Origin of the sequence: Planktothrix rubescens CCAP 1459/22 (assembly GCA_904830895.1) — a bacterium.
In the GTDB taxonomy this organism is placed as follows: Bacteria; Cyanobacteriota; Cyanobacteriia; order Cyanobacteriales; family Microcoleaceae; genus Planktothrix; species Planktothrix agardhii.
In genome coordinates, this window is record LR882958.1 from 2,702,815 (window position 1) to 2,760,485 (window position 57,671).

At 38.0% G+C, this 57,671-nt stretch carries 52 protein-coding genes (2 of these 52 only partly in view); 32 read left to right on the forward strand and 20 right to left on the reverse strand.

All coding sequences use genetic code 11. The features are described from left to right. Both NMG86_RS12685 and NMG86_RS12690 read left to right on the forward strand, forming a co-directional pair. Window positions 1-6, forward strand: partial view of a DUF262 domain-containing protein gene (locus NMG86_RS12685; protein ID WP_026786654.1) — the 3' end only. 1,170 nt of this gene lie to the left of the window's left edge; the window shows 6 of its 1,176 coding nt (coding positions 1,171-1,176); the start codon falls outside the window, past its left edge; the stop codon is at window positions 4-6. A 6-nt stretch (window positions 7-12) separates the two neighbouring features. After that, window positions 13-252 carry a hypothetical protein gene (locus NMG86_RS12690; RefSeq protein WP_026797779.1) on the forward strand — a complete coding sequence of 80 codons (240 nt, stop codon included), beginning with the start codon at window positions 13-15 and terminating at the stop codon, window positions 250-252. On the opposite strand, the gene NMG86_RS12695 is transcribed toward NMG86_RS12690, so the two are convergent. Continuing rightward, window positions 245-2,227: an ABC transporter ATP-binding protein gene (locus NMG86_RS12695; RefSeq protein ID WP_026786652.1), complete on the reverse strand. Its 1,983-nt coding sequence runs from the start codon at window positions 2,225-2,227 to the stop codon at window positions 245-247. The two genes, NMG86_RS12690 and NMG86_RS12695, sit on opposite strands and share 8 nt — an antisense overlap. 112 nt (window positions 2,228-2,339) lie before the next feature. On the opposite strand from NMG86_RS12695, the gene NMG86_RS12700 reads away from it, so the two are divergent. Beyond that, window positions 2,340-2,942: a Panacea domain-containing protein gene (locus NMG86_RS12700; RefSeq protein WP_026797780.1), complete on the forward strand. Its 603-nt coding sequence runs from the start codon at window positions 2,340-2,342 to the stop codon at window positions 2,940-2,942. Window positions 2,943-3,005: 63 nt separating this feature from the next. Beyond that, complete coding sequence (locus tag NMG86_RS12705) at window positions 3,006-3,323, forward strand: type II toxin-antitoxin system HicB family antitoxin (protein ID WP_233422975.1); 318 nt, start codon at window positions 3,006-3,008, stop codon at window positions 3,321-3,323. Window positions 3,324-3,367: 44 nt separating this feature from the next. Here the strand turns inward: NMG86_RS12705 and NMG86_RS12710 are convergent, their stop codons facing one another. Next, window positions 3,368-6,184, reverse strand: coding sequence for a class I SAM-dependent DNA methyltransferase (locus NMG86_RS12710; RefSeq protein WP_052338709.1), 2,817 nt, complete (start codon window positions 6,182-6,184; stop codon window positions 3,368-3,370). Window positions 6,185-6,301: 117 nt separating this feature from the next. Then, window positions 6,302-10,099: a class I SAM-dependent DNA methyltransferase gene (locus NMG86_RS12715; RefSeq protein WP_026797781.1), complete on the reverse strand. Its 3,798-nt coding sequence runs from the start codon at window positions 10,097-10,099 to the stop codon at window positions 6,302-6,304. 465 nt (window positions 10,100-10,564) lie between these two features. Between NMG86_RS12715 and NMG86_RS12720 the strand changes: the two genes are divergently transcribed. The 6 genes from NMG86_RS12720 (at window position 10,565) to NMG86_RS12745 (ending at window position 16,919) form a co-directional block, all read left to right on the forward strand. Beyond that, the gene (locus tag NMG86_RS12720; RefSeq protein ID WP_026786649.1) at window positions 10,565-10,933 is read left to right on the forward strand and encodes a slr0373 family blue light stress response protein; all 369 of its coding nucleotides are present in this window, start codon (window positions 10,565-10,567) and stop codon (window positions 10,931-10,933) included. A 55-nt stretch (window positions 10,934-10,988) separates the two neighbouring features. Beyond that, window positions 10,989-12,509, forward strand: coding sequence for a stress-responsive protein Ycf46 (gene ycf46 / locus NMG86_RS12725; RefSeq protein ID WP_026786648.1), 1,521 nt, complete (start codon window positions 10,989-10,991; stop codon window positions 12,507-12,509). 153 nt (window positions 12,510-12,662) lie between these two features. After that, window positions 12,663-13,016: a DUF1257 domain-containing protein gene (locus tag NMG86_RS12730; protein WP_026786647.1), complete on the forward strand. Its 354-nt coding sequence runs from the start codon at window positions 12,663-12,665 to the stop codon at window positions 13,014-13,016. Between the two features lie 153 nt (window positions 13,017-13,169). Beyond that, window positions 13,170-13,850 carry a Crp/Fnr family transcriptional regulator gene (locus NMG86_RS12735; protein WP_026786646.1) on the forward strand — a complete coding sequence of 227 codons (681 nt, stop codon included), beginning with the start codon at window positions 13,170-13,172 and terminating at the stop codon, window positions 13,848-13,850. Window positions 13,851-13,954: 104 nt separating this feature from the next. Continuing rightward, window positions 13,955-15,742, forward strand: a complete 1,788-nt coding sequence (locus tag NMG86_RS12740) for a M61 family metallopeptidase (RefSeq protein ID WP_026797782.1) — start codon at window positions 13,955-13,957, stop codon at window positions 15,740-15,742. A gap of 361 nt (window positions 15,743-16,103) precedes the next feature. Continuing rightward, window positions 16,104-16,919, forward strand: a complete 816-nt coding sequence (locus tag NMG86_RS12745; protein ID WP_052338710.1) for a hypothetical protein — start codon at window positions 16,104-16,106, stop codon at window positions 16,917-16,919. 54 nt (window positions 16,920-16,973) lie between these two features. On the opposite strand, the gene recR is transcribed toward NMG86_RS12745, so the two are convergent. Beyond that, a complete protein-coding gene (gene recR, locus NMG86_RS12750; RefSeq protein WP_043937471.1) occupies window positions 16,974-17,609 on the reverse strand; it encodes a recombination mediator RecR in 636 nt (211 codons plus the stop codon). Between the two features lie 237 nt (window positions 17,610-17,846). Here recR and NMG86_RS12755 point away from each other — a divergent pair, with 237 nt between their 5' ends. Beyond that, window positions 17,847-18,338, forward strand: a complete 492-nt coding sequence (locus NMG86_RS12755) for a hypothetical protein (RefSeq protein ID WP_026786642.1) — start codon at window positions 17,847-17,849, stop codon at window positions 18,336-18,338. Between the two features lie 70 nt (window positions 18,339-18,408). On the opposite strand, the gene hypB is transcribed toward NMG86_RS12755, so the two are convergent. The 4 genes from hypB to NMG86_RS12775 all read right to left on the reverse strand — a co-directional run bounded on the left by hypB (window position 18,409) and on the right by NMG86_RS12775 (window position 20,736). Next, window positions 18,409-19,194 (reverse strand): hydrogenase nickel incorporation protein HypB, encoded by a 786-nt coding sequence (hypB, locus tag NMG86_RS12760; protein ID WP_026786641.1) that lies wholly within the window; start codon window positions 19,192-19,194, stop codon window positions 18,409-18,411. Between the two features lie 2 nt (window positions 19,195-19,196). After that, window positions 19,197-19,538 (reverse strand): hydrogenase maturation nickel metallochaperone HypA, encoded by a 342-nt coding sequence (hypA, locus tag NMG86_RS12765; RefSeq protein WP_026786640.1) that lies wholly within the window; start codon window positions 19,536-19,538, stop codon window positions 19,197-19,199. A gap of 80 nt (window positions 19,539-19,618) precedes the next feature. Continuing rightward, window positions 19,619-20,050 carry a hydrogenase maturation protease gene (locus tag NMG86_RS12770; RefSeq protein ID WP_087882167.1) on the reverse strand — a complete coding sequence of 144 codons (432 nt, stop codon included), beginning with the start codon at window positions 20,048-20,050 and terminating at the stop codon, window positions 19,619-19,621. Between the two features lie 215 nt (window positions 20,051-20,265). Next, the gene (locus NMG86_RS12775) at window positions 20,266-20,736 is read right to left on the reverse strand and encodes a DUF4079 domain-containing protein (protein WP_026786638.1); all 471 of its coding nucleotides are present in this window, start codon (window positions 20,734-20,736) and stop codon (window positions 20,266-20,268) included. A gap of 114 nt (window positions 20,737-20,850) precedes the next feature. Here NMG86_RS12775 and uvrB point away from each other — a divergent pair, with 114 nt between their 5' ends. After that, window positions 20,851-22,848, forward strand: coding sequence for an excinuclease ABC subunit UvrB (uvrB, locus tag NMG86_RS12780; RefSeq protein ID WP_026797784.1), 1,998 nt, complete (start codon window positions 20,851-20,853; stop codon window positions 22,846-22,848). 406 nt (window positions 22,849-23,254) lie between these two features. Here the strand turns inward: uvrB and NMG86_RS12785 are convergent, their stop codons facing one another. The 5 genes from NMG86_RS12785 to NMG86_RS12805 form a co-directional block, all read right to left on the reverse strand. Beyond that, window positions 23,255-23,770 (reverse strand): DUF29 family protein, encoded by a 516-nt coding sequence (locus tag NMG86_RS12785; RefSeq protein ID WP_026786636.1) that lies wholly within the window; start codon window positions 23,768-23,770, stop codon window positions 23,255-23,257. A 15-nt stretch (window positions 23,771-23,785) separates the two neighbouring features. Then, on the reverse strand, window positions 23,786-25,042 hold the full coding sequence (locus tag NMG86_RS12790) for an S-layer homology domain-containing protein (protein WP_043938645.1): 1,257 nt from the start codon (window positions 25,040-25,042) through the stop codon (window positions 23,786-23,788). Between the two features lie 170 nt (window positions 25,043-25,212). Then, the gene (bioF, locus tag NMG86_RS12795; protein ID WP_026797785.1) at window positions 25,213-26,424 is read right to left on the reverse strand and encodes an 8-amino-7-oxononanoate synthase; all 1,212 of its coding nucleotides are present in this window, start codon (window positions 26,422-26,424) and stop codon (window positions 25,213-25,215) included. Continuing rightward, window positions 26,414-26,644: a hypothetical protein gene (locus NMG86_RS12800; protein WP_026797786.1), complete on the reverse strand. Its 231-nt coding sequence runs from the start codon at window positions 26,642-26,644 to the stop codon at window positions 26,414-26,416. Before NMG86_RS12800 ends, bioF begins: the two co-directional genes overlap by 11 nt. A gap of 64 nt (window positions 26,645-26,708) precedes the next feature. Then, window positions 26,709-27,602: an ion transporter gene (locus tag NMG86_RS12805; protein WP_202806755.1), complete on the reverse strand. Its 894-nt coding sequence runs from the start codon at window positions 27,600-27,602 to the stop codon at window positions 26,709-26,711. Window positions 27,603-27,605: 3 nt separating this feature from the next. Here NMG86_RS12805 and trpS point away from each other — a divergent pair, with 3 nt between their 5' ends. The 7 genes from trpS to NMG86_RS12840 all read left to right on the forward strand — a co-directional run bounded on the left by trpS (window position 27,606) and on the right by NMG86_RS12840 (window position 36,804). Continuing rightward, entirely contained in the window at window positions 27,606-28,610 is a 1,005-nt protein-coding gene (gene trpS / locus NMG86_RS12810; RefSeq protein WP_026797788.1) for a tryptophan--tRNA ligase, read from the forward strand. A 120-nt stretch (window positions 28,611-28,730) separates the two neighbouring features. Then, window positions 28,731-29,621, forward strand: coding sequence for a methylenetetrahydrofolate reductase (locus tag NMG86_RS12815; RefSeq protein WP_026786631.1), 891 nt, complete (start codon window positions 28,731-28,733; stop codon window positions 29,619-29,621). A 297-nt stretch (window positions 29,622-29,918) separates the two neighbouring features. After that, window positions 29,919-30,203, forward strand: a complete 285-nt coding sequence (locus NMG86_RS12820; protein ID WP_087882166.1) for a RelB antitoxin-like protein — start codon at window positions 29,919-29,921, stop codon at window positions 30,201-30,203. After that, window positions 30,200-30,469, forward strand: a complete 270-nt coding sequence (locus NMG86_RS12825; protein WP_026797789.1) for a type II toxin-antitoxin system RelE family toxin — start codon at window positions 30,200-30,202, stop codon at window positions 30,467-30,469. The genes NMG86_RS12820 and NMG86_RS12825 overlap by 4 nt, the downstream gene beginning before the upstream one ends. Before the next feature lie 164 nt (window positions 30,470-30,633). Further along, the gene (locus NMG86_RS12830; RefSeq protein ID WP_499103707.1) at window positions 30,634-34,602 is read left to right on the forward strand and encodes a CHAT domain-containing protein; all 3,969 of its coding nucleotides are present in this window, start codon (window positions 30,634-30,636) and stop codon (window positions 34,600-34,602) included. A gap of 417 nt (window positions 34,603-35,019) precedes the next feature. Further along, the gene (locus tag NMG86_RS12835; RefSeq protein WP_026797790.1) at window positions 35,020-35,358 is read left to right on the forward strand and encodes a hypothetical protein; all 339 of its coding nucleotides are present in this window, start codon (window positions 35,020-35,022) and stop codon (window positions 35,356-35,358) included. Between the two features lie 3 nt (window positions 35,359-35,361). Then, window positions 35,362-36,804, forward strand: coding sequence for a hypothetical protein (locus NMG86_RS12840; protein ID WP_043938639.1), 1,443 nt, complete (start codon window positions 35,362-35,364; stop codon window positions 36,802-36,804). Between the two features lie 17 nt (window positions 36,805-36,821). Here NMG86_RS12840 and NMG86_RS12845 read toward each other — a convergent pair whose 3' ends face one another. The 4 genes from NMG86_RS12845 to NMG86_RS12860 form a co-directional block, all read right to left on the reverse strand. After that, window positions 36,822-37,160 (reverse strand): DUF433 domain-containing protein, encoded by a 339-nt coding sequence (locus tag NMG86_RS12845; protein ID WP_026797791.1) that lies wholly within the window; start codon window positions 37,158-37,160, stop codon window positions 36,822-36,824. 236 nt (window positions 37,161-37,396) lie between these two features. Next, window positions 37,397-38,305, reverse strand: coding sequence for an AAA family ATPase (locus NMG86_RS12850; RefSeq protein WP_026797792.1), 909 nt, complete (start codon window positions 38,303-38,305; stop codon window positions 37,397-37,399). Between the two features lie 88 nt (window positions 38,306-38,393). Further along, the gene (locus NMG86_RS12855) at window positions 38,394-39,455 is read right to left on the reverse strand and encodes a bifunctional riboflavin kinase/FAD synthetase (RefSeq protein WP_026797793.1); all 1,062 of its coding nucleotides are present in this window, start codon (window positions 39,453-39,455) and stop codon (window positions 38,394-38,396) included. 82 nt (window positions 39,456-39,537) lie between these two features. Beyond that, a complete protein-coding gene (locus NMG86_RS12860; protein ID WP_026786622.1) occupies window positions 39,538-40,419 on the reverse strand; it encodes an MBL fold metallo-hydrolase in 882 nt (293 codons plus the stop codon). Window positions 40,420-40,632: 213 nt separating this feature from the next. Between NMG86_RS12860 and NMG86_RS12865 the strand changes: the two genes are divergently transcribed. Next, window positions 40,633-41,511: a hypothetical protein gene (locus tag NMG86_RS12865; RefSeq protein ID WP_026794047.1), complete on the forward strand. Its 879-nt coding sequence runs from the start codon at window positions 40,633-40,635 to the stop codon at window positions 41,509-41,511. A gap of 10 nt (window positions 41,512-41,521) precedes the next feature. On the opposite strand, the gene NMG86_RS12870 is transcribed toward NMG86_RS12865, so the two are convergent. Further along, window positions 41,522-42,112, reverse strand: coding sequence for a hypothetical protein (locus tag NMG86_RS12870; RefSeq protein WP_052347349.1), 591 nt, complete (start codon window positions 42,110-42,112; stop codon window positions 41,522-41,524). A 378-nt stretch (window positions 42,113-42,490) separates the two neighbouring features. Here NMG86_RS12870 and NMG86_RS12875 point away from each other — a divergent pair, with 378 nt between their 5' ends. The 11 genes from NMG86_RS12875 (at window position 42,491) to NMG86_RS12925 (ending at window position 54,057) form a co-directional block, all read left to right on the forward strand. After that, complete coding sequence (locus tag NMG86_RS12875) at window positions 42,491-43,372, forward strand: alpha/beta fold hydrolase (protein WP_026797794.1); 882 nt, start codon at window positions 42,491-42,493, stop codon at window positions 43,370-43,372. A gap of 55 nt (window positions 43,373-43,427) precedes the next feature. Beyond that, complete coding sequence (locus NMG86_RS12880; protein ID WP_026786619.1) at window positions 43,428-43,613, forward strand: PCP reductase family protein; 186 nt, start codon at window positions 43,428-43,430, stop codon at window positions 43,611-43,613. A gap of 133 nt (window positions 43,614-43,746) precedes the next feature. Then, window positions 43,747-44,472: a triose-phosphate isomerase gene (tpiA, locus tag NMG86_RS12885; RefSeq protein ID WP_026786618.1), complete on the forward strand. Its 726-nt coding sequence runs from the start codon at window positions 43,747-43,749 to the stop codon at window positions 44,470-44,472. Between the two features lie 293 nt (window positions 44,473-44,765). Continuing rightward, on the forward strand, window positions 44,766-45,635 hold the full coding sequence (gene folP / locus NMG86_RS12890; protein ID WP_026797795.1) for a dihydropteroate synthase: 870 nt from the start codon (window positions 44,766-44,768) through the stop codon (window positions 45,633-45,635). Between the two features lie 102 nt (window positions 45,636-45,737). Then, entirely contained in the window at window positions 45,738-46,478 is a 741-nt protein-coding gene (gene purC, locus NMG86_RS12895; RefSeq protein WP_026794049.1) for a phosphoribosylaminoimidazolesuccinocarboxamide synthase, read from the forward strand. Window positions 46,479-46,687: 209 nt separating this feature from the next. Beyond that, on the forward strand, window positions 46,688-50,347 hold the full coding sequence (locus NMG86_RS12900; RefSeq protein WP_499103708.1) for a BamA/TamA family outer membrane protein: 3,660 nt from the start codon (window positions 46,688-46,690) through the stop codon (window positions 50,345-50,347). A 42-nt stretch (window positions 50,348-50,389) separates the two neighbouring features. Further along, window positions 50,390-51,340, forward strand: coding sequence for a branched-chain amino acid ABC transporter permease (locus NMG86_RS12905; protein ID WP_026797796.1), 951 nt, complete (start codon window positions 50,390-50,392; stop codon window positions 51,338-51,340). Between the two features lie 8 nt (window positions 51,341-51,348). After that, the gene (locus NMG86_RS12910; RefSeq protein ID WP_026794051.1) at window positions 51,349-52,302 is read left to right on the forward strand and encodes a branched-chain amino acid ABC transporter permease; all 954 of its coding nucleotides are present in this window, start codon (window positions 51,349-51,351) and stop codon (window positions 52,300-52,302) included. A 10-nt stretch (window positions 52,303-52,312) separates the two neighbouring features. Further along, on the forward strand, window positions 52,313-53,092 hold the full coding sequence (locus tag NMG86_RS12915; RefSeq protein WP_026797797.1) for an ABC transporter ATP-binding protein: 780 nt from the start codon (window positions 52,313-52,315) through the stop codon (window positions 53,090-53,092). 3 nt (window positions 53,093-53,095) lie between these two features. Then, complete coding sequence (locus NMG86_RS12920) at window positions 53,096-53,797, forward strand: ABC transporter ATP-binding protein (protein ID WP_026786611.1); 702 nt, start codon at window positions 53,096-53,098, stop codon at window positions 53,795-53,797. Window positions 53,798-53,808: 11 nt separating this feature from the next. Next, the gene (locus NMG86_RS12925; protein ID WP_052338714.1) at window positions 53,809-54,057 is read left to right on the forward strand and encodes a hypothetical protein; all 249 of its coding nucleotides are present in this window, start codon (window positions 53,809-53,811) and stop codon (window positions 54,055-54,057) included. Here the strand turns inward: NMG86_RS12925 and NMG86_RS12930 are convergent. Then, window positions 54,023-55,243 carry a hypothetical protein gene (locus NMG86_RS12930; protein ID WP_026797798.1) on the reverse strand — a complete coding sequence of 407 codons (1,221 nt, stop codon included), beginning with the start codon at window positions 55,241-55,243 and terminating at the stop codon, window positions 54,023-54,025. The genes NMG86_RS12925 and NMG86_RS12930 overlap by 35 nt on opposite strands. Before the next feature lie 165 nt (window positions 55,244-55,408). Between NMG86_RS12930 and NMG86_RS12935 the strand changes: the two genes are divergently transcribed. After that, entirely contained in the window at window positions 55,409-56,713 is a 1,305-nt protein-coding gene (locus NMG86_RS12935; protein ID WP_026797799.1) for a hypothetical protein, read from the forward strand. A gap of 178 nt (window positions 56,714-56,891) precedes the next feature. On the opposite strand, the gene NMG86_RS12940 is transcribed toward NMG86_RS12935, so the two are convergent. Then, a protein-coding gene (locus NMG86_RS12940; protein WP_071783085.1) for a pentapeptide repeat-containing protein crosses the window boundary here: on the reverse strand, window positions 56,892-57,671 show its 3' portion. 48 nt of this gene lie beyond the right edge of the window; 780 of the gene's 828 nt are visible here — the last part of the coding sequence; its start codon lies beyond the right edge, outside the window; the stop codon is at window positions 56,892-56,894.

Here is a 57,671-nt window from a genome sequence, read left to right on the forward strand (position 1 = left end):
GAATAGCTGGCAATGTTTGAGAATCTTTTAGAGAAAGCTATTAGAAAAGTTGAAACTGTTCGTGAAATGATCAATACTAATGAGAGACTTAGGGCAATTGTTTCTGGAAATAACGCTCTATTGAATGATAGACTTAGGGCAGTTGTTTCTGAAAATAACGCTCTATTAAAGGAACTATCTTCTGGTTCAAAAGTTGGTTTAAAGTTTAACATTGATGCTCAAGAAGGATTCAAGCTTTATGTAATCAATTAAAGTTACTATTTCTAATATTTCCTGAAGGAATAGAAGCAATTAATTGACGGGTATAGGCTTGTTTGGGATAGCGATAAATTTCCTCGGCGGTTCCAGTTTCTTCGATTTTTCCTTGATTCATCACAATAATCCGATCGCTCATAAATTTAACCACACTTAAATCATGGGAAATAAAAATATAAGTTAGATTAAATTCCGATTGTAACTCTTTTAAGAGGTTCAAAACCTGCGCCTGTACCGACACATCTAGGGCGGAAACTGATTCATCACAAATAATAAATTTAGGGTTTAATGCTAAAGCTCTAGCAATACAAATCCGTTGTCTTTGTCCTCCTGAAAATTCATGGGGATAACGACGCATTAAATCAGGATTTAATCCCACTCTTTCCAATAAATAAGCCACGCGATCGCATTTTTCCTTAAAATTATTTCCCACTTGATGAATAATTAAAGGTTCCATTACCGCGTCTCCAATGCTGATTCTAGGGTCAAGGGAACTAAAAGGATCTTGAAAGATAATCTGCATATTTCGCCGCACCCAACGCATTTTATGATTAAATTGTTGTTGATTTCGATAATTTTTAAATCCACTAAATATAGCTGTTTCTAAATAAGGGGCGGTAATATCTTGACCTTCAAATAATACCTGACCACTCAAGGGCTTAATTAGTTGTAAAATTGCTCTGGCTAAGGTACTTTTTCCACAGCCCGACTCTCCCACTAATCCCAAGGTTTCCCCTGGATAAACCTCAAAAGAAACATCATTAACCGCCATAAATAACCGTTTAGTTTGACCCAATACTCCGGGTATTTTAAAACCAACTCTTAAATTTTTAACGGATAAAATTGGATTATCCGAGGGGAGACTCGGTAAAAAGGATTTAGAACTTAAAGCAATATTAGAAATATTATTATAAATTTTATTGACTTCTGCTTGAGGTTTTTCCCTAATTTCTTTTTCGCCATTTTCTAAGGTGACAACCTCCATAAAATCCGCCACCGTTGGTAATCTTACCGCCGGGTTATCTAAGGTAGGACGACAGGCTAATAATCCTTTAGTATAGGGATTTTGAGGGGCTGTAAAAATTTGCTGAATAGTTCCTGACTCGACTATTTTTCCCTGGAACATTACCGCCACTTGGTCAGCAATTTGAGCGATAATTCCCAAATCATGGGTAATAAAAATCATCGCCATTCCCCGATATTCTTGTAACTCTTGAAGTAACTCTAATATTGTTGCTTGTACGGTAACATCTAAGGCCGTTGTGGGTTCATCCGCAATTAATAATATCGGGTTACAAGAAATCGCCATAGCAATCATTACCCGTTGTAATTGTCCCCCCGATAATTCATGGGGATATCGATCTAACATAGCTCGTTTTTGAGCATTCACTTGTTGAATTACTTCTCTTTTTCTGGTGCGTTTATCTTGTAATTCCTGGGGAGAACGGGATGTTGCTTGATGGTTTTGTTCTTCTAATGCTTGCTGCATTAATTGATCATCACTTGGGAGTAATTTAACTTCCTGTAATAACGATGCTGCTTTCCACATCGCCTGTTTAGGGGATATTTTTTGATGCTGAATAATAGCTTCTGCTAACTGAAAACCAATGGTAAATACGGGATTCAGGGAGGTCATTGGTTCCTGAAAAATCATGGAAATTTGACCGCCGCGATAGGTTTGTTTTTGAGTTGATGAAAGTTGTAATAAATTAGCAGGTTGGGAATAGGGGTTATAGTCTTCAGATTCAGGAATTTGAAACCAAACTTCTCCATCAACTTGAGTGGTTGCGGTCGAAAGTAACCCCATAATTGCTAATGCTGTCACGGATTTTCCTGAACCGGACTCGCCCACAATTCCCAAGGTTTGTCCCCGTCCGACCTGGAAGGAAATGTCATCAACGGCGGTAAGCGTCCGTTCGTCGGTTTCAAACTCAACCCGCAGATTATTTACGTTCAGGACAGCATATTGCATGGAAGTTACCATTTTGATTAATTGTATTCTTGAATCAATTATGATACAATATAGATAGGTTTTAAAGGTTTGTCAAATTAACTCGTTCAATTTAGCTGGATAGGTTAGAGACATGATTAATTCTCTCAACATAGCTCGCTATTTTATTGTAAAAGCTTATCAGGATGGTATAGAAGCAGAAATGACAAATATGAAAGTACAAAAACTTTTATATTATGCACAAAGCTTATATTTAGCCCTCTATGATCAGCCTTTATTTGAAGAAGAAATTCAAGATTGGCGTTATGGCCCTGTTTGTCCTCCTGCTTATCAATATTATAGTGAATTTGAAGCCAATCAACTCCCAATTCCTGACGCAGAAATTATCTTAGAAATTCCTGATGATCAGAAGTCAGTTTTAGAAGAAGTTTGGGATTATTTTGGCGGGTATCACGCTTATAGATTAAGTGGGATGACTCACCTAGAATTTCCTTGGAAAAAAGCACGTCAGGGTTTATCCTCAGAAGCAAGATCAACTCAACCAATTTTGATTGAGGATATGAAAGCATTAGGATATCAAAAATTAGACGTTATAGAACGAGATCATCCGGCTTATGAACCTGTAATGTCTGAAGTTTTGAAAGATACTATAACTTCCGTAAATAATCAATCAGAACCTTCAACTCTTATTCATAAAGGAGAAGTGCGTGACTGGATTAACTCCCTTCTCGATTGAATCTTCTTTGCGATCGCTAATTATCCTGAATTTGAATTAAACTCATTATTAAGGAAACTTTAAATGATGTTAACAGATTATATTTACACAGCCATGAATCGAGCAAAATATGAGATATTAGATGATGGGATATTTTATGGAGAAATACCCGACTGTCAGGGAGTTTGGAGTAGTGCTAAAACCTTAGAACAATGTCGAGAAAATTTACAAGATGCGTTAGAAGGATGGATCATTTTAGGGTTACGTTTGGGTCATCAATTACCAATTTTAGACCATATTAACTCCTCTTGTTCCAATGCTCTGCATTGGAATACTAATCTTGAGGCTCTGCCTCAAATAATAATAGGAGGCGGAGCCTCCATGAATAGCATTTCTAGGTAGAACCTAGAAACGAGGGGGAAATCATGGGAATTGGATGATCTTTTTTAGGTTTTACCCTCAACTATTTTAATTTCTGCTTCTGTTAATCCATATAATTCATAAACCAGTTGGTCTATTTGTTGTTCTAAGGTATTATTTATTGAAGGATCATTGATTAATTTTGATGCTAAGTTTACCAGTTCATTTTGCTGTTTATCTGTAGGATTTAGGGGAATAGATATGGGTTCTAAATATTTTGTTTTAAAGCGAAAATAACCTCCTTGAACAATATTACCTGTATTTGATAAGAAAAACCACATCAGTCGAGAATTAAGAATAGCTAAAAAATATTCGATTCTTAAATGTACATCAGTTTTCAAAATTAATGCGTAGGTTGTGTCATTATGAAAATAGTTTCCTTCCCTATCTAAACTCATTTTTGTCCCCAAACAGATATCAGGAGTTAAAATTTTAGGACTATTTAAGTTAATGATTTGACGAGAATTCCATAAAGCATACCAAGCTGGATATTTCATTTTTGAACTTCCTCGTATTGATAACCTCTTTTCGTGGTTTTTTAAATATTGATAGGTTAAGGGATAATCTTCAACTAACTGTTTTTCTGGAATTAACATAGTACGCTTATTTAATAAATAATAGGGATAAATTATATAAAGATCAGAATTTTGATTTTTCCATTTTTTTATATTTTTTCCCGTTAGCAAAGGTTTACATATTTGTTTTTCTAGTTTAACCTGATTATTGAGTGCTTTAGAATAGCCGAAAATATGTTCTTCTAATTCAATACAATTATACAAATAAAATATATCATTATCTCCTGAGATAATTCCTTGAAAAATCCCTTCAAATATTGAATTAATGGGTTTACCTTTGGTTTTAACATGATCAATAATTTTTTGATGAATTTTAGAGTTACTTAAAGTCCATGAATTTTGATTTAATTCTCCGTAACTAAGTTTATTGAATTTTAAATATTCTCCAGATTTAAGCATTTCAGGATTAATTCTTATGAATTGCAGTTGGGAATTATTGCGGGAGAAAAAGGTAATACAAGTATAAGTTGTTGCATCTTCAAAAACCTTATGATCCTCAAAATGAATAATTTTATTAACAAACTGATTCTGTTTTAGATAGTCTCTTGTATTAGTAGCAAAGTCAGCAACTAAATATTTATGTGGAAGAATATATGCAGAATAGGAGGATTTTTTTGTAATTTGATTTAGAAGTTCAATAAATAGTACATAGATATCATATTTCCCATTAGCTATAAAATAATGATGATGATAAAATTCTTTATTAGAAACTTCTTGAAATCCCAGATAAGGCGGATTTCCCATCACCACATCAAAACCGATAAAATTACCATCATCATCCAAAATTTCAGGAAACTCAAACCGCCATTCAAACGCATTATTATAAATTTTACCGCTTTCAATATCAATACCACTTTTCTTTAACGCTGGTTTTAAGTCCGCATCCAAGGGAAAACGACTAATTAAAGAGTTACCGCACTTGATATTAATATCAATATTCGGTATGGTTTCTAATTCTGTGTAATTACTATCCGCTTTATAATAGGCATTTTTTAGTAATTCTATCCATAACCGTAACCGACATATTTTAACAGAGTTGGGGTTAATATCCACACCAAATAGGCAATTTTCTATAATTGTTTGTTTTTCGTGAAATAGGGTTTCTTGGATGCGTTGACTTTCTGGGTTTTGGGGAATATAGCTAAATAATTTATGATCTTCATCCGTGATTATTAACTGATCATTTTCTACCATTATTTGATATTCTTTTAATCGTCTTCCAGTTTGATCCTGTAGAATATTGAGATCATGTTTAATGGCGATAATTTCATTCAACGCTGACACTAAAAAATGTCCCGAACCCACCGCCGGATCACAAATTTTTAAACTATTAATAATTTGATTTGCTTCGGTTCTATCTTCTATTTTATTATATAAATCATCCAGATTTTGGCAATTCCAACTTTTAATTTCATTGAATTTCTGGACAACTGCTTTCCGCAAAGTTTCTCGACACATATACATGGTAATAAAACCAGGGGTAAAATATGACCCGTCTTTATAACCGTTAATTTTCTCAAAAATTAGTCCTAAAACCGAAGCATTAATCAGGGTTTTCTGTTCTTCTTGAATACCTTCTAAACCTTCGCTACTAAAATCATAAGCATCGAGAAACTCAAATAAATATTGTAGGGTATTCAGTTCTCCGGTGCGTTTATTTCCGTTAGAATCTTTTAAAACAGTTGTTGATAAAATTGGGAGTTTTTCGGTTCTCAGGTTACTAATAACTAGGGTTTGATGTTCGAGTTCTGTGGGTTCAAATAGTGAACTATTCAGATAGGGAATATTAGCAAAAATTGTTTTTATATCTTCCTGGCGTTGATTTCGTTTAACTGATAACACCTGAAAAAATAGACGGTTTAAATCATCGAAATCATGAATTTTATCTAAATTTAGAAAGGCAAAATTGCGATCGCCTTTGTAAGTAATTAGTTGAGATTCTAATAATTTTAAGAATAGAATCCGGTTTATCCAAGTAATTGATAATTCTAAAGCAATATTAAAAACCTGTTCGGTTGCAGTTTCTCCAAATTGTTCGGGTTTTTCCAGTCGGGAAATTTTATCTAAACTATCGAGTTGTAAAATAGCATTTTCCAGCAGTGAACCAGGATTTCTTTGTGCTTCGGTTTGACGTTTGATCAGTTTTTTATTCTTTTCTTTGGTTTCGGTTAAACCAATAATATGCAGTAATTCACTATAAAAACTTTTATCGAGAGTATTGCTATCGTTATTTAAGGTTTCTCTAGGTTGTCTTTGGTTATTTTTCATAGTCAAAATCACTAGAAATACGGGTTAAAGAAAGTACAAAGAAGGAAACACAAAGACACTAAGACACTAAGAAATGAAGATTATCAAGGGAAAATTAGGGAGAGTGGATAATCTTTTTTAGGTTTTACCCTCAACTATTTTAATTTCTGCTTCTGTTAATCCATATAATTCATAAACCAGTTGATCGATTTGTTGTTCTAATATTATTGTATCTGCATTGGGGTTAGATTGTTTGGCGGTGAGGATTTCATCAACAAGTGAAATAATAGGTTTACCTTGTTCTTTAGTTATGTTAGGAATTGGGATTTGTCCAAAATATTTCCAGATCAATTGATATCCATTTTGAATAGCTGTACAGTATTTTGAAATCAGCCACCAACCCATTTTTGAATTAAGAATCGCCAATAAAACTTTATCTTCTTTTGAAATAATCCACATAGAATCATTACAGTAAAGCCCTTGCTCATCATAAATAAAGCATGGTTTTACCTGAAATTTTTGATACATGATTTTAGGTTTTTCAAATTCTTGGTAATAATCTGAAGCGTATCTCTGCATTGCATACCATTCATATCGTACACCTGTTTCTGTTAAATTTCTTTTTTCAAGTTTTTCTTTGTAACCTAGCAAATGATTATAGATACTAGGATATTCTTGCTTAAACATTAATTCAGCTTCAACAGATGCTCCTTTTATATTTACATCATCTTGCAAAGGGAAATGCCAAGGTATGAATAGAAGATGTTTCTCAGCATTTGGAGTCAAATATTTTCCAACATCTCGTCCTTGTAATATTGATTTAATAACTTTCTTGTATTTAAGATTTTGAGATATTAACTCTATCTTTTTGGAATTGTCAATCAAAAATGCTTCTGTTAAACCTGTTACAATTCCTCGAAATGACTTGTTATCAACATATTCAGCTAATAAAACACATTTACTTTTTATTGTTGAAAGTAATTTTTGATCACCATCAGAAGAAATTACCCAAGTTTCATCATTTAAGGCTTCAACTGTTATTTGATTAGAGATACTTTCTATATATGAGCTAAATCCATTATGATAATTAAGTGTTTTCACAGCAGCAGAAATAAAATCAGCATTATTGCTTTGTTTTGAAGCATTAAGAATACAAGGATAAGTAGTTGCTTCTTCAAATACTTGTAGATAACCAAAATCAATAATTCCCTGGAGTTGATTTTCTAAAAATAAGATTCTTAATGCTTTCCCATAACCTGTTTGCATCCACTTATTAGGCATAATATAGCAGAAGTTCCCAAATCCTCTTAATATTTCAAACGCCTTTTCTACAAAAAATACATACAAGTCAGCAGTTCCCGAATAGGTTCTAAAATGAGTCTGTAAATATGGTTTTTGGGTTTTAATTTCTTCTTGTCGAATATAAGGAGGATTTCCAATCACAACATCAAAACCAATAAAATTAGCATCATCATCCAAAACTTCAGGAAACTCAAACCGCCATTCAAACGCATTTTCATAAATTTTACCACTTTCGATTTCCTCAATTTCCACCCTTAACTTATCAATCTCATTATTCAACTTAATAATTTTTTTCTCCCGCGCTTTTTGTTCGGTTTTAGTTTCCTCAAATAGCGAAAGTTGATTCTCTAAATTATAAACTTCCCCCTCTAACTGTCTTAACTTCGTTTTCTTGGGGTCAACTCCTTGAAGTGTGGTTTTGAAATTACTTTTAATACTATTAATTAACCTTTCCATATCCCGCTTTTGCTGTTTATTCTCCGCATGGCGATAGGTCTGGACAGCGTTTTGATAGGTTTCAATATCAATCCCACTTTTCTTTAACGCTGGTTTTAAATCCGCATCTAAGGGAAAACGACTAATTAAAGAGTTACCGCATTTAATATTAATATCAATATTCGGTAGAGTTTCCAATTCCGTGTAATTACTCTCCGGTTTATAATAGGCATTTTTTAATAATTCTATCCATAACCGTAACCGACAAATTTTAACCGAGTTGGGGTTAATATCCACACCTAATAAACAATTTTCGATAATTGTTTGCTTTTCATGAAATAGGGTTTCTTGGATGCGTTGACTTTCTGGGTTTTTCGGGGTATAGCTAAACGGTTGATGATCTTCATCGGTGATGATTAATTCATCATTTTCTACAATAACTTGATATTCTTTTAATCGTCTCCCGTTTTTATCCTGTAGAATATTCAGATCATTTTTAATTGCAATTATTTCATTCAACGCAGACACTAAAAAATGTCCTGAACCCACCGCCGGATCACAAATTTTGAGACTATTAATAATTTGATTTGCTTCGTTTCTATCTTCTATTTTATCATATAAATCATCAAGAGTTTGACAATTCCAACCTTTAATATCATTGAATTTCTGGACAACTGCTTTCCGTAAAGTTTCCCGACACATATACATGGTAATAAAACCAGGGGTAAAATATGACCCATCTTTATAACCGTTAATTTTCTCGAAAATTAGTCCTAAAACCGAAGCATTAATCAGGGTTTTCTGTTCTTCTTGAATACCTTCTAAACCTTCGCTACTAAAATCATAAGCATCAAGAAACTCAAATAAATATTGTAGGGTATTGAGTTCTCCGGTGCGTTTATTTCCGTTAGGATCTTTTAAGACTGTTGATGATAAAATCGGTAGTTTTTCGGCTCTCAGGTTACTAATAACTAGGGTGTGATGTTCGAGTTCGGTGGGTTCAAATAGGGAACTATTCAGATAGGGAACATTAGCAAAAATCTTTTTTACATCCGATTTTCTCTCACTAGATTTAACCGCTAATACTTGGAAAAATAACCGATCTAAATCATCAAAATTATGAATTTTATCTAAATTGAGAAAGGCAAAATTGCGATCGCCTTTATGATAAGTTATTAATTGAGATTCTAATAATTTTAAGAATAAAATCCGGTTTATCCAAGTAATTGATAGCTCTAAAGCAACATTAAAAACCTGGTCGGGTGCAGTTTCTCCAAATTGTTCGGGTTTTTCCAGTCGGGAAATTTTATCTAAACTATCGAGTTGTAAAATAGCATTTTCTAGCAGTGAAGCTGGATTTCTTTGTGCTTCGGGTTGACGTTTGATCAGTTTTTTATTCTTTTCTTTGGTTTCCGTTAGACCGATAAGATAGAGTAATTCACTATAAAAGCCTTTATCCAGGGTATTACTATCATTAGCAGTCGGTAATTTTAATAAATGTTGCGGGGAAAGTAACTTAAATAAAGCGATCAGTTTTTCATCATTTTCGGGGTTATCATCTCTAACAAATGCTTCATAGTCTTGAATATTAAAATAAGTGAATTGTAGTTCATTTTTAATCTTTTCAATGGCAGGTTTAGCAATTTCTTTATAGAAAAAATCGGTAGTTTTACCCGTTAAGCGTCCGGCGGCAAAATCTTCAAATTGTTGAATTAATTGTTTATTTTCACAAAAGTATTTCTCAAAAGTCTGAGCATCAAAAATAAACCATTCATTAATATTAGTAGCAATTAAATGTTTAATTTCTAGGTTATTATTGGTAATTCGTTCTCTCAAAAAATATAAAACTAACTCTTGCAATGCTTTGGCATTCAGGTTTTCAACCTTAACCATTTCCGCTTTATTTTTGGGTTTCTTGACTTCGAGAATAATACCTACACTGCTTTTAGAATCTTTTTGATTGTGAATAACTAGATCGTTGCGTTCTTTGGTATTAATAAAATAATTAGGACTATAATAGGTATTTTTCAGGAAATCAGCCATGAGATTTTTATGAAATTCTTCCGACTCCTTATCGTTGATGTGTTCGAGGAGATTAATCAAGTTAGCCTTGAATTTTTCAATATCACTGCGGCTGACTTTGACTTTCAGAAATGCTTTATTTAATGCTTCTCTCGGTTGTCTTTGGTTATTGTTCATGATCAGCAACAAAGTTACTCAACTATCTATATATAGCAGGGAATGGGTAATGGGTAAAAGACTTTCTCTGGTTCCAATGCTCTGCATTGGAATCCTAATCTTGAGGCTCTGCCTCAAATAATCATAGGAGGCGGAGCCTCCATCAATAGCATTTCTAGGTAGAACCTAGAAACGAGGGGAAATCTCTCGGAGATTCCTCTGGTTCCAATGCTCTGCATTGGAATCCTAATCTTGAGGCTCTGCCTCAAATAATCATAGGAGGCGGAGCCTCCATCAATAGCATTTCTAGGTAGAACCTAGAAACGAGGGGATAATGCGATCGCTAGTCAACCGCTATTCAACCGCCTACCCACACAATGTAACGAAATATTACAAAAATGCCGTCATAGAGGCATAACGTCTTGACATCTTGAAAAAGGTTCGTTATCTTGAGACACATACCCGGGTACACAAGTTCACAGTCTTATGCAAAATAAGCAAAAAGTCACTCTCTATATTCCGCCAGAACTGCATCGCAAATTAAAAATAAAAGCGGCAGTTGAATCAGAGCCGATGTCATCCATTGCTGAACGGGCGATTGTTTTTTACCTGAACAATTCCGAGTTAGTCGATGAAGTGGAGGCATCCTATGGACAAGCCCATCGGGTTTACTCCTGTCCAGACTGTTCCAGTTCCATCATCCTCAAGGAAGGGGAATTGACCTCCCTGAGAGAGCAACCCAGCATCCTATCCGATGACGAACTACCAGTCGGGTCTGTGAGAGAGATGGAATCTAGCACAGCCCAATCAGGAGAGGAAAAACTGGTTCCCTGCTCAATCCCTAGCTTGATCTAAAGTTAGGACTAGCAAATTCTGTAAACGTTAAACCGTCTCTATTGGATCGAGGACTATGCAAGAAGAACTCAGTATCTTAATTGAAGCCCGATATCCTCTGATCTACCTCGTTACTTCCGAGGAAGAGCGGTCTGAGCAGGCTATAGCTAAAATCGCACAAGCCAAGCGCCAGAGAGAGGTTTATGTGTGGACAGTCACTCGCGGTTTAGTCAAATACGATCAGACCAGAACGGCGGTTCAATCTAACACAGTCTCTCCACAAGCGGCGATTGAGTGGGCGATTCGGCACAAAGAGCCTAACGTAAGCGGAAGTATCTATATATTTAAGGATTTGCATCCCTTCAAGGATTCCCCTGAAGTGACCCGGTGTTTGCGGGATGCGATCGCCAGTTTCAAAGGCACAAATAAGACCATCATCTTAATGTCGCCGATCCAATCCATTCCTATCGAGCTAGAGAAAGAAGTTGTGGTTCTGGACTTCGCTCTACCCGATATGAAAGAACTGAATTTAGTCTTAACCTCCCAACTGGAACAAGCTCGGTCTCGACGTTTAACCACCGAAGGACGAGAAAAACTGCTCAAAGCAGCTTTAGGCTTAACCCAGGATGAGGCCGAAAAAGTCTACCGCAAAGCCCAAGTCACCGCCGGACGTCTGACGGAAGAAGAAGTGAATGTTGTTCTCACCGAAAAGAAACAACTAATTCGACGCAATGGCATTTTAGAATACATTGATGTCGATGAAACCATAGATTCCGTAGGCGGTTTAGAAGAACTGAAACGCTGGTTACACCAACGTTCCAACGCCTTCACCGAAAGAGCAAGGGAATATGGTCTACCTCAACCCAAGGGGATGTTAATTTTAGGGATACCCGGATGCGGAAAGTCCCTAATTGCTAAAACCACCTCTCGGTTATGGGGATTACCCTTACTCCGGTTAGATATGGGTCGGGTCTATGACGGTTCTATGGTAGGTCGTTCCGAAGCCAACCTCAGAAACGCCTTAAAGACGGCCGAATCAATCTCCCCCGTGATTTTATTTATCGACGAATTAGATAAATCCTTTGCGGGTAGTGGCGGATCAGCAGACTCCGATGGTGGAACCTCAAGCCGGATCTTTGGATCATTCCTGACCTGGATGCAGGAAAAAAGCTCTCCTGTATTTGTCATGGCAACGGCCAACCGCGTCGAACGCCTACCTGGGGAGTTCCTCAGAAAAGGTCGATTTGATGAAATCTTCTTTGTGGATCTACCAACCCAAGAAGAACGCCAAGATATTTTTAAAATTCATCTGTCCAAACGCCGCCCGGAAATCGAACGCTTCGACATAGAACAACTGTCTAAGGTTTCCGAAGGCTTTTCTGGAGCAGAAATTGAGCAGGCCGTAATCGCTTCGATGTACGAAGCCTTTGCTCAAGACCGCGAGTTTACGCAGCTTGATATCATTGCCGCGATTAAGTCCACGATGCCCTTGTCCAAGACCATGAACGAACAGGTCACAGCACTACGAGATTGGGCAAGACAGCGTGCACGTCCGGCTGCGTCGTCCGTCGCTGAATATCAGCGCATGGAGTTCTAAAGGCTTACTCCTAGTCCAAATAGGAGTTAAGGCTAGTCCCCAAAACCGACTAGCAGTTCCCAAAACCAAAAAAAGCCGTCCCCTCTTATAAAGACGGCATTGATTCTAACCAAACCGTTGTTGTTTCGTTTTCAGTTCACGGAGGATACCGAAATGTCTCACTTTAGCACACTGCGTACTAAAATCGCCGATTCTGAAATCCTGAAAGCTTCTCTGAGTGATATTGGTATTAGCACTAAAACTAATGCTGATGTTCGTGGCTATAATGGCCAACGGGTTCGTGCCGACTTGGTTGCAGTCCTTGAAGGCGAATATGACCTCGGTTGGTCTCGCAACAGCGATGGTACTTTCGATTTAATTGCTGATCTGTGGGGTGTGGCTAAAAAACATAACCAAACCGAACTGATCAACTCTATTAATCAAAAATACGCCGTTAATAAGACCTTAGCTGATGTTAAACAGCGCGGTCTGCAAAACGCCAACGTGAAATTGGTTGTCCAAAAATAGTTGGTCTAAGCGTTCCCAAGCTTGCGGGTTAACCTGAATTTATCGGGGTTAACCCGTTTTTCTATTTGCAACTAGATCAATTTATGAGATATTTTGGTAATATTCATCATAGTAGATCGGTAATCTACTAATTAAAAAACGTAGCAAATTCTCATGCAAACTGAAGCTTTTAGCGAGCTTTTTCCACTATTCAAAGGGGCCAATCCTGAAACATTAGAATGGCTGTTATCCGTTGCTGTCAAACATGAATATCCGGCTGATAGGGCGGTGGTCATGGAGGATGCTTGGGGAAATGCAGTTTATTTTGTCGTTTCTGGATGGGTGAAAGTCCGACGGTTATCGGGGGATGAAGTTGTCACATTAGCCATTTTGGGGCGAGGAGATTTCTTTGGAGAAATGGCGATTTTAGATGAATCTCCCCGGGCCAATGATGTGATCGCCCTATCTTCGGTGCGGTTAATTAGTGTTTCGGCTCAACGCTTTATCCAGACGCTGTTTAAAGATCCCCAACTTCACCATAGAATGTTGCAGTTGATGGTGCGTCGTTTGCGTCAAACCAACCAACGGTATCAAATTCGTCACCGACCTCCGGCGGTTAAACTCGCCAATACCTTGGTAGAATTAGCTGAAAATTACGGTCAGCCCACGGAAAAAGGGGCGGATATTTTTAATATTCCTTTCCAAGATTTAGCGGATGTTACGGATATTTCTTTAGAAGAAACAACTAAAATTATGGATAAAATTATGAGTAAAGGATGGATGAATATTGATGAAGAAAAACAAATGATTCATTTACTCAATCTCAAACATTTAAACCATCTTTCTAGCCAATAAATCCCAAATATTCAACGCTAAAATTCAGCGTTGTTAATTTTCCCTTCTCTTTGACGGAGGGGAAAATTATTGTTTATTAACAATTTTTTTTATCTATAAAAATCATGACTGAAGCAACTCAAACCCGTCCTGATTATCAAGCTACAATTATTCCTAGCTTACAGTATTGGGTAGCTATCCCCAAACCAGAATCCCATTTATTTGAAGTCACCTTACGGATTCAAAAAGATATTATTTCATCCTCCGTATTAGATTTAAAAATGCCCGTTTGGACTCCGGGCTCCTATTTAGTGCGGGAATATTCCCGACATTTACAGGATTTTGCTGTTCGTGACCAGGATGGAAGCCCTTTAAATTGGCAAAAAATTAGTAAAAATCATTGGCGAATTACAACTAATTCCGCCACAGAAATCACAGTTGATTATCGAATTTTTGCGAATGAATTAAGTGTAAGAACCAATCATTTAGATAGTTCCCATGGTTATTTTAATGGGGCGGCTTTGTTTTTATATGTACCAGAATATAAACAACAATCAATTCAAGTCACCATAGAACCCCCTAAAAATTGGATAGTTAGCACCACTTTACCCCCGGTTTCCCATCAACCTAATACGTTTTATGCTCCTGATTTTGATACCTTAGTTGATAGTCCCTTTGAAATTGGAACCCATCGTTTATATGAATTTGAAATCGAGGGAAAATCCCATCAATTAGCTATTTGGGGCGAAGGAAATCTTAATCCTGAAAGGTTAATTACGGATTTCCAAAAAGTTATCGCCATAGAATCGGAATTATTTGGCGGACTCCCCTACGAACGCTATTTGTTTTTATTACATCTTTCTAATCATGGTTTTGGAGGCTTAGAACATAAAGAATCTTGCTCTTTAATTTATTCTCGATTTGGCTTCCGTAGCCCCGATAAATATAATAGATTTATGCAGTTAGTCGCCCATGAATTTTTCCATTTATGGAACGTTAAACGCATTCGTCCGAAAGCATTAGAAGTGTTTGATTATGAACAGGAAAATTATACTCCTTCCCTGTGGTTTTCCGAAGGAACAACCAGTTATTATGATATGGTAATTCCCTATCGGGCGGGAATTTTTGATGTTAAAGGCTTTTTTCATGCTATTTCTAAAGAAATTACTCGCTTACAAACCATTCCCGGGCGGTTAGTTCAACCATTAAGTGAATCGAGTTGGGATACTTGGATTAAACTTTATCGGCGAGAATCCCATAGTGATAATAACCAAATTTCCTATTATTTAAAAGGAGAATTAGTTTCATTTTTACTGGATTTATTGATTAGAAGTAAACATGGAAATTCCCGTTCTTTGGATGATGTAATGCGCCAAATGTGGAAAGAATTTGGTCAACCGGAAATTGGCTTTACTCCCGAACAATTAGAACAGATTATAGAGTCCGTTGCGGAAACATCTTTAAGCGATTTTTTCCAACAATATTTGTATGGAATTACCGAACTTCCCTATAATGAATATTTAGAACCCTTTGGTTTACAATTAATTGCAGAAACCACCGATGAAACCCCCTATTTGGGTTGTAAAGTTGCATCGGAAAAAGGCAAAGAAATCATCAAATTTGTAGAAACGGATAGTCCCGCCGAAACCGCCGGATTAGATATTAATGATGAACTTTTAGCTTTAAATGGATTTAAAGTAACCTCCGACCAATTCCATGAACGTTTAAAAGATTACAAACCTGGGGATATAATAGAATTAACATTTTTTCATCAAGATTTGTTGCGAACTTGTCAAGTTACCTTAACCTATCCCCGTCCTAATCATTACAAAATTATTTCCGTAGCCCAACCCACCCCCCAACAAAAACGAAACTTTGAAGGTTGGTTAGGTTGTCCCTACCACAATTTATAGCCGTCACACAAAGGTGATGAAATCTTTTCTTTCCCATTACCTATCACGGATTTAAGAAGATTACGCAGATTAACACAGATTAAAATCCGTGAAATCCGTGAAATCCTCTTAAATCCGTGATCCCTGTTTCCTTCTATATGACATAATTAGGGGGAAATATTCACAGGTTAGGTTAATGGAAGTTCCGCATCCCCCTTCGATTACACCCCGTCAAAAGCACAACTGATTGAAACCATTACTCGTAAATTAGGAGAATTTATTCAGAAATAAAAGATGATTCAATAGATAGGGGATAACTTCTAAATCCCCTTTATATTTTTCAAGAAAAAACCGGATTATCGAGTTAAAAATGTCAAATTCTATGAATGACATCAATAAACAAGCTCACAAAGGCCGTATTGCAGCTATCATTGAAATTCTTAATCAAGAAATGACTGATTTAGGGGTAACTAATCGGGCTATTTATATCAATAATATCTTGCAATTGCTGTGTGAAGCGAAGAATGCTGAATCCTTAGAAAAATCAATAGTTGTTAGTAAAGTTCGTGGGATTTTAGAATCAATTTCACCCCATAATATTCGTCGAGTTCATATTAATAGTCGTATCCGACAAGAAAAGCAATTACTCTGGTTAGAGGATATTACTCAAGATCCTGAAAATCAACTATTATGGTCGGAAGAAATTATTCTTAAAAAACCTAATATTTTTTATAAAATTCCAGGTTCAAATCCAAGAGATTCCGCCATTGAATCCTTATCTAATCAACCCAAATCTAGTCAAATACAACAAAATTTAATTTGGGCTATTGCTGTTACTGTAGTATTAATATTAATGGGATTTCTTCTGTATAATGCCTTACAATTTCAATTATTAGAATCCCTACAATCTCAGCCACAAAATGATATAGAATCTTCTCCTCAACCGCCAGAAACTTTATCTTCAGCCCAACAATTTAGTCGCGGAGTAAAAATCGCAGAAGAAGCCGCCGCCGAGGGAAAATTTGCTGATACCCGTCAAGAATGGTTAGAAATAGCCCAGAAATGGCAGCAAGCCGCCGATTCTATGGAAGTAGTTTCTCCCGATTTTGAACGCTATGCTACCGCCCAAAATCGGGCTGCATTATATCGTCGCAATCAAGAACAAGCTCAACAAGAAGCTGACGCGATGAATAATTAAGGTTTTTTGGTAAAACCCAAGTCTAAATCAAGAAACTCTGCGGGTGGGTATTCTTTAATCCAACTCCCGCCGCCCTTCTAATGCTCGGGCTAAGGTAATTTCATCGGCATATTCTAACTCGCCTCCCATGGGTAAACCAAAGGCAATTCTAGTTACTCTCGTAAAAGGTCTTAATAGTTGACCGATATATAAAGTCGTGGTTTCCCCCTCAACACTGGGACTAATAGCAATAATCACTTCTTTAATTTGTTGTTGACTCACCCGACGCACTAGGGGTTGAATGGTTAATTGTTCGGGGCCAACCCCATCCATAGGAGAAATTACCCCACCCAAAACATGATATTTACCCTTATATTCCCGGGTTTTTTCTAAAGCGATGACATCCCGGGAGTCGGAAACCACACAAATTGTATCGGGGTCGCGTTGAGGGTTGCGACAAATATCACAAACGGGTTCAGCCGAAAGATGGAAACAAACCTGACAAAAACCGACTTGCTGTTTAGCATCCAATAACGCCTGGGCTAAGGCTTGCACATCTTCATCAGGACGCTTAATAATATGCAGCGCTAGGCGTTGGGCAGTTTTTGGCCCCACACCGGGTAAATGCTGTAATTGCTCAATGAGTCGAGCTAAGGGACGAGTATAAACCGTCGGACTTCCTCCAATTCCAAACCGTAGTAAGCCCTTCATGGCTTTCTGAGAGAGTCCTAAAGGACTCACTACAAACCGTAGTAAGCCCTTCATGGCTTTCTGAGAGAGTCCTAAAGGACTCACTACATCTTACCTTAAAAATTCCCCCTCTCCTTCCCGACCTATCTATTCGGTTTCCGCATAGAAACTATGCTCAATAGGTTTTGATTGTTTGAAGAAGTGTGACTAAGCTAGGGACAACGGACAACAAAAACGAATAACTTAAATAAAATCTGTATGTTTGAATTAATCCCCTTTCATAAATTCCGCGATACTCCCAGTGTTCGTTTTTTTGATATTACCATTGCCAATTCTAACGCCCGCGATTTAGTATTCCATGAGGGGCCAGCTATTAGCCCGAATAACACCGAAACTGGATATTGGCAATTTTATCTTCATCCCCATCAAGAAGATAATTTGTTAGCAGTGAGTGGGGGACGTACTTTTTATTTAGTTAATTTTACTTGGAAAAATCCCTATCATATTGTTAGATTAGATGCTAACCGTCACATTTTAAGGATTCCCCCCGGAACGTTCCATCGTTCTGTATCAGACCCCGATGGTTCTTTGGTATTAAACCAAGCCGTTAGAACTGCTGAAGCTACTATTAAAAGTGAGTTTCGGGTTTATAATAGTTTTGAAATTCCCCGTTTACTCAGAGTTACTTCTAAATTCGGCCCTGAACCAATTCTACATGGTTTTGATCAGGAAGAACGACAAGCGGCTTAAATTGGACTTTGACTAGAGAAACTGGATTTCTTCAAGAAACTCGGTTTCTCTGTCTCTCCAGTGTAAATAGCTAATTAATCTTTAATTCTAAAATCTGTTGCTCTAAAAATTGATACCATTCATTCATCCCAACACCTGTTTTAGCAGAAACTTCAAAAATTCGAGCTTGGGGAACAATTTTTTTAATATTATTTAAGGCTAATTCTCGATCAAAACCCACGACTTCCGCAATATCAATTTTATTAATAATTACCACATCAGCAGTTTTAAATAATGTCGGATATTTCAAGGGTTTATCTTCCCCTTCCGTGACGGAAAGTAAAGCAATTCGTTGATTTTCTCCTAAGTCATAGGCCGCCGGACAGACTAAATTTCCGACATTTTCAATAATTAATAATTTGACTGAATCTAAGTTAATTTCAGAAAGGGCTTTAGCGATCATATCCGCTTCCAAATGACAAACATTTCCGGTGGTAATTTGAACCACTTGCGCCCCCGACCGTCTGAGTCTTTGAGCATCATTATCGGTGGCTAAATCTCCAACAATTACAGCCCCAGGAAGATAGGAATTAATATCAGTTAGAGCCCGTTCAATAAAAGCGGTTTTTCCCGAACCAGGGGAGGATAAAACGTTTAAAACAAATAGTCCTTTACCCCAAAAAAAGCCTCGATTTCGTTCTGCTAATCGTTCATTTTTAGAGAGAATAGCTTCGTGAATTGTTAAGGTTTGATGGGGATGTTCATGATCAGAATGTTGATCATGGTGATGATCATGGGTGTGGAGATGGTCGTGATGATCATGACTATGGATTTCAATTGTTCCAGGGGTAACAGCGCAACCGCAATTTGTACACATAATCAAGAAACCTCTAAAGATGTTAATTCTAACTCTTTTCCCTGAAGAATATCAAGGCTATATTGATGACAATGGGGACATTCATAAATATAATCGTCCGGCTGAAATTCAACCTGACAATTATGACAATAACAGCGAACAGAAATTGAATCGATTTCAAAAATAGCGGTTTCTGCCATTGTTCCTTTCGCCACCACATCAAAGGCAAATTCTAACGCCTCTGGGATAACTCCCGATAGAGCCCCTACTTTCATTTTAAGCCAATGAATTTGAGTTGCCCCTTGTTGTTTAGCATGGTTTAAGGCAATCTCTAGGGTTTGTTCCATAATACTAACTTCGTGCATAATTATTTGTAGTAACCTCTTTAGGGTTTTTTTTGAGTCCTGAAGGACTCACTACGGTTGGTTTTAATTATAACTTATTTTTAGGTTTTATTGATAAAAGTTTTAATAATTCTTAAAGCCTCTTGGATGCCTTGTTGAGCTTTTTGCGAAAGGCTTTCAGAGAGTTCAAAATTTTCGCCAGGAATAGCAATTAACCATGATTGGGGTTGCTTTTGATAGAGAAATTGGGTTAAGGATAAAAGCGATCGCGGATTTAAAGAATGTCCCCAATTAAATAAATCTGAGGGTAAAGGTTCTAAGGAGGTAATATTAACCGTCTTCCCTTCTAAACTCGCATCGACAAAAATTACTGTATCCACTTCAGCCATTTCTGCTGCAACTTCCGGGGTGAGTTGATGCAGAGAAAGCGATCGCACATTCATTAAATTCAACTGTTCCAATTCAGTAATTACCGCTTGACCAATCCCATCATCCCCTCGAATGGGGTTCCCATATCCCACAATTAAAATCATATTATTTTCTATAGTTAGTATTGGGAAATAATCAAAATTAATCACTTTAAATTTAGAAGTTTTTAACCTTTATTTGAATCATAGTAAGTGTTTAATTTTATTCAATTACTTTCGGGTTAAGCTGTACTCTCATTAAATGGGATAATTCTTAATTTCTTACACCTGACTTAACCCAATTGTTGAGAGTAACAGCCTATTTCCTATTCCCTCCGGGATCACATTTTACTAATAATTCGTTGGACGATTTCGACTCCGGTAATAGCTTGCCAAGCAAACAGTCCCAGGATGATAGTATTCAGGGTAATATGACTATATCTCGCCCAATTAACTCCTTTTTGCATATAGGGAGTTAAGGAAGCAGAAATCGCAATCATTCCGGTCATTCCCAGTCCCGCCAATAAGTGGGGGCCAACAAACAGTTTCCCGTTGTTAATATAAGTCACACCCATGCCACCAATACTTCCTAACACCATTAAAGCCAGCAAAACTGAGCCAATTTGGTGATGTTTAATATTGAATTTTCCCTTAATTAACTCTTTTTTGGTGTCTCCGTCCGCTTCCCGGGTACGACGAATTTGTACCCCCAAATACATCGCATAAATAGATAATCCTAACAAAATCCACATCAACACCGGATGAAAAAAATTCAGCCAAGGTTTAATCGAGACTAGAATCGGCGAATCCATAATGTCCTCTCAGCAAGCCACAAAACTTAATAAAAATTAGCATACACCAGTTAACAGTCGCCCGTCTATGATATCCTGCTGCTATTCTAGTTGAATCCTTAATCAAGTTTGGCAATGAAACCCTTTAAACTTCATGCCCCCTTTCAACCCCAGGGAGACCAGCCCCAGGCGATCGCCCAACTTACCGATAATATTCAAAACGGGCAACCCTTCAGCACCCTATTGGGGGCAACGGGAACCGGAAAAACCTTTACCATCGCCTCGGTAATCGAAAAAATCGGACGTCCGACCCTAGTTTTAGCCCATAACAAAACCCTCGCCGCCCAATTATGTAACGAATTTCGGTCATTTTTTCCTGAGAATGCTGTCGAATATTTTATCAGTTATTACGACTATTATCAACCGGAAGCCTATCTTCCTGTTACAGATACTTATATTGAAAAAACCTCATCAATTAATGAAGAAATTGATATGCTACGCCATTCCGCTACCCGCTCATTATTTGAACGGCGAGATGTGATTGTTGTCGCTTCCATTAGTTGCATTTACGGGTTAGGAATGCCAGCCGAATATTTAAAAGCTGCTATTTCTTTGCAGGTGGGAGAAGAAGTTGATCAACGGGAATTATTACGGGAATTAGTATCGGTACAATATACCCGCAATGATGTTGAGTTAACTAGGGGAAGGTTTCGGGTGAAAGGAGATGTTTTAGAAATTGGCCCCGCTTATGAAGATCGAATTATTAGAGTGGAATTTTTTGGGGATGAAATTGAAGCAATTCGTTATACAGACCCGGTGACGGGGGAAGTTTTGCAAAGTTTAGACTGTTTAAATATTTATCCCGCCCGACATTTTGTTACTCCAGAAGACCGTTTAGAAACAGCTTGTGATGACATAGAGCAGGAATTAAAACAACAGGTAACAGCACTAGAAAGTCAAAGTAAACTATTAGAAGCACAACGGTTATCCCAACGCACCCGTTATGATTTGGAAATGTTGCGGGAGGTGGGATATTGTAATGGGGTGGAAAACTATTCTCGTCAGTTAGCTGGTAGACAAGCGGGAGAACCTCCAGAATGTTTAATTAATTATTTTCCCAATGATTGGTTATTAGTTGTGGATGAATCTCATGTCAGTGTGCCTCAAATTCGGGGAATGTATAATGGCGATCAAGCGCGGAAAAAAGTCTTAATTGATCATGGATTTCGTTTACCTAGTGCGGCGGATAATCGTCCGTTAAAAGCGGAAGAATTTTGGCAAACAGTGAATCAGTGTATTTTTGTTTCCGCGACGCCGGGAGATTGGGAAATTGAGCAATCTCAAGGTCAAGTGGTGGAACAAATTATCCGTCCGACGGGAGTAATTGACCCAGAAGTTTTTGTCCGTCCCACTTCAGGACAGGTGGATGATTTATATGGGGAAATTCAAGAACGAGTTATCAGAGATGAGCGGGTTTTGATTACGACCTTAACCAAAAGAATGGCGGAAGATTTAACCGAATATTTGCAAGAAAGGGGAGTTAAGGTTAGATATCTGCATTCAGAAATCCAGTCTATTCAAAGGATAGAGATTATTCAAGGATTACAAAATCGAGAGTTTGATGTCTTAATTGGGGTGAATTTATTACGGGAAGGCTTGGATTTACCCCAGGTGTCTTTGGTGGCTATTTTAGATGCAGATAAAGAGGGGTTTTTGCGATCGCATCGCTCACTAATTCAAACTATCGGACGAGCAGCGCGGAATATCCGAGGACAGGCGATTTTATATGGGGATAATTTAACCAAAAGTATGATTAAGGCAATTGATGAAACTAACCGACGGCGGGAGATTCAACGGAAATACAATCAAAAACATGGGATTATTCCCCAACAAATTATTAAAAAATATAGTAATTCTATTTTAGAATTTTTGGATGTATCTCGACGGTTAAATGCTCAAACCACAGCGAAACAGATAGAAACCTTTGAGGAGTTTCCCTTGGAAAGTATTCCCGATTTAATCATCCAATTAGAAACTCAAATGAAGACGGCGGCGAAACAGTTGGAATTTGAAGAAGCAGCTAAGTTGCGAGATCGGATTAAACAGTTACGCGATAAATTGCTTGGACATTAGGGTTTTAAAAAACCACAAAGACACTAAGACACGAAGAAGGAGAAGGGGAAACTCCATTTTTGGAGTCTGTTGCACAAAATGTGCTTTTTGTCAAGATACCTATTTTGAGCTTGTGGTTTTTAGCCTAAAATTGGTGCATCATCTTTCCTTAATTGTGTCAGGAAATCAAGATATTTGACGATAGAATAGGAGTCCTAGCTTCTGTTTTAGGCTTTAGACACAGTAAACCCTTGAGAGGTATTTCCTTAACTATACCAGAACCCCCATGATTCCGTCAACTATTTGAGAGTAATTTTCAATAAAATATCAAGATTCCCTGATAATCCTTTAAAAAACAAAACATTTTTGCAAAAAACATCAGTAAAACTTATCAAAACCCCGTTGTTGCGCTTAAGCGCAATCTTCTCTAATTCCCTGTCCCCCAAGCTATTCCCCCTGGTAATTGAATTAACGCCTGGTTAACAATATTTGGTAACTCCTTTTTAGAAAAACGATAGGTTAAATTAATTAAACTATCACCCACTGAAATCACAGCCTCCCTATCGACCATTTCCGATAACTGAAAGGGGGTACAATTTCCCTGGAAAACCTCTACGGAAGCATCACTAATTGCTGATTCTAAAGCATCTTCCATCAAAGATTGCCATTCATTCTGCTTGATATAAGTAGATATTCTATTGTCTTGCAAATTCAATCTTTTAATTTCAACTAAAGCTCCGCGAATAGATGCCGCCCAAGAATTTGTTAATCGCTGTTCTAATTGATTTTTAACTAAGTGAATCAACATTCTGACTAACTGTGATTCAATGGCATCAATTTTAGCCTGTCTGCTCATGCCATCCAATTGTTCAACAAGGGTTAACGCATCCTGATATCGTCCTTCTAAAAGACTTGCTTTTAAATCTGCTAATTCCTGAATCATCAGCTTTTCCTCCCCTTAATTTGGTGTTGGATTTGGATTAGGATTAGGGTTATTTAATACTTCATTAGCCGAAATTCCTTCCCCTTGAAATCCAAAATACCAAAGGGTAGCTGCGGCTTGTGCGCGAGTCACAGTTTTTTTCGGTTGGAATAAAGTTGTATACCCAAAAACCCGACGAATATTAGAATTATCCGCATTATTATAGTCTTCTAAAATAGCAGGTAAAGCCCCAGGATCAATTTTAGAGGTATCTTTAAAACCCCATCTTTCTTTAACTGCATCAATATTAGCTTTTGGTAAAGACTGTCGAGTATCTAAGGGAACTTTCCAGGCAATTAAATCCTCCCGGGTTAAGGGAGAATCTGGACGAAATTTTGTTATTGTATTATCTCCAGATAACGGACTTGAAATTAAACCAGCTTCTGCTAATCCTTGAATTTCAGCAAAATTCGGATGGGTTTTGGGAACATCTGTAAAAATTGGTTGATTATTTTCCGTGGCTAACCGAATTTTTTTGGCTGGGTTCTCGGCATATAATTTATTATTCACTTCCACCAGCCAACGGGCGTATTGACTGCGAGTAATCGTACCATTTGGGTCGGGTAAAATTCCGGTTTCTTGGGAATTGGGGGCTTTAAAAATACCCAATTTTGCGATATCAGCAATAAAGGAAGTTAACTCCTGAGAAATAGCATTATTTTCTGGTGTTTCGGGATTAGGACTTACGGTAGGTTTAGGCGTAGGAGATGGAGATATTACCGCAGCAACCGGAATGGGTTGATAACGAATTTGAAAATAGGTTTTTCCGTCTGGTTTAGGATTAGATTGTTGAGCAATAGTAACTTTTAAATTATCTTTCTGAGCATTCAGATTATTGCTATTTTCATTATCTGAATTATTGATAATTTTCCAGCTTTTTGTTTCTAATTCTTTTTTATAGAAACTCTGAACAGCATTACTCGGATCACCCGTTTCCCAGAGGGTAATGACAGCCGTTTTATCGGTGGTTGAAGGCATAACCTCTCGTAAACTGGCATTAGGATAGGGCGGAATTTCTGAGGGAAAATCAGCCGGAAGTTCAACCGCAGGAAGTATGGGTTCAGGGGTTTGAGTGGGTGTTATTATTGGTTCAGGCGGAGGGGCATTGGTTTCCAACTGAGGATCGGCTTTTAGAGAATTTCCGATAGCTTCCCCCGTGGGACTATTCGCACAGGATGATAGAGTGGCAATTAAACTAACTGTTAAACCCGTAAATAGAAGAATGTTTTTCATTGATATAGAAAATGGGTAATTGGGATCACGGATTTAAGAGGATTTCACGGATTTCACGGATTTTAATTTGTGTTAATGTGCGTAATTCTCTTAAATCATTGATGGGGAATGGGGGGGTAATAAAAAGTAATTTGACTTGATAAACAAGATTAAGGTTTAATATTCCTTTATTATACCTCTTGGTGTCTTTGTGCCTTGGTGTTTCCTTCAAAAATTATATCGGTTAAAACTTGAACCAATGTTTGCAACTGCATGGGGGTGTGAGTTGCCATTAAGGAAATCCGAATCCGACTGGTATTGACAGTTGGGGGACGAATCGCGGCGGCAAAAATTCCTTGTTCTTTGAGTTGATGTTTTAGGGTTAATACCGTGGCTGCATCTTTAATCGGAATACAAAAAATCGGTGAAAGGGAGTGGGAAATCTGTAAGTTAGATATTTTTTTCTGATCTTGAAATAGGGTTTCTAAGGTTTTCACATTTTGCCATAACTGTTCCCGGCGTTGGGGTTCGGTTTGGACAATATTAATCGCTGCTAAGGCGGCGGCGGTGTCCGCAGGACTTAATCCAGTCGTATAAATCCAACTAGAAGCGCGATTTCTTAAAAAGTCAATTAATTCCGCCGAACCTGCTACATAACCCCCCAAACTTCCCAGGGCTTTACTAAGAGTTCCCATCTGAATTAAAGGCTCTCCCGTACAGTTAAAATGGTCTACACATCCGGCGCCATTTTTACCAAAAACTCCTGTACCATGGGCTTCATCTACTAATACCATACAGGAAAATTCTTCCCCTAAATCGAGTAAATCATGTAGGGGACATAAATCCCCATCCATGCTAAATACACTATCGGTAATAATCAGTGCTTTGCGGTGGGGAAGACGATGTTCTTCTAATATTTTTCTCAAATGTTCTGGGTGATTGTGTTGATATTCTAACACCGTCGCCCCACTCATTTTCGCCCCATTTTTAAGGCTAGAATGATTATATTCATCGGATAAAATCAAATCCCGTTGTCCGACTAAAGCCGCAATTGTGCCAATATTAGCTAAATAACCGGAACTAAAAACCAAAGCATCTTCAGTTTGTTTAAAAGCAGCGATCGCTAATTCCAAATCTCGATGGAGTTGGCGATGTCCAGTTAATAATCGAGAACCTGTTACTCCGGTACCGAATTGTTGGGTAGCTGCGATCGCTGCATCAATTAATCGTTGATCTCCGGTCAATCCCAAATAATCATTACTGGCAAAATTAATTAAGGATTTACCCTCTATCATCAGAGTAGATCCGGGTTGACTTTCGACAGTTTGAACTGAACGATACCAGTCCGCTTTATGAATCGTATGGAGTGCTTTTTCAATCCAAGCATAAGCATCATTGATCATGTTGAATATCATCAGGATAGGGTTGACTAATTTCGGCACTTTTGCCACGAACTGGGGGTAATTTATCCACTAAACCCAGATCAAAAGCAATATCGGGTAACTCTCCAGCAATATAATGTCCGGGTTCAAAAATGCGACTGGGAGTAAAACAGATTTGTCTCAATTCGACCGTTTCTGTTTGTTCAAACATTCCTCTAAATAGTTTACGTTCTAGTCCCATGATTAAATTCCCTTTATTTTAGCAAAATTAGATTAAACCTTTTCAATCATAACCGCAAAATCAATTAATTATCAAGATCCGTGGAATTTTCCAGAGGTTGATCAATATTTTTACCACAATGGGGACAAATTTTAGGATAAAGGGTTTGATTAGCTTGTTTATTCCGAGCAATAACTTCAGTAAAACCCGATGCAATAATCCCCGCAGGTAAGGCAATAAGTCCAATTCCTAATAACGCTAAAATACCCCCTAATAATCTTCCCAGGGGAGTAATAGGATAAACATCTCCATAACCCACCGTTGTTAAGGTAATTACCGCCCACCACATTGACGCCGGAATATGGGGAAATTTATCCGGTTGTGCTTCATGTTCGGCAAAATAAATTAAATTCCCCGAAAATATCAACAAAAAAAATACCACATTTAATGTTAAGACTAATTCCTTTTTTCGCAGATAAATTACTTGATTTAAAATTTGAGTTACCTGGGAATAACGACCTAATTTTAAAATTTGTAAAAAGCGAGTCAATTGCAAGAGTTTCATCTCTTGAAAATTGCCAGGATCAAAATAAAAATAGAAGGGTAAAAAAGCAATTAAATCAATAATTGCTAGGGGAGTTAACATATATTTTAGCCTTCCCCAAACCGGATGACTATATTTTTTAAGGATCGTACATGACCAAACCCTTAATATATATTCTAAGGTAAAAACTCCCAAGGAAAACTGATTAAATGAGTTTAAAATCGTTTTATAAATTTTAAACATTTCATCTATCGATTCAATGCAAACCACCAGAGTATTTAAAGTAATTAAAAAGATTAAAAAATATTTAAAAAATCGACCTAACGGGTGTAGGTGTTCCTTCGTCTCTAAAAGCAGAAACACACGATGCTTCAATTTTTCAACCATATTATCCCATTCGTGCCAAGATAGAGTATTAAGTTCAGTTAATATCATCTTATGGGTAAACAGCGAGTTCTATCTGGAGTACAACCGACCGGAAACCTACATTTGGGGAACTACCTGGGTGCAATTCGCAACTGGGTAGACCATCAAGCGCAATACGATAACTTCTTCTGTGTCGTTGATTTACACGCCATTACCGTCCCCCATAATCCTGCGACCTTAGCAACCGATACCTACACCATTGCGGCTCTTTATTTAGCCTGTGGCATTGATTTAGAATATTCTACAATTTTTGTTCAGTCCCATATTTCCGCCCATACTGAACTCACCTGGCTACTGAATTGTATTACCCCAATGAATTGGCTAGAAGACATGATTCAGTTCAAGGAAAAAGCAATTAAACAAGGGGAAAATGTGAGTGTGGGTTTACTCGATTATCCCGTATTAATGGCGGCGGATATTTTACTCTATAATGCGGATAAAGTCCCCGTTGGGGAAGATCAAAAACAACATCTGGAATTAACCAGAGATTTAGCAGTCAGGTTTAATCATTTATTTGGAAAAGGAAAAACCCTATTAAAATTACCTGATCCTTTAATTCGTCCCGAAGGTGCGCGGGTAATGAGTCTCAGCGATGGTACTCGCAAAATGTCAAAATCCGATCCCTCAGAATTAAGTCGGATTAATTTATTAGATGATCCTGATACGATTACTAAAAAAATTAAACGCTGTAAAACCGATGCAGTTCGCGGTTTAACCTTTGATGATCCAGACCGTCCAGAATGTCATAATCTATTAATGCTCTATGGAATTTTAGCGGGTAAAACCAAAGCAGAAGTCGCAGCAGAAGCTGAGGATATGGGATGGGGTCAATTTAAACCTTTATTCACAGAAACTCTGATTGAAAGCCTGAAACCCATCCAAGCAAAATATAAAGCGGTGATGGATGATAGAAGCTATTTAGAATCGGTGTTAAAAAACGGTCGAGAAAAAGCCGAAGTGGTAGCTAACCAAACCCTAATTCGCGTTAAGGAAGCCATGGGATATTCCCTACCTTGATAAGTTTAATCATGATCAATTAAAATTGATCAGCATGATCTTACTATCGGATTCAGGAACTTTCAACCCGGCTACAAATTCTAAACATTAACCTTTGAAAAACCACCTTAAACTTTAAGAATGAATCGTTTTCGTACTGCTTGTCAAACTTTAGATGAATTTATTGTCACGGCGGAAGTCGCCCCCCCCAAAGGCGCAGACCCTAGCCACATGATTGAAATGGTCAGACTTCTCAAAGGTCGAGTCCATGCGGTTAATATTACCGATGGGAGTCGGGCTGTTTTGGGAATGAGTTCCCTGGCCGCTTCGATTATTTTATTGCATCATGGGGTAGAACCGATTTATCAATTGGCTTGTCGCGATCGCAATCGTATTGGTTTACAAGCGGATTTATTAGGAGCCCAAGCCCTAGGGATTAGAAATATTTTAGCCTTAACCGGTGATCCGGTCAAAGCTGGAGATCATCCCGATGCTAAGGCGGTTTTTGACTTAGAATCTGTGCGGTTATTACAAGCAATTGATAAACTGAATCAAGGCAAAGATTGGAATAATAAAACCTTACCCGATGGCGCCACGGATTTATTTCCGGGGGCGGCGGTTGACCCCCAATCTTCCAGTTGGTCAGGGTTAAAAAGCCGATTTGAACGTAAAATAGAAGCGGGGGCGCAATTTTTTCAAAGTCAATTAATTACGGATTTTGATCGGTTAGATAAATTTATGACTGAAATTGCTGATGGTAGTAAAAAGCCGATTTTAGCCGGAATATTTTTATTAAAATCCGCTAAAAATGCTCGATTTATTAATAAATATGTTCCTGGTGTTTGTATTCCTGATACAATTATTGATCGTTTAGAACAGGCTAAACACCCCTTAGAAGAAGGAATTTTAATCGCATCAGAACAGGTTAAAATAGCCCGTGAACTCTGTCATGGAGTCCATATTATGGCAGTTAAACGGGAAGATTTAATTCCTAAAATTTTGGATTTAGCGGGAATAAAACCTTTGTTTTAATATCTAAAATTCCTGTGGGGTGCGTCAGTGAACCCCAAGAAACCGGGTTTCTACAATAATCTTTTTATCCTCACCCAGATTTAAGGAAGAAACCCGGTTTCTGATTCTCCTGTTGAGGTATAATTGAACAAGTTAGGTATAATTGTTGTTAGTAATACTTTTAACCTAAGTGGGTTAGCGATCGCTAATTCGCTTCTATAATTTAGTAATTATGCAGGTTAGACCGGGAGCATTGCGAGTTGAGTCAGCTTTGTTTAGTTAAAATAGCAGTTATTCTCATTGCTAAGGAAAAAAACGATGAAAGGGATTCAATTTGTTGTGAATGAGGCGGGGGAAAAGCAGGCGGTATTAATTGATTTAGCAGAGTGGGGGGAGTTGTGGGAAGATTTCTATGATGTGTTGGTAGCTCATACTCGTCAAGATGAGGAGGAGGTGTCTGGGGAGGGGTTAAAGCAGGAAATCGAAACAATAAAAGAAAATATTGAGGATTATTGCCTCAATAAAGCAATGGATGAAGCAAAAATAACTCCTCTACTTAGTCGTGAACAAGCGATTGATTTTTTGGCGGAGGATGACGATTGAAAGTTGAATATAGAAAACTCTTTTTAAGAGACCTGAAGAAGCTCAAAAAACAAGAGGTTTATGCGTCTATTTATGATTTAGTCTTTACAACTTTACCAGAAGCTACATCTGTTCAAGAGTTACCGAATGTTAAAGCATTGGTGGGAACATCAAACCGATATCGTATCCGAATGGGCAACTATCGGATTGGTTTTGAGGTTAATGGAGATCAGATAGAACTCATGCGGGTTCTACACCGTAGGGACTTCTATCGGTATTTTCCTTAAAGAAAACAGTAAAAATAGCAGCCATCCCGATCCGCCAGGGTAATATTAAACTAGACTAACATCAGGAAGTTAAGGTTATGACTAATAGTTCCCAGGACACGCCGACTCAACGGCCTAATCGTTTTTAAAATAATCTCTATCTCCTCTATTTCCCACCCCTAACCATGAACGAACAACGCCTAAACGCCTATCTAACTTTAATTAACAATCTTCTCGCCTGTCCCAGTGGCGAAGAATCGCAAATTTTACAGGACAATCAAGAATTACTGGATCAAGATTTCTTACAGGTTTTATTAGAAGAATCTCAATATTTATTGCAATTCAGAAGATTACAGGAAGCAGAATTATTAATCAATTTAGCCCAACAATTATCAGCTTTTCTCGGTAACACTAATTCTTCTAAAGATTATGATAACTTTTTAATGGAAGTTGTGCAAGCAATTTTAGAAAGTGATGGTAATCCTCAAATTGTTTATCCTCTATTCCAACAAAACCTCGATAAAATTGATGAAAATTTAGCCTATATTTTAACAAAATGGGTAACGGCTCAATTTAAAGAAGTTCCACTAGAAACTGCTTACGACATTGCAGTAATTATTGTCAATTTTGCTAATTTAATAGCACAGTTTCCCAGGGGAAACCGTAAGAACAATTTAGAGATTAGTATCGCAGCCTACCAAGCAACTTTAGAAATTTATACCCGTGAAGCATTTCCTAAAGATTGGGCAATGACTCAAAATAATCTGGCTATTGCCTATTCTGATAGAATCAAAGGGGAAAAAGCGGATAATATTGAAAGGGCGATCGCAGCCTACAACGATGCTTTAGAAATTAGAACCCGTGAAGCTTTTCCTGAAGATTGGGCACAGACTCAATATAATATGGCTCTTACCTATTCTAATCGAATCAAAGGGGAAAAAGCTGAGAATCTTGAACAGGCGATCACATTCTATCAAGCTGCATTAGAAATTTTCACCCGTGCAGCATTTCCTGAACAATGGGCAACCACTCAAAATAATCTGGCTATTGCCTATTCGGATAGAATCAAAGGGGAAAAAGCCGATAATATAGAACAGGCGATCGCAGCCTATCAAGCAGCTTTAAAAATTAGAACCCGTGCAGCATTTCCTGAAGATTGGGCACAGACTCAACATAATCTGGCTATTGCCTATCGTAAGAGAATCAAAGGGGAAAAAGCCGATAATATAGAACAGGTGATCGCAGCCTATCAAGCAGCTTTAAAAATTAGAACCCGTGCAGCATTTCCTGAAGATTGGGCACAGACTCAACATAATCTGGCTGTTGCTTATTCTAATCGAATCAAAGGGGAAAAAGCCGATAATATAGAACAGGCGATCGCAGCCTATCAAGCAGCTTTAAAAATTAGAACCCGTGCAGCATTTCCTGAAGATTGGGCACAGACTCAACATAATCTGGCTGTTGCTTATTCTAATCGAATCAAAGGGGAAAAAGCCGATAATATAGAACAGGCGATCGCATTCTATCAAGCGGCTTTAGAAATTAAAACCCGTACAGCGTTTCCTGAAGATTGGGCAACCACTCAAAATAATCTGGCTGTTGCTTATAACAATAGAATAAAAGGGGAAAAAGCCGAGAATCTTGAACAGGCGATCGCAGCCTGTCAATCGGCTTTAGAAATTTTCACCCGTGCAGCATTTCCTAAAGATTGGGCAATGACTCAAAATAATCTGGCTAATGCCTATTATGATAGAATCAAAGGGGAAAAAGCTGAGAATATAGAACAGGCGATCGCAGTCTATCAAGCCGCTTTAGAAATTTATACCCGTGCAGCATTTCCTGAACAATGGGCAATGACTCAAAGTAATCTGGCTATTGCCTATCGTAATCAAATAAAAGGGGAAAAAGCCGAGAATATAGAAGGGGCGATCGCAGCCTATCAAGCAGCTTTAGAAATTAGAACCCGTGTAGCATTTCCTGAAGATTGGGCACAGACTCAAAATAATCTGGCTAATGCCTATTGGGATCGAATCAAAGGGGAAAAAGCCGAGAATATAGAAGGGGCGATCACAGCCTATCAAGCAGCTTTAAAAATTTATACCCGTGCAGCATTTCCTGAATATTGGGCAATGACTCAAAATAATCTGGCTGCTGCCTATAGGGATAGAATCAAAGGGGAAAAAGCCGAGAATATAAAACAGGCGATCGCATCCTCTCAAGCCGCTTTAGAAATTTATACCCGTGCAGCATTTCCTTACAATTATCTAGGAACATCATGTAATTTAGGACTGGCTTATCAAGCATCTCAACAATGGCAGTTAGCTTATGAAACCTTTGATAATGCCATTGAAACCCTTGAAGAAATACGGGCAGGAATTGTTAAAGGGGGAGATGCAGATAAACAAAAATTAGCCGAACAATGGCAATTTCTTTATCAACTAATGGTGGAAGTTTGCATCGAACTGAAAAACTATACTGCCGCCATAGAATATGTTGAACGCAGCAAAACCCGTAACCTCGTTGAACTGTTGGCAACCCGTGACCTTTACCCCAAAGGCGATATCCCCCAAACCATCCTCGATGAACTCGACTGTCTGCGTCGAGATATCGAAACCGAACAACGCCGCCTGGAAATCGAAGAACGCACCCGCAACCGCTTTGGGGACGGGACAACCGGAGAACGTAGCCCCAATATCGCAGCCCTGCAAACCCCACCCCCAGACCGTACCCGTCTCAACCAACTGCGGCAAGAACTCGACGACCTCATTACCCGTGATATTACCCCCATTGACCGTGATTTCCGCCTCACCCAAAAGGTTGAACCCATGCCATTTAGCGATATTCAAGGGTTGACGGGGGACAATACCGCGATTTTGGAATGGTATATTTTAAGCGATCGGTTTGTGGTATTTATTGTTACTCCACCCCCCCTAACCCCCCCTGATCAAGGGTGGGAACTGGAAACTTCAGAACCCCCTTTTTTAAGGGGGGCAGGGGGGATCAAACTCTGGCAGTCCACCCCCGAAGACTATAACGCCTTGACAGCATGGGCTGACGACTACCTCACCGCCTACCGAACTGATAAAAAACAATGGCAAAACACCCTCAACTCCCGTCTGCAACGTCTGGGGGAAATCTTACATTTTGACCAACTCCTCAAAGCTGTCGGGGAAAAATGCGATAGTCTGGTACTTATTCCTAACCGTTTTCTGCATTTATTCCCCCTTCATGCGTTACCGATATCTCAAGATCGTTTAGGAGAGTTAACTTCCTCGTCAGGGGTAGGGGCGAGGCGCGCCTCGCCCCTACAGGAGTCTGTCATTTTAATGGATCTGTTTTCCGGTGGGGTGAGTTATGCTCCCAGTTGTCAACTATTACAAACGGCAAAAAACCGCCAGCGTCCCGATTTTTCTCAACTATTTGCAATTCAAAATCCGACAAAAGATTTAGCCTATACCGACCTAGAAGTTAACAGTATTCGCACTTATTTTAATCCGAGTCATATTCTAGTCCATGAAAAGGCGAAAAAATCAACCTTTAATGAACAACAAACCACCCTAAAAACGGCTAATTGTCACCATTTTTCCTGTCACGGTTATTTTAATTTTGAGAATCCTATTTTGTCCGCATTACTATTCGCAGACTGTTACCTAGAACCCGCACCTTCGCCCCTTGATCCCAGTCGCCATCTTCGCCTAGAAAAAGGTCAAACCCTCGATCTGAGTGAATGTTTAACCTTGGGGGATGTGTTTACATTGGATTTGCGTAGCTGTCGTTTAGTCACCCTTTCCGCCTGTGAAACGGGGTTAATTGATTTTCAATCTAACAGTGATGAATATATTGGTTTACCCAGTGGGTTTCTAGTGGCGGGTTCGACTAATGTTGTCAGTTCTCTTTGGTCTGTGAGTGATATTTCTACGGCAATTTTAATGATTCGATTTTATCAATTATTGCGGGCGGGTGAGGAAGTTGCGATCGCCTTAAATCACACTCAAAACTGGTTAAGGAATGCGACTAAAACCGATTTATTAGCTTGGATCGATCCGGGGAATAAAATGCAGTTACGTCAGTCCTTAAAGGAAATCAAGGATCATGAAAAACCCTTTGCTTCTCCCTATTATTGGGCGGCATTTTGTGCGATCGGTAAAATTTAATGGTTTAACAGGACTTACGCAAGCACGCTATATATAGCGTGTCAAAAGTAGGCGATCGCCCTAAAAAGTCCTAATTATTTATTTTCCCCCCAATGTTGGGGGCTAGGGGGCTAGATGGCTTGAAATGTATACTGTTTAGAATGATCAGGTTATAAAGGATTGATCAGCAGTTTTAGAGACTATTTCTAAAGCAGCAATATTTGCCCCCTAAATCCCCCAAAATTGGGGGACTTTAAGAGGTTGTCCTGTTAAAGCGATCTCGTTTGAGTTACGAGCGCGATCGCTAACTCATTAGTACGCTACTTATGGCGTAACTGCGTAAGTCCTGTGGAAGAAACCCGGTTTCTTGGGGTAAGTTTACAAAATTAACCCTAAATTTGATATAATCAATTCTATATTGCATTAGAGTATTAGCCCATGTCTTTCTACCAGCAAAACCTCCAAGCCTTTATGCGACTGTTACAGGAACAGCCTCAATTATTTGGCGATTCAAAACGTCAAGAATTAATCGCGTTAATTGAATCCTTACCTGATGATCTTGAAACCTTATCACTTGCGATCGCAAGTTGGTATGAAACAGATGATGAAATTGTTGATGCTCAATTAGAAATTATGGATGATTCTTCTATATTAGCAGTTGATCGTATACCCGGAACTAACTTTGGTAATGTTCCTAAACCAAATCAACAGATTAACAAAGAAACATTAAAAAATGCAATTCAACAATCCGTTAAAAAACCTCCTGCTAAACTCTAATTTATGGCAGATAAATCCATAGAAAGAACCGTTAAAAATCCCAAACTAACCCTAATTGCTTTTCAACTTAGAAATAATTTAGCGTTAGGGGATGAACCTATAGAAACAGCAAATCACCTTTGGGAAAAATGCCAAGAATTAGGAGAAACATTAAATTCTCCCCATTTAAAAACATTAATTAATCGACTTGAGCAAGATCAAGGAAAAATTGGTTTTCCCCCAGGAGAAGATGATATCTCAAATGACTATGTAGAACTTTTATCAGAGCGGTTTTTACATTTTTATGCTATTCCAGAACTGAATAAACCCCAACTCAAAGGCGAAGTTTATCCGCTACAAATACATGATACCTACGCCATTGATATTACCTTTCGTCGTCCTGAAGCGGTTGTTAATCTGTCTGAATTTAACTATTTTTTAAACCCTAATGATTGTTTATTACCTGATAAGATTCAATCGGATTTAGGACAAACCTTAATATTATTTGCGGAACCTTTACTATCAGAATCAGATCACTATCAAGATTTTGCAAATGCTTGTGTTAAGGCGTTATTTCCTAGTTCAGACGCACAACGGTTGTTAAAAAATACTCCCTTAGCAGGGAAGTTTTTTGGAAGTCCGATTTTTGAGTATGATACGGGAGAATATAACCCCTCTCGCTCGATTAATTTGTTAATTTGGTTTAATTGTTCTCCGCGAACCCAAATGTTAGAAGCACAGGGAAACTATTATGAATGGTTAATTAATCTGTTGTGTTGTCGAAATAAAATTATGTATAGTTATACTCAATCTCGTTGGTGTTATCAACAAGCGAAGGATTTATATAAACAATTATTACCTAAAGTAGAAAATATCAAGAAATTACCCCAAAATCAAACTGAAAAACTGGAATTTTTAAAACAGGAGTTAACTGAAATTCCTCAGTCTTCCTTTGAATATGGCGAATATATTCAACAGATGAAACTGCAATTAAATACAATAGAAACGAATCTTAAAAATTATCAATCTTATCTAAATCAACTGAATAATATTCTGATACCAGAGGATAATTTACCCTTTTTCAATAAATTTGAAACCCGCACAAAAGACAAATTTATAGAACAAATTAAGGTTGATTTAGGTTATTTAATACCAGGTCAAAATTTGTTTTCAGAATTAATTAACACCATTCGCGGATTAGTTGAAATTGAACAAGCGGAAATTGATCGCTCCTTAGAAATAACAATTGCCATATTGGGAGTTAGTTTAGGTGTGGGAGGAATAGCAGCATCAACATTTTCTGGTTATGTTGAAAGACCTTTGATTAATTCTAATCAATCCCCATCTAAAATATTCACTCATCCGGGGATATTTGCCTTTTTATTGAGTGTAACTATCACTTTAGTTATGGGATTATCAACTGCGAAATATTTACGCTGTAGACGCAATAAATTACCTAAAAATTAATTAATATTATTCAGGACTTACGCAGCTACGCATAGCGTAGCGTAGCCCTGTCTGGATCGAATCAGGCTCAGATCAGGCTGAATTTCTGAAAATCGTTGATGAACGGATTCTGCTAGCTGTTCGCGCTCGTTCAGATAGGATTCTATTTCTTGCTGATGCCTAAGATAATAACCAATTGTGATGTAAACGTCAGATAGAGAAAGCGTTGAGTATCTTTGCACAATGGTTTCTGGAGAAGCACCATCCTGGAATCCTCGGATCACCAGTTCCAGCAGAACCCTTGAGTTACCAACCCGAATTGCTCCTGTTGCATCTTTTCTAAGCGGTGGGGACTCGCACTCCAAGACAAGACTCACAATTTTATCTCCATTAGGGACTACTAGAGCAGGCTTTAAGTCAAAAGTATAAGTCCTAATTATACCTACTAATCCTGTGTCGTTACGATATACGGAAAACTTCTGCATAAAGCTCCCGAAATTGTATGTCATAAACGCGCCTGGGGGTTGCTATAATTCTGGATTGATGTCAATAATCATAAGGCGATATGTTGTTGCGCTTAAGCGCATCCTAAAGAGGCGTGAACGCCTCACTACTAGGGTATGGCAATTGTCCTTAATAATTGTTCAATAATTGTTTTTGCCCGCCTTCCTCCCGCCGGAATTAAACGATGGGATAATACATGGGGCGCTAGGTATTTGACATCATCCGGTGTGCCATAATCTCTACCTGATAAAAATGCTAGGGCTTGGGTGGCTCGATGTAAAGAAATAGCACCGCGAGGACTCACCCCTAAAGTGATTTCATCTGATTCTCTTGTGGCTCTAACTAAATTTAGAATATACTGTTGTAATGATGTTTCAATCTTAATTTGACGACACCAATTTTGAATTTCTAATACCTCATCCTGAGATATACAAGGTTCTAAATCATCTACCGTTATTCCATGAGATAATCCTTGTAACATTTGCAATTCTTCCGCTTCCGTGGGATATCCTAAAGTTAGGGATAATAAGAATCTATCCATTTGGGCTTCAGGTAAGGGAAATGTTCCTTGATATTCAATGGGGTTTTGAGTTGCTATGACAAAAAATGGTTTAGGAACTAACCGCGAAACTCCATCAACGGTGACTTGTCTTTCTTCCATTACTTCTAATAATGCGGACTGAGTTCGAGGCGTCGCCCGGTTAATTTCATCGGTTAATAAAATATTAGTAAAAATCGGCCCTGGTAAAAATTCAAATTCCCCAGTTCGGGGATTCCAAATATTAGTTCCGGTGATATCTGTAGGTAATAAATCCGGTGTACATTGTATCCGATGAAACTGTCCTGCTATCGAACGGGCTAGGGATTTTGCGAGTAAGGTCTTACCAACACCCGGAACATCTTCTAATAGTGCATGACCCCCGGCTAATAAAGCTACTAATGTCAGCCGAATGGCGTCTTCTTTGCCTACAATTGTCCGGCTTAAATTCTGTTTTAGATGTTCAATTCGTTGTTTCATGGGATATTTTTATTGGGAATAAGATAAAATGCACTTGTGTTAATTATAATGCTTGTGGAGAGAGAGAGAGACGCGCCGTGGCTCGTCTCTACATGGGGTATAGTATCTCCTTAGCTTGTAAACAGTCCGCCTTAATTTGAGTTTTAAGGGCATCTAAAGAGGTGAATTTCTGTTCTGGGCGCAGGAATTGTTCTAGGCTAACATTTAAGGTTTTACCATATAAATCCCCCGACCAATCTAACAGATGAACCTCCACGGTGATGTTTTGACCTGCGACCGTTGGACGACAGCCAATATTCATCACCCCCGGATGATTCACTAAGTCAAAATTAGCATCATTTCCGGTTTCTGTGAGTGATTTCATCCCAGTTTCAGATACTTTTACTGCATAAACCCCATACCGAGGTAAGAATTTTTCCGGGGGTAATTGTAAATTAGCTGTGGGAAATCCGATAGTTCGTCCTAACTGTTGACCCTGAACCACCGAGCCAACTACATGATAGGATCTTCCTAATAATTGATTGGCTCGACTAATCGCACCTTGTTCTAAGGAGGTGCGAATTTCTGAGCTACTAATCCGTTCGCCATTTTCACATAAATATAAAGGAACCGTTTGTACCTTAATTCCGTAATTCTCGGCAATTTTTTCTAAATCCTTAACAGTTCCAGCCCGTTTTTTCCCAAAGTGAAAATCAATTCCGACACTAATATAATTAGGTTGTAATTTTTGAATTAAAATCTTTTCCACAAATTCTACTGGGGATAAAGCCGCCATTTGTTGATCAAAAGGTAATAAAACTAACTGTTTTACTCCCATTCTTTTTAACCATTCCGCTTTTTCATCTAGGGGAGTTAGTAACTTTTTGGGTTGACCTGTAAAAAATTCTTGAGGATGGGGATGAAAGGTGACAACTGTACTATAACCGAATTCCGATTCTCCTAAATTACTATCCAATAACAATCTATCCCGCGTCAACTGGGCGACGGGGTTAGTTAAAAGCATCTCTGTCGGTTGTCGGGAATCAATTTGCGGCTTTACATTTAAAATCGGCTGAATCACCTGTTGGTGGCCCCGATGTAAGCCATCAAAGTTCCCTAAAGCAACGGCAGTGGGCGTTAATATGGTATCGAGCGATGATGTTATCCACACGCTTCACATTTTGACATAATTTTGAAATTTGCGATCGCCATTGTCAGAAAATCCTGTTAAATCAACCCTAGAGTTAGGCTAACTAGGAGACAGGAGGACTTGAATTCAAAGGTGAACTTAACTGAATCGACAATCCTTCCCTGGCGATTAAACTATTTGGAAACTGTTCGGCAACTTGTTCTCCAGTTTTATCCATAGAATCATCATTATGCAGGGGGTCATGGTGGAAAATTACTAACCGTTTAACATTAGCTGCTTTTGCCACCTTGACTGCTTCTTGCCAAGTAGAATGTCCCCAACCTACTTTACTGGTTTTTTCAGAATGATATTGTTCATCACTGTAGGTAGCATCGTAAATTAAAACATCAGCATTTCTGGCTAAAAATAACACATTTTCATCTAAGCGGTCGGGAAAATGTTCCGTATCACTGACATAAGCTGCGGAATAATTGTGCCAATTAACTCGATATCCGACCGCTTCCCCCGGATGGTTTAATAAAGCTGTTTCAACAACAATATCATCGCTAATTTTAATCGACTTACCCACATTAATATCAACAAACTTTAAGTCTGCTCCCATAATTTGTAAAGGAACTGGAAAATTAGGATGGAGCATTTGATCATTCAAACGATGCTGCACCGTTGAACCATCGGGGGCGATTGTACCATAGATATAAAAAGTATTAATTTTAATAAAAGCGGGAACAAAAAATGGAAATCCCTGAATATGATCCCAATGATAATGACTAAAAAATAAATGCCCAGTTACAGGCATTTGAGCAAGTAAAGATTGTCCGAGGACTCGTAAACCCGTACCCCCATCAAAAATCAACCGTTCTGAACCAACCCGCATTTCAACACAGGGAGTATTTCCCCCGTAGCGAACTGTTTCCGAACCCGGACAAGCGATGCTCCCTCTGACTCCCCAAAAGTGAACCGTGAACTGGTTTTGTAAATTAGACATAGGTGTTAATTGCTAGTTGGAGTTAGGCAGTTGAGTGGGTTAAGATAATTAAGTTTTGGCTGGAAAACTTAATCGTAACCGATTGAAATGCGAGTTGATCTCGGATCAATATTAGCTAATGTGACAAAATGCCATAAACTAGCCATAATGCCATTTTAATATTAGATCAAATTTGAGATCACAAAACGCAAGACTTAACTTGGGATCGTCAGAATGGATAAAGTCAGTAAAACCCTTGATCATCTTGAGCTAATTCGGATTAGCCTATCAACCAACGGTCAGCAATTCCTGCATCAAGTTCAAACTCTATTATATTCCAGGGATAGGAGAGTTAATTCTTCCCAGATGTTCCTGGCTTTACCGCTAGGGCTTAATCTGAACTGGGTTCAACCTTGGAAACGATTACGCCACCGTCGGTCGGAACGTTTGAGAAGTTGGTTATTCCTCCTGATTCTATGCGGAATTTGGGGCTGGTGGAATAGTAAACTTTTGTTTTCAACGGCTTTGGCAATGGCGGTCGTCGGTTGGGTATATCGTCTACGGGAACTTCCGGTTAACTTCAACCAATGGGACTGGTATCGACACCTGGAAAAATCTCAACGTCAATTTTTATTGGCGCTGGGGAGTGGGGTGAGTTCCGGGGTATTTCTCTATATTTGTTTATCAATTTGGACAAGTTCCGAGAGTCCAGAAATTGCGTTAAGTTTAATTGGACAAAATTTAGGAATTTTAGGAATTTTGGGTTTGATTTTAGGGCAATGGTATCAACAAAAATCCGATTTGGGTAAATCCGAACTCAATCAATGGTTAAAAGATTTAACCCAGGAGAATAGTCTGAAACGCTTGATTGCTGTCCGTCAAATCACTCAATCTTTTAAAGATTCTCCCCAAGGTTTGGGAAATCGACAGTTATTATTAGAAGCCCAACGTTGGCAACCTTTACCCACCCTCCAGTCTTTTCAAGGTATTGATCGGACTCATGTTATTGAGTATTTTCAGTTAATGTTATATCAAGAAAATGAACCCTTCGTCCGTGAAGCGTTATTGGAAGGGTTACAAATTCTGGAACAGAATCATCAGCATTATTCTTAGAAATTAAAGTTTAGAATTGAGCTTGAAAATGATGTAAAATTAATTGACCATCAAAGGTTTCAAAAGTTACTTTTTGAATATTTAAACCCGTGAGTTTTAATTGAGCATGGGGGAAATTAAGGGCATCGGAACTAATATGATGGGAAACGCTCATTCCGGTTTCTGCTACTTTTTTGCCTTCGGTATCATAAGCCGATAAAACCGTTGCACTAGAACTGGTAATCATTCCACAAAATTTATGAATGGGATATTTAAAGTTGATTTCTAAATCTCCCCCTTTGGGCGCACCCATGATGACAGTCGTTGTGGGTTTAATCACAAAAGCGGGATTAGACGGTTGGAGAGCGATCGCATTCTTAAAAGTAATACCCCAATGTTTAAACTGATTTTCAATTACTTCAAAACAATTTAAGTCTTCTAATGCTAACCGAATTTTAGTGGAGGTTTTAATTGTAAATTCTTGATCTAAATTTAGTTCTCCCCGTTGAGGATAAACAGTAATTTCAGCAGAATTGGATTCAGAATAAATAGGAGTTTCTAACTCAAAGAGCTCAATTACATCAACCGCCGGAAAGTCTTCGTCTATCATAAGGTTTTTCATAATTACCCAAAGCCAAATTATTGATACGACAGGGTTGATTCCACCGTTCTGGTGTCAAACTGCTATCTTTTAGGAGGATGTGTCCAAAAAGAAGTGCTTAACCCATGAGGGGTATTACCCCCTATTATAAACAAGTGGAGAAAATTTGCAAACACTGGTCTAGGATTAACAAGATCCTACAAAGGTTCTGAGGGGGAATCGGGAAGATTTGGCAAGGAGAGGCAGGGGAGACAGGGGAGGTAAACTCTTGTTATTACCCATTACCGATCACGGATTTAAGAAGATTACGCAGATTAACACAAATTAAAATCAGTGAAATCAGTGAAATCCTCTTAAATCCGCGATCCCCATTACTTATTATTTTTCAAGAGGTTAATAATGTTTGAACCCAATGGATTTGGTCAGCGTTCAATTGTCACATCTCTAGGCAGAATGGTCTATTACACGGCGGAGACTGCCCCCTGGAATATTAATGAAGAATTACCCCCATTAGTATTTTTACATGGATTCGGTGGGGGATCTTCTGCTTATGAATGGTCAAAAGTTTATCCCGCATTTGCGAATGAATACCAAATTTTAGCCCCCGATTTAATCGGTTGGGGACGTTCAGAACATCCAGCAAAAAGTTATAAAATTGAGGATTATCTAACCACAATTACCGAATTTTTAGAACAAACTTGTTCAACTCCCGCTATTGTAATAGCCTCCTCCCTAACCGCAGCTTTTACCATTCGAGTCGCAATTCAACGTCCTGATTTGTTTAAATCACTTATTTTAGTAACTCCCTCTGGATTATCTGATTTTGGCAAAGATTATGGACAAAGTTTATTCAGCCAAATAGTGAAAACACCTTTCTTAGATCGAGTTTTGTATTTTACCGGAATTGCTAATCAGGCTGGGATTTACGGTTTTTTACACAATCGGCAATTTGCCCAACCTGATCGAATTTATTCCGAAATTGTGGAGGCTTATTTAAAATCGGCTCAACAACCGAATGCCGAATACGCAGCTTTGTCTTTTGTGGGGGGAGATTTGTGTTTTGATTTATCCTTATATATCAGTCAATTGATCACGCCTACGGGTATTATTTGGGGTGAGAAATCATCTTTTACCAGTCCCGAAACGGGTGAACGTTTAGCTAACTTAAATCCAACGGCGGTCAAGGTTTTTCAAAAAATAGATAATGTGGGATTAACGCCCCATTTAGAACTTCCCGCCGTTACCATTGGGGTAATTCGTCAATTTCTGAAAATGCTTTAAGGCTGTTCAACCCTAGGTAAAATAAGACTATGATTCCAAAGTGACGGTTAAGTTTATGGCTAACACTGATTATTTCGATGAACTTCAGTGGCTTCCCGAAGCCAAGGTCAAACTGAAAAATATTCCCTATTTTGTTCGGACTCAGGCTAGACAACGTATTGAACAACTGGCCAGGGAAGCCGAACAAGGAATTGTGACCCCAGAAATGGTGGAACAAGCCCGCTTAGAATTTGGCCAATAACCCATCCCTTTGAAAAACAAAACCCAGAACTTGATTCTTAACTCTCCCCGACCCCCTGACTATAAAAATTGACCCTAACGCTTTAAACTGAAGGGTAGGATTTTATTGTTTTTTAAGGTTAATTACATTAACGGTGAGAAAAGTAATTATTGCGGGTAATTGGAAAATGTTTAAAACCCAATCGGAAGCTCAAGAGTTTCTGCAAGGGTTTACTAATCATTTAGATGATACTCCAGAAGACAGGGAAGTGGTGCTGTGTGTACCCTTTACCACATTGGGTGTCATGTCGAAAAGTTTACATGGGAGTCGAATTTTCCCCGGTGCTCAAAACATACATTGGGAAGATTCTGGAGCCTACACGGGGGAAATTTCTGGCCCGATGTTACTAGAATTTGGTATCCGTTATGTTGTTGTCGGTCACAGTGAACGACGTCAATATTTTGGCGAAACCGATGAAACTGTGAATTTGCGACTTAGAGCGGCTCAACGCCATGGTTTAACCCCCATTTTATGTGTGGGAGAAACCAAACAACAACGGGATGCTGGAGACACCGAAGGGGTGATTTTCTCTCAGTTGGAAAAGGATTTAATTGGGGTTGATCAAAATAATTTAGTCATTGCTTATGAGCCGATTTGGGCAATCGGAACTGGGGATACTTGTGAAACCACTGAAGCGAATCGGGTAATTGGTTTAATTCGCAGTAAATTAGTCAATTCTAATGTCACTATTCAATATGGTGGCTCTGTCAAACCTGATAATATTGATGAGATTATGGCACAGCCAGAAATTGATGGGGCTTTAGTTGGAGGCGCTAGTTTACAACCAGAAGGTTTTGCCCGTATTGTTAATTATCAATAATCAGTTATCAGTCATCAGTTATCAGTCATCAGTTATCAGTCATCAGTTATAGCAGGGAACACCGGAACAGCCCCCCCAAACCCCCCGTGCACGGGGGGCTGGGGGGCAGGGAACACCGGGGGAAAACACTTTACCGTCTGGGTTCCAAGATCCGTCTGGTGTCTTAACTGCCTTGGCGGTTGCTATATCAGTTAAAGAGTTTACAGTTAAAAAGTTTATAGATCAAACTTATATTTTTCCCGCTACCTATTACCCATTCGTAATTCGTAATTCGTAATTAACTATAAAAATTTATGACTATTCTCAACCCTTTAAATATTAGAAATAAAAGTCTGGAATGGGGAAAACGAACTTATATTATGGGGGTTTTGAATGTAACTCCTGATAGTTTTAGCGATGGTGGGAATTTTAATAGTTTAGAAAGGGCTTTACATCAAGCGCAACAAATGGTGGAAGCGGGAGTTGATATTATTGATATTGGGGGACAATCTACCCGTCCTGGGGCGGAAATTGTGAGTTTAGAAATAGAATTAAATCGGGTTATTCCTGTGATTGAAACCATTAGAAATAGTGCTAATCAATTATTAGCAAATATTCCGATTTCTGTTGATACAACTCGTTCTCAGGTGGCGGAAGTTGCAGTTAAAACCGGAGCGGATATTATTAATGATATTTCCGGGGCTACTTTTGATGCTGAAATGTTATCTATGGTGGCTAAATTGCAGGTTCCTATTATTTTAATGCACTTGCGAGGAACGCCAAAAACCATGCAAACTTTGACCGATTATCAGGATTTAATTGGGGAGTTAGAAGGGTTTTTACAAGATAGAATTAAAGAAGCGATCGCCGAAGGAATTTCACCTCAAAATATTATTATTGATCCGGGGATTGGTTTTGCAAAAACCTTTGAACAGAATTTAGAAATATTGAGGAATTTAACAAAATTGCGATCGCTTAATTGTCCGATTTTAGTCGGAACATCTCGAAAAAGTTTTATCGGTCATATTTTAAACCAACCCGACCCAAAACAAAGGGTTTGGGGAACAGCAGCGACCTGTGTGGTGGCTATTGCTAATGGTGCGGATATTTTACGAGTTCATGATGTTAAAGAAATGGTGGATGTGAGTCGAGTTGCAGATGCTATTTATCGGGTGATTAATTAATATAAATTCTAAAAATAGGGCGAGATTCTTCTATCAGGGCGAGGAGATATCGCCCCTACTTGATTTATAATTAATTGTTTAACCTTTCAATAGTCTATTTCTATGTCTACTCCCGAAAAACTCTACGAAGGAAAAGCCAAAATCATCTATCCCACGGATGATCATGAAATATTACTCGCCTATTTCAAGGATGATGCAACGGCGTTTAATGCTCAAAAACGCGGAACAATTCAAGGGAAAGGAGAAATTAATAATGCGATTTCTAGCCATCTATTTCAATGTTTAGAAGCAAAAGGAGTTCCGACCCATTATATTGATTGTCCTACCCCCAATGAAATGCGGGTGAAACGGGTTAAAATTGTGCCGATAGAAGTGATTGTTCGCAATATTGCGGCGGGAAGTTTATGTAAACAAACTGGGATTCCTGCGGGTACAATTATTGAACCGACTTTAGTAGAATTTTGCTATAAAAATGATGAATTAGGCGATCCATTATTAACACGGGAACGGCTATTATTAATGAAATTAGCCACGCCGGAACAGTTGGAAAAAATTACCCAATTATCCTTAAAAATTAATCAAATTCTCTCAGAATTTTTTAATGAATGTGGGATTACTTTAGTGGATTTTAAATTAGAATTTGGGATGACTTCTGAGGGTCAATTGGTACTCGCCGACGAAATTAGTCCTGATACCTGTCGTTTGTGGGATCAATCCGAAACAGACCCCGACCGACGAGTTTTGGATAAAGACCGCTTCCGTCGAGATTTAGGAAATGTTGAATCTGGGTATCAACAAGTGCTTAAACGGGTTTTAGAGCATACCTCCAACCCATCGGAATAAAGCTAAATATTTTGATCCCCCTAAATCCTGTTGTCATGGGGTGTGGGGGGATCGCAACCTGTGATTTTCAAAGCTTTTCGATGTAGAAGTGTCAAAGCTTGTTAAGATGTCAGATGTCGCAGCAATGGCAACGGGTGTAACCATCTCTCTAAGCCTTCGCTGAGGATCGACAAATTGTAGGTGTGGGATTGTCTAAAAGAGTGAGTATCATGCGTTTATCTCCCGTCTTAGTTGCGGTTTTTACTGCTTCAGCTACGTTTGGATTATCAAACTCTGCAAATGGTCAAACCGCCTATTCAGAATCTGAAAGTTCCCTCAGTTCTCAAGAGGCTTTTGAGCCAATAAATCCGAGTTTAAACCAATCGGAAACCCATGCAAAACCATCTTTAGATGTTAATCAGAGTATTCCCTCTACACCTATTAATTCTTTTGAAGGAATAGTTTTAAATAAAACTAAATCGCCGTATCCAGATCTAGCTTTTTCTCTGGGTCAATCCATAGGAAACCAGGTTTCCTATGCTTGGGTTAATACTTCCTATTCTCAAAATTTACCCGAATTTAATCCATCTCAACCTCTAATTAATTCTGCTTTAGATTCTTCTTTGAATCCTACGGAATCAGAGGTTTTACCAGAAAATTATATTAGTCTAAATAAAGGTAAAAATACAGAAGATTTAGAAAAATTAGCACAAGTTTCAACCGAGGTTTCATCTGAAATTAGCAATACTGAAGCTAATGATTTTTCTAATTCAGCCATTATCCTGAATAAAGCTGAAACTGCAAAAGTCGGTAATTTTAGCTTTCCAGTATTAACAGAAGATGTGATCGCCCTTAATTCCAACTTACCCGAATCTGATTTATTTCAACCGAGTTTAAATAAAGATTCCGAAAAAATAGCCCAATTCCCAACTCCAGTTCCCGAAAAAATTGCAATTGCAGAAATTAATAATTTCTCGAATTTAGGAATTATCCTGAATAAAGCTGAAACTGCAAAAGTCGGTAATTTTAGCTTTCCAGTATTAACAGAAGATGCGATCATCCTCAATTCTAACTTACCTGAATCTGATTTATTTCAACCGAGTTTACATAAAGATTCCGAAAAAATAGCCCAATTCCCAACTCCAATTCCCGAAAAAATTGCAATTGCAGAAATTAATAATTTCTCGAATTTAGGAATTATCCTGAATAAAGCTGAAACTGAAAAAGTCGGTAATTTTAGCTTTCCAGTATTAACAGAAGAAGCGATCGCCCTTAATTCCAACTTACCTGAATCTGATTTATTTCAACCAAGTTTACATAAAGATTCCGAAAAAATAGCCCAATTCCCAACTCCAGTTCCCGAAAAAATTGCAATTGCAGAAATTAATAATTTCTCGAATTTAGGAATTATCCTGAATAAAGCTGAAACTGCAAAAGTCGGTAATTTTAGCTTTCCAGTATTAACAGAAGATGCGATCGCCCTTAATTCCAACTTACCCGAATCTGATTTATTTCAACCAAGTTTACATAAAGATTCCGAAAAAATAGCCCAATTCCCAACTCCAGTTCCCGAAAAAATTGCAATTGCAGAAATTAATAATTTCTCGAATTTAGGAATTATCCTGAATAAAGCTGAAACTGAAAAAGTCGGTAATTTTAGCTTTCCTGTATTAACAGAAGATGCGATCGCCCTTAATTCTAACTTACCTGAATCTGATTTATTTCAACCGAGTTTACATAAAGATTCCGAAAAAATAGCCCAATTCCCAACTCCAGTTCCCGAAAAAATTGCCAGTACAGAAATTAATAATTTCTCGAATTTAGGAATTATCCTGAATAAAGCTGAAACTGAAAAAGTCGGTAATTTTAGCTTTCCTGTCGCAACAGAATCAGCGATCGCCCTTAATTCCAACTTACCCGAATCTGATTTATTTCAACCGAGTTTAAATAAAAATTTAGAAAAAATATCGCAATTTTCTCCCATAATTCCATTAACTATTGCTCAAGCAACACCCGAAACTTTACCCCCTAATTCTGAAGTTCCAATACAACCTGAAACTCCTGCTACTATCCCCCTTCCTAGCACACCCGCACCCTCTGAAACCGAAGTATTAGTCGGAGAAATTACGGTAACAGGAACCCAAGACCAAGGATTAATTGAAAAAGTATATAGCGTTATTTCCACCCAACCCGGACGAACAACAACCCGAACTCAATTACAAAGAGATATTAATTCGATTTTCGCTACAGGTTTATTCCGAAATGTCAAAGCTGTTCCAGAAGATACACCTTTAGGAGTACGGGTTACTTTTGAAGTCGAAGAAAACCCCATCTTCAAAGAAGTTGTAATTCAAGGGAATACGGTTTTACCCCAAGAAATTATTAACGAAAGTTTCGGCGAGCAATTGAATAAAACCATCAACTTGAATCAAATAGAAGCAGGAATTAAAAAAGTCAATCAATGGTATCAGGATAATGGCTATGTTTTAGCGCAGGTTGTCGCCGCTCCTGAAGTTACAAAAGAAGGTGTTGTTAACCTAGAAGTTGCAGAAGGGGTGATTGAAAATATTGGGGTGCGTTTCCTGAATAGCGATGGAGAAGCAACCGATGAAGAAGGAAAACCAATTTCGGGAAGAACCAGAGACTTTATTATCACCAGGGAAATTCAATTAAAACCAGGGGACGTATTTAACCAAAAAACCGCACAACAGGATTTAGCTCGGGTATTTGGTTTAGGAATTTTTGAAGATGTCCGCTTGGAATTAGAACCCGGAAAAGATAATCCCAGGGAGGCGGTAGTTGTTGTGAATGTGATCGAAAAAACCACCGGATCACTCGCATTTGGGGGAGGTGTAAGTTCCGCCGCCGGATTATTTGGAACCTTGAGTTATCAAGAAGTTAACTTAGGGGGAAATAACCAACGCTTAGGGGCGGAATTAGAGGCGGGAAATCGGGTATTTCAAATGGATTTAAACTTTACCGATCCTTGGATTGCGGGTGATCCCTATCGCACCTCTTATAGTGTGAATGCTTTTAGACGTCGGACAATTTCCGTGGTCTTTGAAAATGGGCCAAAAGAGGTTTACTTAGCCAATGGCGATCGCCCCCGGGTAGTGAGGACTGGAGGAGGTATTAGTTTTACTCGTCCGTATGCGGATAATGTTTTTTCTGATCCCAATTGGGTCGCTTCCGTCGGATTCCAATATCAACGGGTGGAAATCACGGACTCCGATGGGAACATTAACCGTACCGATGAATTTGGGAATCAACTCAGTTATAGCGGGAGTGGAAAAGACGATTTATTCACCGTTCAGTTTGGATTTCTTCGAGATCGCCGCAACAATAAGCAACAACCCACCTCCGGTTATTTAGTGCGTTTTGGTTCGGAACAATCTATCCCGGTGGGTTCGGGAAGTATTTTAATGAACCGTTTGCGGGCTGCATATACTTTTTATATTCCGGTGAAATTCCTCTCCGGTTTGATTCCCGAAGGCGATCAATCCTTTGCTTTTAACTTCCAAGGAGGTACGGTAATTGGGAACTTACCCCCCTATGAAGCCTTTCCCTTGGGTGGGACGACTTCAGTACGGGGTTGGGAAGAAGGGGCGATCGCTTCTACCCGAAGTTTTATCCAAGCCTCCATTGAGTATCGTTTTCCTCTGTTTTCCAAGTTTCTTGGCGGAGCGCTCTTTGTGGACGCGGCAACGGACTTAGGTTCCCAGGGGACAGTTCCTGGCTCTCCTGGGGGTGTGCGGGATAAACCCGGAAGTGGTTTCGGTTATGGGGTTGGTGTGCGCCTACAAACTCCCCTAGGGCCAGTACGGATTGATTATGGGATTAATAATAATGGAGATGGTCGGATTCACTTCGGTTTAGGAGAACGGTTCTAAAAAGTATTATCTGGTTTTCGTAATTCGTAATTCCCTATATAGATGGATTTTAATTTTTTCCTACAATCATTTTTAAATGGTTTATCAATTGGGAGTGTTTATGCTATTTTTGCCTTGGGTTACACTCTAGTTTTTTCGATTTTAGGGGTGATTAATTTTGCCCATGGTGCTATTTTTACCTTGGGAGCTTATTTTACCTATATCTTATCCGGGGGCGTTTTTGGGTTTAATGGATTATTAGCCAATGGTAAGTTACCCTTTCAATTCCCGTTTTTTATAGCCTTAATTCTAGGGAGTATTTTAGCCGGGTTAGCCTCAATTGTCTTGGAAAGATTAGCCTTTAGACCCTTGAGAGTTAGAGGGGCTGATTCCCTATTAACCTTGGTTTCCAGTTTGGGGGCTGCGGTGGTGATTGTGAATACAATTCAATATTTAGTCGGGGCAGAAATTTACACATTTCCTGATAATATTTATGGCAATATTCCCGCAGCAATTAATTTCGGTACAGCCACAAAACCGATTATGATTAGAAGCGTTCAGGTGATTATTTTTACGGTTTGTATGGTCATCGTGGCTTTATTAACCTATCTGGTAAATAAAACTAAGATTGGTAAAGCCTTACAAGCGGTGGCTGAGGATGAAATTACCGCCAGTTTATTAGGAATTAACCCGGAACAGTTTATTATATTAACGTTTTTTGTCAGTGGATTTTTAGCGGGACTCGCCGGAACTTTGGTAGGATCTAGTGTGAGTATTGCGGGGCCTTATTTTGGCATTGCTTTCGGTTTAAAGGGGTTAGGAGTAATCGTTTTAGGGGGGTTAGGAAGTATTCCAGGGGCTGTAATTGGGGGATTATTATTAGGGTTAGCAGAAGCTTTTGTTCCCGCCGATTTTTCCGGTTATCGAGAAGCGATTTCCTTTGCTATTCTATTAATAATGCTATTAATTCGACCCCAGGGATTATTAGGACGTAAACGCATTCAAAAGGTATAATTCATTCCATGATTAATTTTTTGAACACCTACGGGTTTTTAATCGTTTCTATGTTATTTGGAGCGATTTTAGGGTTATCCGTTTATTTACCCTTAATGGCGGGTCAACTCTCCTTAGCAACCCCTGGATTTTATGCGTTAGGGGGTTATATTGCGGCGATTTTATCTACCCAGGTTTTTAAATTTAAAGGGACTATTTTTCCCTTACCTTTTTTGTTTTTAGAACTATTGATCACTGCCATAATTTCTGCTATTTTAGCCATAGGATTAGGCATTCCAGTATTGAGATTACGAGGAATTTATCTAGCCATTTCAACTATTGCTTTAGTCGAAATTTTACGGGTTTTAGCCTTAAATCTAGAGATAACTGGAGGTGCAGTTGGTATCTTTGGGATTCCCCAACCCTTTGCAACTCCCCTAGAATATTTATGGGTGGCAATTCCCCTATTAATTCTGAGTATGATATTCTTATATCGCTTAGAAAAAATTAAAGCCGGACGCGCTTTTAGTGCAATTCGAGAAGATGAATTAGCCGCCGATTCTATGGGGGTTAATCCTACCCATTATAAAGTGTTATCCTTTACCTTGGGGGCAATTTTAGCGGGATTAGTGGGAACTATTAGCGCCCATTTTCTCAATACTTGGAATGCTCGTCAAGGCACCTTTGATAGTAGTATTATTTATTTAGCTTTTGTTTTAATTGGCGGGTCAAGAACCTTTTGGGGCCCCGTCTTAGGGGGAATTATTCTTACCGCTTTACCGGAAGTTTTACGGGGAATGGGAGAAATTAGTGGTTTACCTTTATGGTTAGCCCAATTCTTACGGGAAGGTCGTTTAATTATTTTTGGGGTATTATTGGTTTTGGGGTCAATTTTTTATCCTCAAGGTTTAATTACTCCAGAATTATTAAACAAGATTACTCGAAAAAATCCCTGGCGGGGACTATTAAAAAAACAATCATAAGGGTTAAAAAATGAGTTTATCAACCTTAAAACCCCTTTTAGAAGTCCAAGGTTTAACTCGATATTTTGGGGGATTATTAGCAGTTGATCAGGTTTCGTTTGCGGTTCAAGATCAAGAAATATTTGGTTTAATTGGCCCTAATGGAGCGGGGAAAACTACCTTATTTAATTTAATTACAGGGTTAATTCCTCCCTCTAAAGGGGCTTTAATTTATCAGAATAATTCTATTACTCAATTAAAACCCTATCAAATTGCTGAAAAGGGGATAGCTAGAACTTTTCAAAACCTCCGACTATTTGGCAATTTATCGGCTTTAGAAAACGTTGTTATTGCTCGTCATATCCATAATCAAGCTAATCTAATTTCAGGGGTTTTAGGTTTGCCAAAAGCGGTAAAAATTGAACAGGAAAACTATCAAAAAGCCAGGGAATTATTAGATATATTTGGATTAGCAGAAAGGGCTGAACAAAAAGCTCGTAATTTTGCTTATGGCGACCAAAGACGCTTAGAAATTGCTCGGGCTTTAGCCTTAGAACCGAAATTGTTATTATTAGATGAACCTGCGGCGGGTATGAACCCCAGTGAGAAAAAAGAACTCAGTGATTTAATTAGAAAAATTCGAGAACAATTTCAATTAACAGTAATTTTAATTGAACATCATGTACCCTTAGTGATGGGGTTATGCGATCGCATTGCGGTATTAGACTTTGGAAAATTAATTGCTTTAGGAGAACCGGAAATGGTGAGAAATAATCCGGCGGTAATTGAAGCCTATTTAGGAGATGAATAAGTTATGTTAGAATTAGTTAGTCTATCGGTTAATTATGGTGCAATTCAAGCATTAAAAGAGATTAATATTATTATTAATCAAGGGGAAATTGTCACCCTAATTGGAGCGAATGGAGCAGGGAAAAGTACCACCTTAAAAACCATTTCTCGATTAATTAATCCCCGCCAAGGAAAAATCCTTTATCAAGGAAAAGATATCACCGATTTACGTCCCGATCAAGTTGTTAAAATGGGAATAGCCCAAAGTCCAGAAGGTCGGAGAATACTATCTCAACAAACCATATTAACCAATTTAGAATTAGGGGCTTATACTCGTAGCGATCGCTTAGGAATTAAAGCCGATATTGAAAAACAATTTATGATTTTTCCTCGGTTAGCAGAACGAAAACATCAATTAGCAGGAACTCTAAGCGGTGGAGAACAGCAAATGTTAGCGATCGCCCGGGCGGTGATGAGTCGTCCTAAGCTATTATTATTAGACGAACCCAGTTTAGGTTTAGCTCCTCAAATTGTTAGAGAAATCTTCTCGGTAATTCGTCAATTAAATCAATCCGGTGTTACAATTTTATTAGTGGAACAAAATGCCCATTTAGCTTTAGAAATTGCAAATCGAGGTTATGTTTTAGAAGCTGGATATTTAACCCTAACAGGGAAAGCCTCTGATTTATTAATAGATGAACGAGTTAGACAAGCCTATTTAGGTTAAAAGTTGAAAAAATGACCCTCACTATTGATAAAATCCTTTATAGCAACCTATTAGCTAAAATCACCCCTCAAGTCATTGAAACCGAGGAGGAATATGATCGGATTTTAGCAATTGTTGAAGGATTAACTTTTAGTAAAACTCTCACTCCTGAAGAACGAGTATTATTAAAATTACTGGTTCAGTTAATTGAAACTTACGAATCAGAACACTATCCCATTGATGAGCCTAAATTCGACTTAATTCTTCCTGAATTTTCTTAAGCTCTAAAATTTTATAGCTAATCCATTCTTTAATGGCTTGACGACTTTCTAAGGTTTCTTTCTTAGTAGAAGAGGCTGATAGTAACAAATTATAAAACCTTTTTAAGTCTTCTAACGAATCATTCATTAGATTGAATTCAGATTCAAAAAACTTTTCGACTTTAAAAGAAATTTTATCAAAGAATTGCTTTTTATTTTTATATAAAACATTATAAGCTGCATCAAGATTTTCTGTTTCATCTTTTTTGTCCTTAAACATTATTAGCCCAAATCCTAGAGCAGATAATAAAAGATAGGGTAAAATAATAATTGAAAATTGTCGTGCGAAAAACTGGCCAAAGTAAATAAACACAATAACAATTACTTTTTGCAAGTTGTTGGATTTCATAGCAACTTCTAACTGATCACTATCTCCATCGAAATCTACATAGTTTAATCTCAATAATGACTGTTTTACAGAGTTAGTTATGTTAAGGGCATAAAGCTCATTCTTAATATCTTGAAATATCTCATCAACCTGATTTTCTAGTTTTTCAATTTCAGGAATGATAATATCTTGATTCAATGCTTTAATTTGCCATTGGTTAAATTCTTCTAAAACGTATTCTTTCATTCTTTCACGATTTTTAGCTTCTTTATCTTTCATGTATTTGTAAGATTTACGTAGATTAAAGACAAAGTTTGCAGCACCATATCTTGCAGGACTATCCTCATCTTTTTCTTTTGAGAATTCCTGCATTTTCTCAGCCATTTTATTTTTCAGAGAAGGAATCCATTCTTCAAATAATTTTTCAGATTTAGTTTTTGTTTCATTCTTCGATTGCTCTACTAACTTTTTAATTTTTTTTTGATATCCAGCTAATATACTCATGTTGTCAAAGCTGCTTTTTTTCAAAGCCTGAGAAATATTAACTTCGTTACTTAGCAAAGCATCTAATTTTTCTAGGCAAGTTACAAATGTTACTAAAAAATTTTGCATAGAATCATAAGACAATTGAATTTGTTCATTTTCTTGATGACTTTGTATTTGTTCTAAATATTTCATAAAATTCTGAAATTCTTCTATCTTAGAATTATCGATATCGAAGCTGGTTAGAGGTAAAACCAATAAATACTGAGATTCTTCTATGACATCAAGAACTTGATAGCTCAACAGGCGAAGTTGATTTTGAGTGGTACTATCCATAGTTTAAACCCTTGCTGTTAGATTGGATACAAAAATCAAACTTTAAATTTAACATAAAAAGTTTGACTCAGATAGACGTGGAACTCTTTTGGCCAATACAAAGGTAGTCTCACTAGATCTATGATATAACTTAGATATACTTTTGGAACAGAATTTTTCAGATTTATGGAATATTCCTTTAGTGCTGCTAGACAAGCACTTTTAGCTGCTGGTAAGTTAGTACAGGCGAAAACGGTTGATGGACTATTGCTCCCTTTTCTTAAAGATCCGGCCACAGGTATGATTGTTGAAGTAGCTAAGGGGGTAACGAAGTTTAGTCTGCAACCTTTTATAGCCCCTGCACAAGCAGTTTTGGGTTCATTGAATATTATACAAACTCATCTAGGATTTCAAGAGACTTACAAACGACTGGATGTTATAAAACAAACTCTCCAATCTCTTCAGTCCAGTTTAGGGGTACTCCAATCAACTACTGCTATTATCGGTGTAGGGACATTTACCGGAGTAGCATTAACAGCCGTTAATCTAAAACAAACACTTAAACTTAGGCAAGAAGTAGAACAATTTAGATTAGAAGTGAAAGATGGTTTTATTGATATTAAATGTATTTTGCATAACCAGACAGAAGAAATTATTGAACAGATAAAAAGATCTCAACAAGACTCAGAATATCAAAAAAAACGTCAAGCCTTAACTAAAGCTTATTGTTCATTCATAACAGCATTAGATCGTTTTCGTACTGCCCTTAATATTCAGAATAAAGAAAGGTTTAATACGGAAATAGATGCAGTAAGAAGTACGCTTTTTAATGATGTTATATCTGTATATAATGATCGTAATCTACTAAATAGTTTAACTCCTATAGAACGTTTTCGCTGGCTTGAATGTTTTTGGACAGTTGAAAATGCTATTATCACTACTTACCAAATTCAAGATGAAATGATTGCCGTTAGCCAACGTCTCTCTGAATTAAAAATAAAAATGCGTCAAGATATTTTAAATTTAATTGATCAAATATCTACTGACGATGAATTAAATTTTTTATTTCCAGAAATCACTCACCTTCATAATCATGATTTTCCGGTTCTTGAAACTTGGCAGAGTAATATTGATTATAGACTTTCGCTTAAGCCATTAGAACAAAAACGCTTATCAGAGCAAAAAATTTTACCTGAAGTAAATTTTAATATTGAAGATGTCGTGAATAGTAATTTATCAATAGAATTTATACCTGAAGTATTACCTGAAGAGTTAGAATATAGCAAATTAAAGAAAAAATGTGATATTTTGTCTTTAAAAGAACAACTTAGATTACTAATGAATCCACAAATACGTCTGGAATACACTGCTTATATTTCTCGGCAAGCAACCCGTTATAACTATGAAAGTCTGGTTTCTGAAAATTTAGAGGAAGCATCAAATTTTGCGTTAGCTAACCTTTACTATTATTTTAAAGATTTTGAGGAATGATAAGGATTGAGATATAATTTAATAGTATTGATCTTTTATTGATTAATAAATATAAGAAATTATACCCGCTTATCAAAATGTGATCGCAATTATCCCGCACCAATTCAACTTAAAACAGCTTGGAAACAGTTCCAAGCGGGTCAACGTCCCATCATTCCAATTAATAGTTAAATTCCTATTAATGATGAACACTACCATCGGGTAAAATAGCACCTTCTAATTTAGCTCCGGTTAATTTTACCATAATTTTATCCCCAATTCCTACCTTAGCCCCGGTTAAATCTGCACATCTTAAATCAGCGCCACTTAAATCAGCCCCAATTAAATTAGCTTCCTGTAAATTAGCATAGGTTAAATTAGCTTGTAAAAAATTCGCCCTAAATAAATTCGCCTTATATAAACAGGCGGCACTTAAGTTAACTTTATGCAGAAACCCATCACTTAAATCGGCTTCAGTTAAGTCCGCACCGCTTAAATTGCGACTGGAAAAATCCCTTTCTTTTAAATCCGCACCTTTAAAACTTAATCCACTTAATTCCGTCGGTCTAGTGGGGGGAGGCGTTGGTGCGGGGGGAGTTGGCGGTGGGGGCGTAACCGGAGGTTTACTGGCTGGGGGGCGTTGAAAATTATTATTTTCAGAGGTTTTTACCCGGCTTTGATAGGTAGAGGATTGATAATTAGAATAGGGGTTTTGATAGGTATAGGAATTTCCTGTACTATTTGAGGATGCTCTGGAATGGGATTCTGAACGCGAAACAGTTGAGGAATGTTGAGTTGAATTTGGACTTGATCGACGCAATAAAGAACGCAATTTTTCCCTGGCTTGATTAATTTCCTTGAGTTTTTCCTCAGCGATTTTTTTTAATCGTTGATTTTCTTCAGGAATGCGATCGGGATGCCAAATAAATGCTAAGTCTTTATAGGCCTGATCCACCAATTCTAAGGAGGCTCCAGGCTT

Bases quoted from the DNA above. Each gene is read 5' to 3' on its own strand.
- NMG86_RS12870 (WP_052347349.1), bottom strand. From the start codon at position 42,112: ATGAAAAACCTTATGATAGACGAAGACTTTCCGGCGGTTGATGTAATT.
- NMG86_RS12860 (WP_026786622.1), bottom strand. From the start codon at position 40,419: ATGTCTAATTTACAAAACCAGTTCACGGTTCACTTTTGGGGAGTCAGA.
- NMG86_RS12785 (WP_026786636.1), bottom strand. From the start codon at position 23,770: ATGATTCAGGAATTAGCAGATTTAAAAGCAAGTCTTTTAGAAGGACGA.
- NMG86_RS12790 (WP_043938645.1), bottom strand. From the start codon at position 25,042: ATGAAAAACATTCTTCTATTTACGGGTTTAACAGTTAGTTTAATTGCC.
- folP (WP_026797795.1), top strand. From the start codon at position 44,766: ATGACTATTCTCAACCCTTTAAATATTAGAAATAAAAGTCTGGAATGG.
- NMG86_RS12715 (WP_026797781.1), bottom strand. From the start codon at position 10,099: ATGAACAATAACCAAAGACAACCGAGAGAAGCATTAAATAAAGCATTT.
- trpS (WP_026797788.1), top strand. From the start codon at position 27,606: ATGGGTAAACAGCGAGTTCTATCTGGAGTACAACCGACCGGAAACCTA.
- NMG86_RS12740 (WP_026797782.1), top strand. From the start codon at position 13,955: ATGACTGAAGCAACTCAAACCCGTCCTGATTATCAAGCTACAATTATT.
- NMG86_RS12905 (WP_026797796.1), top strand. From the start codon at position 50,390: ATGGATTTTAATTTTTTCCTACAATCATTTTTAAATGGTTTATCAATT.
- NMG86_RS12710 (WP_052338709.1), bottom strand. From the start codon at position 6,184: ATGAAAAATAACCAAAGACAACCTAGAGAAACCTTAAATAACGATAGC.
- uvrB (WP_026797784.1), top strand. From the start codon at position 20,851: ATGAAACCCTTTAAACTTCATGCCCCCTTTCAACCCCAGGGAGACCAG.
- NMG86_RS12865 (WP_026794047.1), top strand. From the start codon at position 40,633: ATGGATAAAGTCAGTAAAACCCTTGATCATCTTGAGCTAATTCGGATT.
- NMG86_RS12835 (WP_026797790.1), top strand. From the start codon at position 35,020: ATGTCTTTCTACCAGCAAAACCTCCAAGCCTTTATGCGACTGTTACAG.
- ycf46 (WP_026786648.1), top strand. From the start codon at position 10,989: ATGCAAGAAGAACTCAGTATCTTAATTGAAGCCCGATATCCTCTGATC.
- NMG86_RS12820 (WP_087882166.1), top strand. From the start codon at position 29,919: ATGAAAGGGATTCAATTTGTTGTGAATGAGGCGGGGGAAAAGCAGGCG.
- NMG86_RS12730 (WP_026786647.1), top strand. From the start codon at position 12,663: ATGTCTCACTTTAGCACACTGCGTACTAAAATCGCCGATTCTGAAATC.
- NMG86_RS12830 (WP_499103707.1), top strand. From the start codon at position 30,634: ATGAACGAACAACGCCTAAACGCCTATCTAACTTTAATTAACAATCTT.
- NMG86_RS12915 (WP_026797797.1), top strand. From the start codon at position 52,313: ATGAGTTTATCAACCTTAAAACCCCTTTTAGAAGTCCAAGGTTTAACT.
- NMG86_RS12705 (WP_233422975.1), top strand. From the start codon at position 3,006: ATGATGTTAACAGATTATATTTACACAGCCATGAATCGAGCAAAATAT.
- hypB (WP_026786641.1), bottom strand. From the start codon at position 19,194: ATGTGTACAAATTGCGGTTGCGCTGTTACCCCTGGAACAATTGAAATC.
- NMG86_RS12935 (WP_026797799.1), top strand. From the start codon at position 55,409: ATGGAATATTCCTTTAGTGCTGCTAGACAAGCACTTTTAGCTGCTGGT.
- NMG86_RS12700 (WP_026797780.1), top strand. From the start codon at position 2,340: ATGATTAATTCTCTCAACATAGCTCGCTATTTTATTGTAAAAGCTTAT.
- NMG86_RS12875 (WP_026797794.1), top strand. From the start codon at position 42,491: ATGTTTGAACCCAATGGATTTGGTCAGCGTTCAATTGTCACATCTCTA.
- NMG86_RS12805 (WP_202806755.1), bottom strand. From the start codon at position 27,602: ATGATATTAACTGAACTTAATACTCTATCTTGGCACGAATGGGATAAT.
- NMG86_RS12840 (WP_043938639.1), top strand. From the start codon at position 35,362: ATGGCAGATAAATCCATAGAAAGAACCGTTAAAAATCCCAAACTAACC.
- NMG86_RS12800 (WP_026797786.1), bottom strand. From the start codon at position 26,644: ATGGGACTAGAACGTAAACTATTTAGAGGAATGTTTGAACAAACAGAA.
- NMG86_RS12920 (WP_026786611.1), top strand. From the start codon at position 53,096: ATGTTAGAATTAGTTAGTCTATCGGTTAATTATGGTGCAATTCAAGCA.
- NMG86_RS12925 (WP_052338714.1), top strand. From the start codon at position 53,809: ATGACCCTCACTATTGATAAAATCCTTTATAGCAACCTATTAGCTAAA.
- NMG86_RS12930 (WP_026797798.1), bottom strand. From the start codon at position 55,243: ATGGATAGTACCACTCAAAATCAACTTCGCCTGTTGAGCTATCAAGTT.
- bioF (WP_026797785.1), bottom strand. From the start codon at position 26,424: ATGATCAATGATGCTTATGCTTGGATTGAAAAAGCACTCCATACGATT.
- NMG86_RS12910 (WP_026794051.1), top strand. From the start codon at position 51,349: ATGATTAATTTTTTGAACACCTACGGGTTTTTAATCGTTTCTATGTTA.
- NMG86_RS12755 (WP_026786642.1), top strand. From the start codon at position 17,847: ATGTTTGAATTAATCCCCTTTCATAAATTCCGCGATACTCCCAGTGTT.
- NMG86_RS12815 (WP_026786631.1), top strand. From the start codon at position 28,731: ATGAATCGTTTTCGTACTGCTTGTCAAACTTTAGATGAATTTATTGTC.
- NMG86_RS12850 (WP_026797792.1), bottom strand. From the start codon at position 38,305: ATGAAACAACGAATTGAACATCTAAAACAGAATTTAAGCCGGACAATT.
- NMG86_RS12745 (WP_052338710.1), top strand. From the start codon at position 16,104: ATGAATGACATCAATAAACAAGCTCACAAAGGCCGTATTGCAGCTATC.
- NMG86_RS12735 (WP_026786646.1), top strand. From the start codon at position 13,170: ATGCAAACTGAAGCTTTTAGCGAGCTTTTTCCACTATTCAAAGGGGCC.
- NMG86_RS12690 (WP_026797779.1), top strand. From the start codon at position 13: ATGTTTGAGAATCTTTTAGAGAAAGCTATTAGAAAAGTTGAAACTGTT.
- NMG86_RS12770 (WP_087882167.1), bottom strand. From the start codon at position 20,050: ATGATTTTAATTGTGGGATATGGGAACCCCATTCGAGGGGATGATGGG.
- hypA (WP_026786640.1), bottom strand. From the start codon at position 19,538: ATGCACGAAGTTAGTATTATGGAACAAACCCTAGAGATTGCCTTAAAC.
- NMG86_RS12900 (WP_499103708.1), top strand. From the start codon at position 46,688: ATGCGTTTATCTCCCGTCTTAGTTGCGGTTTTTACTGCTTCAGCTACG.
- purC (WP_026794049.1), top strand. From the start codon at position 45,738: ATGTCTACTCCCGAAAAACTCTACGAAGGAAAAGCCAAAATCATCTAT.
- NMG86_RS12880 (WP_026786619.1), top strand. From the start codon at position 43,428: ATGGCTAACACTGATTATTTCGATGAACTTCAGTGGCTTCCCGAAGCC.
- NMG86_RS12775 (WP_026786638.1), bottom strand. From the start codon at position 20,736: ATGGATTCGCCGATTCTAGTCTCGATTAAACCTTGGCTGAATTTTTTT.
- recR (WP_043937471.1), bottom strand. From the start codon at position 17,609: ATGAAGGGCTTACTACGGTTTGGAATTGGAGGAAGTCCGACGGTTTAT.
- NMG86_RS12720 (WP_026786649.1), top strand. From the start codon at position 10,565: ATGCAAAATAAGCAAAAAGTCACTCTCTATATTCCGCCAGAACTGCAT.
- NMG86_RS12695 (WP_026786652.1), bottom strand. From the start codon at position 2,227: ATGCAATATGCTGTCCTGAACGTAAATAATCTGCGGGTTGAGTTTGAA.